General features: G+C 53.1%; 56 protein-coding genes (2 of these 56 running past the window's edge). 30 read left to right on the top strand and 26 right to left on the bottom strand.

Annotation, left to right across the window (positions count from 1 at the left end; translation table 11 throughout):
- A protein-coding gene (locus PsAD46_RS11960) for an MFS transporter (RefSeq protein ID WP_063306961.1) crosses the window boundary here: on the top strand, positions 1–911 show its 3' portion. Its footprint begins 292 nt before the window's first position; 911 of the gene's 1,203 nt are visible here — the last part of the coding sequence; the start codon falls outside the window, past its left edge; its stop codon occupies positions 909–911.
- Positions 912–1,070: 159 nt separating this feature from the next.
- A complete protein-coding gene (locus PsAD46_RS11955; RefSeq protein ID WP_063306960.1) occupies positions 1,071–2,135 on the top strand; it encodes a putative sulfate exporter family transporter in 1,065 nt (354 codons plus the stop codon).
- On the opposite strand, the gene PsAD46_RS11950 is transcribed toward PsAD46_RS11955, so the two are convergent.
- Complete coding sequence (locus tag PsAD46_RS11950) at positions 2,119–2,565, bottom strand: hypothetical protein (protein WP_063306959.1); 447 nt, start codon at positions 2,563–2,565, stop codon at positions 2,119–2,121. The two genes, PsAD46_RS11955 and PsAD46_RS11950, sit on opposite strands and share 17 nt — an antisense overlap.
- 260 nt (positions 2,566–2,825) lie before the next feature.
- Here PsAD46_RS11950 and PsAD46_RS11940 point away from each other — a divergent pair, with 260 nt between their 5' ends.
- The 6 genes from PsAD46_RS11940 (at position 2,826) to PsAD46_RS11920 (ending at position 7,485) form a co-directional block, all read left to right on the top strand.
- Positions 2,826–3,935, top strand: coding sequence for an S-(hydroxymethyl)glutathione dehydrogenase/class III alcohol dehydrogenase (locus PsAD46_RS11940; RefSeq protein WP_063306958.1), 1,110 nt, complete (start codon positions 2,826–2,828; stop codon positions 3,933–3,935).
- A gap of 129 nt (positions 3,936–4,064) precedes the next feature.
- Positions 4,065–4,901 carry an S-formylglutathione hydrolase gene (gene fghA, locus PsAD46_RS11935; protein WP_063306957.1) on the top strand — a complete coding sequence of 279 codons (837 nt, stop codon included), beginning with the start codon at positions 4,065–4,067 and terminating at the stop codon, positions 4,899–4,901.
- A gap of 116 nt (positions 4,902–5,017) precedes the next feature.
- Complete coding sequence (locus tag PsAD46_RS11930; RefSeq protein WP_057461386.1) at positions 5,018–5,308, top strand: SCP2 sterol-binding domain-containing protein; 291 nt, start codon at positions 5,018–5,020, stop codon at positions 5,306–5,308.
- Between the two features lie 269 nt (positions 5,309–5,577).
- Positions 5,578–6,432: a methyltransferase domain-containing protein gene (locus tag PsAD46_RS11925; RefSeq protein WP_063293401.1), complete on the top strand. Its 855-nt coding sequence runs from the start codon at positions 5,578–5,580 to the stop codon at positions 6,430–6,432.
- Positions 6,433–6,684: 252 nt separating this feature from the next.
- Positions 6,685–6,843, top strand: a complete 159-nt coding sequence (locus PsAD46_RS28130; RefSeq protein WP_193776939.1) for a hypothetical protein — start codon at positions 6,685–6,687, stop codon at positions 6,841–6,843.
- Positions 6,844–7,485 (top strand): LysE family translocator, encoded by a 642-nt coding sequence (locus PsAD46_RS11920; protein WP_063306956.1) that lies wholly within the window; start codon positions 6,844–6,846, stop codon positions 7,483–7,485.
- Positions 7,486–7,517: 32 nt separating this feature from the next.
- On the opposite strand, the gene PsAD46_RS11915 is transcribed toward PsAD46_RS11920, so the two are convergent.
- The 7 genes from PsAD46_RS11915 to PsAD46_RS11885 all read right to left on the bottom strand — a co-directional run bounded on the left by PsAD46_RS11915 (position 7,518) and on the right by PsAD46_RS11885 (position 14,071).
- A complete protein-coding gene (locus PsAD46_RS11915; protein WP_063306955.1) occupies positions 7,518–8,552 on the bottom strand; it encodes an agmatine deiminase family protein in 1,035 nt (344 codons plus the stop codon).
- 148 nt (positions 8,553–8,700) lie between these two features.
- On the bottom strand, positions 8,701–10,410 hold the full coding sequence (locus PsAD46_RS11910; protein WP_063306954.1) for a Cache 3/Cache 2 fusion domain-containing protein: 1,710 nt from the start codon (positions 10,408–10,410) through the stop codon (positions 8,701–8,703).
- A 282-nt stretch (positions 10,411–10,692) separates the two neighbouring features.
- Positions 10,693–11,199 carry an SRPBCC domain-containing protein gene (locus PsAD46_RS11905; protein WP_057461381.1) on the bottom strand — a complete coding sequence of 169 codons (507 nt, stop codon included), beginning with the start codon at positions 11,197–11,199 and terminating at the stop codon, positions 10,693–10,695.
- A 13-nt stretch (positions 11,200–11,212) separates the two neighbouring features.
- Entirely contained in the window at positions 11,213–11,566 is a 354-nt protein-coding gene (locus PsAD46_RS11900) for a metalloregulator ArsR/SmtB family transcription factor (protein WP_063306953.1), read from the bottom strand.
- 125 nt (positions 11,567–11,691) lie between these two features.
- Positions 11,692–12,522: a pyrroline-5-carboxylate reductase gene (gene proC, locus PsAD46_RS11895; RefSeq protein WP_063306952.1), complete on the bottom strand. Its 831-nt coding sequence runs from the start codon at positions 12,520–12,522 to the stop codon at positions 11,692–11,694.
- Positions 12,523–12,525: 3 nt separating this feature from the next.
- Complete coding sequence (locus PsAD46_RS11890) at positions 12,526–13,287, bottom strand: aspartate/glutamate racemase family protein (protein WP_063306951.1); 762 nt, start codon at positions 13,285–13,287, stop codon at positions 12,526–12,528.
- Positions 13,288–13,372: 85 nt separating this feature from the next.
- Positions 13,373–14,071 carry a GntR family transcriptional regulator gene (locus PsAD46_RS11885; RefSeq protein ID WP_008551148.1) on the bottom strand — a complete coding sequence of 233 codons (699 nt, stop codon included), beginning with the start codon at positions 14,069–14,071 and terminating at the stop codon, positions 13,373–13,375.
- A 206-nt stretch (positions 14,072–14,277) separates the two neighbouring features.
- Here PsAD46_RS11885 and PsAD46_RS11880 point away from each other — a divergent pair, with 206 nt between their 5' ends.
- The 10 genes from PsAD46_RS11880 (at position 14,278) to PsAD46_RS11835 (ending at position 27,347) form a co-directional block, all read left to right on the top strand.
- Complete coding sequence (locus PsAD46_RS11880) at positions 14,278–15,969, top strand: thiamine pyrophosphate-binding protein (protein ID WP_063306950.1); 1,692 nt, start codon at positions 14,278–14,280, stop codon at positions 15,967–15,969.
- 5 nt (positions 15,970–15,974) lie between these two features.
- Positions 15,975–17,129, top strand: a complete 1,155-nt coding sequence (locus tag PsAD46_RS11875) for an enolase C-terminal domain-like protein (protein ID WP_063306949.1) — start codon at positions 15,975–15,977, stop codon at positions 17,127–17,129.
- The gene (locus PsAD46_RS11870; protein WP_063306948.1) at positions 17,126–18,367 is read left to right on the top strand and encodes an FAD-binding oxidoreductase; all 1,242 of its coding nucleotides are present in this window, start codon (positions 17,126–17,128) and stop codon (positions 18,365–18,367) included. Before PsAD46_RS11875 ends, PsAD46_RS11870 begins: the two co-directional genes overlap by 4 nt.
- 33 nt (positions 18,368–18,400) lie before the next feature.
- Entirely contained in the window at positions 18,401–19,381 is a 981-nt protein-coding gene (locus tag PsAD46_RS11865) for a TRAP transporter substrate-binding protein (protein ID WP_063287563.1), read from the top strand.
- Positions 19,382–19,442: 61 nt separating this feature from the next.
- Positions 19,443–19,976, top strand: a complete 534-nt coding sequence (locus tag PsAD46_RS11860) for a TRAP transporter small permease (RefSeq protein ID WP_057461374.1) — start codon at positions 19,443–19,445, stop codon at positions 19,974–19,976.
- Positions 19,977–19,981: 5 nt separating this feature from the next.
- A complete protein-coding gene (locus PsAD46_RS11855) occupies positions 19,982–21,295 on the top strand; it encodes a TRAP transporter large permease subunit (RefSeq protein ID WP_057461373.1) in 1,314 nt (437 codons plus the stop codon).
- Positions 21,296–22,327: 1,032 nt separating this feature from the next.
- The gene (locus PsAD46_RS11850) at positions 22,328–22,681 is read left to right on the top strand and encodes a hypothetical protein (RefSeq protein WP_057461372.1); all 354 of its coding nucleotides are present in this window, start codon (positions 22,328–22,330) and stop codon (positions 22,679–22,681) included.
- A gap of 79 nt (positions 22,682–22,760) precedes the next feature.
- A complete protein-coding gene (locus PsAD46_RS11845) occupies positions 22,761–24,485 on the top strand; it encodes a type I secretion system permease/ATPase (protein WP_063287721.1) in 1,725 nt (574 codons plus the stop codon).
- Positions 24,478–25,794: an HlyD family type I secretion periplasmic adaptor subunit gene (locus tag PsAD46_RS11840; protein ID WP_063306947.1), complete on the top strand. Its 1,317-nt coding sequence runs from the start codon at positions 24,478–24,480 to the stop codon at positions 25,792–25,794. Before PsAD46_RS11845 ends, PsAD46_RS11840 begins: the two co-directional genes overlap by 8 nt.
- A 371-nt stretch (positions 25,795–26,165) precedes the next feature.
- Positions 26,166–27,347, top strand: coding sequence for a pyridoxal phosphate-dependent aminotransferase (locus PsAD46_RS11835; RefSeq protein WP_063306946.1), 1,182 nt, complete (start codon positions 26,166–26,168; stop codon positions 27,345–27,347).
- A 9-nt stretch (positions 27,348–27,356) separates the two neighbouring features.
- Here the strand turns inward: PsAD46_RS11835 and PsAD46_RS11830 are convergent, their stop codons facing one another.
- The 5 genes from PsAD46_RS11830 to PsAD46_RS28125 form a co-directional block, all read right to left on the bottom strand.
- Positions 27,357–28,313 (bottom strand): serine hydrolase domain-containing protein, encoded by a 957-nt coding sequence (locus PsAD46_RS11830; protein WP_063293410.1) that lies wholly within the window; start codon positions 28,311–28,313, stop codon positions 27,357–27,359.
- Between the two features lie 299 nt (positions 28,314–28,612).
- Positions 28,613–30,166: an MFS transporter gene (locus PsAD46_RS11825; RefSeq protein WP_063306945.1), complete on the bottom strand. Its 1,554-nt coding sequence runs from the start codon at positions 30,164–30,166 to the stop codon at positions 28,613–28,615.
- 23 nt (positions 30,167–30,189) lie between these two features.
- On the bottom strand, positions 30,190–31,089 hold the full coding sequence (locus tag PsAD46_RS11820; RefSeq protein WP_063306944.1) for an alpha/beta hydrolase: 900 nt from the start codon (positions 31,087–31,089) through the stop codon (positions 30,190–30,192).
- Positions 31,086–32,177 (bottom strand): patatin-like phospholipase family protein, encoded by a 1,092-nt coding sequence (locus PsAD46_RS11815; RefSeq protein WP_208980581.1) that lies wholly within the window; start codon positions 32,175–32,177, stop codon positions 31,086–31,088. The genes PsAD46_RS11820 and PsAD46_RS11815 overlap by 4 nt, the downstream gene beginning before the upstream one ends.
- Before the next feature lie 79 nt (positions 32,178–32,256).
- Entirely contained in the window at positions 32,257–32,418 is a 162-nt protein-coding gene (locus PsAD46_RS28125; protein ID WP_193776938.1) for a hypothetical protein, read from the bottom strand.
- Between the two features lie 37 nt (positions 32,419–32,455).
- Here PsAD46_RS28125 and PsAD46_RS11810 point away from each other — a divergent pair, with 37 nt between their 5' ends.
- The gene (locus PsAD46_RS11810) at positions 32,456–32,965 is read left to right on the top strand and encodes a hypothetical protein (protein WP_063306943.1); all 510 of its coding nucleotides are present in this window, start codon (positions 32,456–32,458) and stop codon (positions 32,963–32,965) included.
- Positions 32,966–33,108: 143 nt separating this feature from the next.
- Complete coding sequence (locus PsAD46_RS11805; RefSeq protein ID WP_063306942.1) at positions 33,109–33,885, top strand: alpha/beta hydrolase; 777 nt, start codon at positions 33,109–33,111, stop codon at positions 33,883–33,885.
- A gap of 58 nt (positions 33,886–33,943) precedes the next feature.
- Here the strand turns inward: PsAD46_RS11805 and PsAD46_RS11800 are convergent, their stop codons facing one another.
- A complete protein-coding gene (locus PsAD46_RS11800; protein WP_063306941.1) occupies positions 33,944–35,665 on the bottom strand; it encodes an amidohydrolase in 1,722 nt (573 codons plus the stop codon).
- Between the two features lie 93 nt (positions 35,666–35,758).
- Positions 35,759–37,147 carry a cytochrome P450 gene (locus PsAD46_RS11795; protein ID WP_063306940.1) on the bottom strand — a complete coding sequence of 463 codons (1,389 nt, stop codon included), beginning with the start codon at positions 37,145–37,147 and terminating at the stop codon, positions 35,759–35,761.
- Between the two features lie 355 nt (positions 37,148–37,502).
- Here PsAD46_RS11795 and PsAD46_RS11790 point away from each other — a divergent pair, with 355 nt between their 5' ends.
- The 5 genes from PsAD46_RS11790 (at position 37,503) to cyoD (ending at position 41,932) form a co-directional block, all read left to right on the top strand.
- Positions 37,503–37,931 (top strand): nuclear transport factor 2 family protein, encoded by a 429-nt coding sequence (locus PsAD46_RS11790; RefSeq protein WP_208981807.1) that lies wholly within the window; start codon positions 37,503–37,505, stop codon positions 37,929–37,931.
- Positions 37,932–38,100: 169 nt separating this feature from the next.
- Positions 38,101–39,027, top strand: a complete 927-nt coding sequence (gene cyoA / locus PsAD46_RS11785; RefSeq protein WP_208981806.1) for a ubiquinol oxidase subunit II — start codon at positions 38,101–38,103, stop codon at positions 39,025–39,027.
- Positions 39,021–41,018 (top strand): cytochrome o ubiquinol oxidase subunit I, encoded by a 1,998-nt coding sequence (gene cyoB, locus PsAD46_RS11780; protein ID WP_063306938.1) that lies wholly within the window; start codon positions 39,021–39,023, stop codon positions 41,016–41,018. Before cyoA ends, cyoB begins: the two co-directional genes overlap by 7 nt.
- The gene (gene cyoC, locus PsAD46_RS11775) at positions 41,015–41,623 is read left to right on the top strand and encodes a cytochrome o ubiquinol oxidase subunit III (RefSeq protein ID WP_063306937.1); all 609 of its coding nucleotides are present in this window, start codon (positions 41,015–41,017) and stop codon (positions 41,621–41,623) included. Before cyoB ends, cyoC begins: the two co-directional genes overlap by 4 nt.
- A 9-nt stretch (positions 41,624–41,632) precedes the next feature.
- On the top strand, positions 41,633–41,932 hold the full coding sequence (cyoD, locus tag PsAD46_RS11770; RefSeq protein WP_063306936.1) for a cytochrome o ubiquinol oxidase subunit IV: 300 nt from the start codon (positions 41,633–41,635) through the stop codon (positions 41,930–41,932).
- Here the strand turns inward: cyoD and PsAD46_RS11765 are convergent.
- Together PsAD46_RS11765 and PsAD46_RS11760 are read right to left on the bottom strand one after the other, a co-directional pair.
- Positions 41,901–42,962: a glycosyltransferase family 1 protein gene (locus PsAD46_RS11765; RefSeq protein WP_063306935.1), complete on the bottom strand. Its 1,062-nt coding sequence runs from the start codon at positions 42,960–42,962 to the stop codon at positions 41,901–41,903. The two genes, cyoD and PsAD46_RS11765, sit on opposite strands and share 32 nt — an antisense overlap.
- An 18-nt stretch (positions 42,963–42,980) precedes the next feature.
- Positions 42,981–44,126, bottom strand: a complete 1,146-nt coding sequence (locus tag PsAD46_RS11760; protein WP_063306934.1) for an NAD-dependent epimerase/dehydratase family protein — start codon at positions 44,124–44,126, stop codon at positions 42,981–42,983.
- Between the two features lie 567 nt (positions 44,127–44,693).
- On the opposite strand from PsAD46_RS11760, the gene dctP reads away from it, so the two are divergent.
- The 5 genes from dctP to PsAD46_RS11735 all read left to right on the top strand — a co-directional run bounded on the left by dctP (position 44,694) and on the right by PsAD46_RS11735 (position 49,510).
- Entirely contained in the window at positions 44,694–45,683 is a 990-nt protein-coding gene (gene dctP, locus PsAD46_RS11755) for a TRAP transporter substrate-binding protein DctP (RefSeq protein WP_063287577.1), read from the top strand.
- Positions 45,684–45,804: 121 nt separating this feature from the next.
- Positions 45,805–46,368 carry a TRAP transporter small permease gene (locus PsAD46_RS11750; RefSeq protein ID WP_208981805.1) on the top strand — a complete coding sequence of 188 codons (564 nt, stop codon included), beginning with the start codon at positions 45,805–45,807 and terminating at the stop codon, positions 46,366–46,368.
- Positions 46,369–46,377: 9 nt separating this feature from the next.
- Positions 46,378–47,649, top strand: a complete 1,272-nt coding sequence (locus PsAD46_RS11745; RefSeq protein WP_063306933.1) for a TRAP transporter large permease subunit — start codon at positions 46,378–46,380, stop codon at positions 47,647–47,649.
- Positions 47,650–47,666: 17 nt separating this feature from the next.
- On the top strand, positions 47,667–48,521 hold the full coding sequence (locus PsAD46_RS11740; protein WP_063293423.1) for an isocitrate lyase/PEP mutase family protein: 855 nt from the start codon (positions 47,667–47,669) through the stop codon (positions 48,519–48,521).
- A gap of 281 nt (positions 48,522–48,802) precedes the next feature.
- Complete coding sequence (locus PsAD46_RS11735) at positions 48,803–49,510, top strand: glycosyltransferase (RefSeq protein WP_063293424.1); 708 nt, start codon at positions 48,803–48,805, stop codon at positions 49,508–49,510.
- Between the two features lie 120 nt (positions 49,511–49,630).
- Here the strand turns inward: PsAD46_RS11735 and map are convergent, their stop codons facing one another.
- The 9 genes from map to PsAD46_RS11690 form a co-directional block, all read right to left on the bottom strand.
- Positions 49,631–50,410, bottom strand: a complete 780-nt coding sequence (gene map / locus PsAD46_RS11730; RefSeq protein WP_063306932.1) for a type I methionyl aminopeptidase — start codon at positions 50,408–50,410, stop codon at positions 49,631–49,633.
- Complete coding sequence (locus PsAD46_RS11725) at positions 50,407–50,613, bottom strand: ParD-like family protein (RefSeq protein ID WP_057461352.1); 207 nt, start codon at positions 50,611–50,613, stop codon at positions 50,407–50,409. The genes map and PsAD46_RS11725 overlap by 4 nt, the downstream gene beginning before the upstream one ends.
- A gap of 104 nt (positions 50,614–50,717) precedes the next feature.
- Positions 50,718–51,968, bottom strand: coding sequence for an NAD(P)-binding domain-containing protein (locus tag PsAD46_RS11720; protein ID WP_063306931.1), 1,251 nt, complete (start codon positions 51,966–51,968; stop codon positions 50,718–50,720).
- A gap of 158 nt (positions 51,969–52,126) precedes the next feature.
- A complete protein-coding gene (locus PsAD46_RS11715) occupies positions 52,127–53,443 on the bottom strand; it encodes a TRAP transporter large permease (protein WP_063297131.1) in 1,317 nt (438 codons plus the stop codon).
- A 4-nt stretch (positions 53,444–53,447) separates the two neighbouring features.
- A complete protein-coding gene (locus tag PsAD46_RS11710) occupies positions 53,448–53,960 on the bottom strand; it encodes a TRAP transporter small permease (RefSeq protein WP_208981804.1) in 513 nt (170 codons plus the stop codon).
- The gene (locus PsAD46_RS11705; protein WP_063306930.1) at positions 53,957–55,006 is read right to left on the bottom strand and encodes a TRAP transporter substrate-binding protein; all 1,050 of its coding nucleotides are present in this window, start codon (positions 55,004–55,006) and stop codon (positions 53,957–53,959) included. Before PsAD46_RS11705 ends, PsAD46_RS11710 begins: the two co-directional genes overlap by 4 nt.
- 88 nt (positions 55,007–55,094) lie before the next feature.
- Complete coding sequence (locus PsAD46_RS11700) at positions 55,095–55,637, bottom strand: VOC family protein (RefSeq protein WP_057461348.1); 543 nt, start codon at positions 55,635–55,637, stop codon at positions 55,095–55,097.
- A 19-nt stretch (positions 55,638–55,656) separates the two neighbouring features.
- Entirely contained in the window at positions 55,657–55,878 is a 222-nt protein-coding gene (locus PsAD46_RS11695; RefSeq protein WP_057461347.1) for a DUF2783 domain-containing protein, read from the bottom strand.
- Positions 55,875–56,553, bottom strand: the 3' end of a protein-coding gene (locus tag PsAD46_RS11690) for an FAD-dependent oxidoreductase (RefSeq protein WP_063306929.1). The gene runs 944 nt beyond the window's last position; the window shows 679 of its 1,623 coding nt (coding positions 945–1,623); its start codon lies off the right edge, out of view — the gene reads right to left on this strand; it ends in the stop codon at positions 55,875–55,877. The genes PsAD46_RS11695 and PsAD46_RS11690 overlap by 4 nt, the downstream gene beginning before the upstream one ends.

Below are 56,553 nucleotides of genomic sequence, written 5' to 3'. Positions count from 1 at the left end.
TTGTTGCCATTGCGGCCCTTTCAGGCGTGCTCACGACACAAGGGTTCATGGCTCGCGAAGTGATGCTGCCGCAAATCTTCAAAGACGTGACCTTCACTAAAGTGCAGTCCTACGCGCAGAGTGTTGACCAGATTTGCATCGTGTTGGGGCCGGTTATTGCCGCGGCTCTGTTCAACGTGTTCGGCTGGGAAATTGTCGTGGTCATGTCAGGTGCACTGTTTGTCAGTGCCGATGCGCTCATCTCCATCTGGCGCCGTCTCAGTGACGTGGAGTTGAAAGAGGCCAAGCCGCTGGATGGGCATTGGACCAAGCCATTCCGTATTGCGCTCAACCATCTGTTTTACCTGCCGGGGTTGAAGCGCATTGTGGCGCTCACTGCGCTGGTCAATCTGGTCTTCGGTGTCACACTGGCAACCTCTGCCAGTATGGTCACCGGTCTTTATGAGCAGTCTGAGGAATTCTACGCGCTGCTGCAATCCGTTGGGGCGATTGCCACCTTCGCGGTTTTGCTGGTTACAGGTGCGAGCCGCCTGAAGCTGACCCACATCGGCATCATCTCATACAGCGGGTTGGTTGTTGGCGGTGTGATAACCGGGTTCACGAGTAACTACTGGATTTACCTGTTGGGGTACTGTGTGATCCTTGGCTTTGACAGCATGTTTAACGTCTACATCCGCAGTGCACGGCAGAAGATCATTCCGCCAGATGACTACGGTAAGACGGTTGGTGTGATCATCCTGTTCAACAACTTCACTCTGCCGCTTTCCGGCTTGTTCGTTGGTTTCGTCACATCGGTTGAATACACCGGATGGCTGGTGCTTGCCCTCACTGCGTTCATTGCGTGTGCGGGACTGGCACTCAGCCTTGTTGGCGACTCTGTGCAGCAAGCAAAGGTTAGCGAAACACAATAGGCTCCCGCCAAACAGTCAGGCCACGCCCCCTGAATTGCCATGGGGTGTGGCGGTTTCTTTGGCTGGCGTAACCACTTCACCATGGAGCATCCTTATGGTGTCTGAAGTGCTTCTTAACAGAGGCACTGGGGACCAAAGGCACTTGCAAGGGTGAGTTTTATGCCAGCCGACTCCAGCCTGCCAGATCAACCGGAAAGCTCTGGCCCGTTCTTCTCCAAGTGGATGAAAGAGGGTCGTGAGATCATTCCCGGCCTTATCATTGCAACGGTGATCGCCATTGCTGCGCGTTATATCTCCGAGCATCAGGGCGGGCCGGTGATGCTGTACGCCCTGCTCATTGGTATGGCCGTGCATTCTATTTATGAGGATGGAAACTGTCAGGCAGGCCTGAGTTTTGCGGCTAAAAAGGTGCTGCGCCTTGGCGTGATCCTGCTTGGCCTGCGCGTCTCCTTTGCACAGATCCTTGCGCTCGGTTGGCAAACACTGGCTCTGGTGATCCTCTCGGTGCTGGCCATGCTGTTTGTTGGCCTTGTGGTGGCTCGCTTACTCGGTCGCTCGGCCAGTTTTGGATTGCTGACGGGAGGCGCTGTTGGCATTTGCGGAGCATCTGCAGCACTGGCGATTTCCTCCGTATTGCCAAACTCCAAGGAAAACGAACAAAACACGCTGTTCACGGTCATTGCCGTAACAGCCCTCTCAACCCTCGCGATGATCCTTTACCCCAGCATCGGACAGATGTTCGGCCTTACCGATGTGCAGCTCGGCATCTTCTTTGGCGCGACCATTCATGATGTGGCGCAGGTGGTAGGTGCTGGGTTTGCGGTGTCAGACAGCGCAGGTGAAATCGGCACCGTGGTCAAGCTGATGCGGGTGATGATGTTGCTTCCGGTGATTTTTATCATCTCGGTGTGGTCCGCCAAGTGGTTGCACACCAAAAGCAACGCCGGAACAACTGCTCTGCAGACCAAAGCCCCTGTCCCTTATTTCGCCTTCGGGTTCGCAGCACTGGTCGTGGTGAACTCACTGGGCTGGATACCTGAGACACCGCGCCTGATCCTCGTTGATGCCTCCACCTGGTGCCTCGTCATCGCGATCTCGGCACTCGGCGTCATGACCACCCTGAAAACCCTCGTCAGCCTCGGCCATCAGCACCTGTTTGTTATCGTCGCGGAAACACTACTGCTGCTTGGCGGGATCGTTCTGGCGATCAAGTATCTGCTTTAGAACGTTTTGGAATGCGCTGCCAATAGACGAATGCGTAACCTATTGTGCAGGCAATACCCATGAAGATGAGGAAACCTTCGAGGATTATAACTGACGGCGTTGCGATGATGGGCATGAGCAAAATGGCTGTGCTGGTGCCAGCCAGATAGCTAATGAGGGTGGCGCCAACGGGGAGCCAGAGCCGTGTTCTTCTGAGGAAGAGGTGAAAGACAATAGCAGCCGGTAGAGCGGGCCCTGCAATGAAAGGGATGATCGTTGTGAGCGGGATCCTGTCTTGCAGGATATACAAGATCACAAAGCCGACAGGAGGGAAGATGGCAAGCAGGTAGAAGGTGAGACAAGCCGTGATGCCTGCGAGCGTCAGCGCAAAAAGATAAACCGGATACCCGCGCGAAAACTCGAGAATCTTGCTCTTTGTCATGCCACTCATATTTTTCTCCTGAAGACAACAAAGCAATGATTGAATTGCGCAATGACGTCCACTCTGTGCACTCAAATATGTTGTTTGTTACTAACTTTAGTCTCTACGCAAAACTCCTGAATTCGCTGATGCAATTCGTGGTTCTGCGCGTTATAAGTTACTGGTGCAAGTTTAGGGGTGACACGCGGGAGGTGTGCGCCGCTTTAATCAATTTTGGGGAGGTCCCGCCACATCCGGCGGGTCTATAACAAGACGTATAGGTTCACAATATGGATACACGCGCCGCTGTTGCTTATAAAGCCGGAGCCCCTCTTTCTATCGAGACAGTTCAGCTGGACGGCCCGAAGCCTTTTGAGGTTCTGGTTGAAATCATGGCAACAGGTATCTGTCACACAGACGCCTTCACCCTGTCCGGTGATGATCCGGAAGGTCTGTTCCCGGCCATCTTAGGCCACGAAGGCGCAGGCATTGTGCGCGAAGTGGGCAAAGGCGTTACCTCGCTGAAGCCGGGCGATCATGTGATCCCGCTTTACACACCGGAATGCCGCGAGTGTGAGTACTGCCTTAACCCGAAGACCAACCTGTGTCAGTCCATCCGCTCCACACAGGGTGCAGGCGTAATGCCAGACGGGTCCAGCCGCTTCTCCATCAATGGTGAAAAGATTCACCACTACATGGGCACCAGCACCTTCTCCAACTTCACTGTTCTGCCTGAGATTTCTCTGGCGAAGATCCGCAAGGACGCACCGTTTGATAAGGTTTGCTACATCGGTTGTGGTGTGACCACTGGCGTTGGCGCCGTGATCAACACAGCAAAGGCTGAGCCAGGCTGTAAGGCTATTGTGTTTGGTCTTGGTGGTATTGGTCTTAACGTTGTGCAGGGCCTGCGTCTGATCGGTGCTGACCAGATTGTTGGTGTTGACCTCAACCCAGGCAAAAAAGCACTTGCAGAACAGTACGGCATGACTGACTTCGTCAACCCGAAGGAAGTTGAAGGCGATCTGGTTCCTTACCTGGTTGACGTGACAGGCGGCGGTGCGGATTACACCTTTGAGTGTATTGGCCACCCAACCACCATGCGTCAGGCGCTTGAGTGCAGCCACAAAGGCTGGGGCGAAAGCATCATCATCGGTGTTGCTGGCGCAGGTCAGGAAATCTCCACCCGTCCATTCCAGCTGGTGACTGGTCGTTCCTGGAGAGGCACTGCTTTCGGCGGTGCGCGTGGTCGTACGGATGTGCCAAAGATCGTGGACTGGTACATGGATGGCAAGATCGACATTGACCACATGATCACCCACACCATGCCGTTGGATGAGATCAACACTGCGTTTGATCTGATGCATGAAGGCAAGTCCATCCGTTCGGTTGTGACGTTCTAAGCCATACTCTGGGTTTTCGTATTGATAAGGTCTAAGCGGACATCTGCTCTGCTTAGGCCTTCATTTTAATGCATATTCTTATCCGAAAACCGGAACCGCTTTTCGGAAGTACGCTGTGAGAGAGCTATTATGATTGAGCTGATCCAAAGCTGGCGCTGTTTTGATGGCGAGCAGCGCGTTTATCGCCACGCTAGTAAAGCCACCGGTACGCCAATGGAATTTGCGGTGTTTCTACCGCGCCGTGCGCTGAATGGTGAAGAGTGTCCAACCCTGATGTTCCTCTCCGGTCTGACCTGTACCTGGGAAAACATGGTCTCCAAAGCTGGCAGCCAGCGTGCAGCAGCAGAGATGGGCATGATCATCGTTGCACCGGATACGTCTCCACTTGGTGACGATGTGGCGGATGATGATGGCTGGGACATGGGCAAAAGCGCGGGCTTTTACCTGAACGCCACGCAGGAGCCATGGGCCAAGCACTACCGCATGGAAGAGTATATCACGCAGGAGCTGCCGGAGATCTTGGAAGAACACTTCCCGGTCGATCTGAGCGCTCTGGGCCTGACGGGTCACTCCATGGGTGGTCATGGCGCGTTGACTCTTGCGTTGAAAAATCCGGGCCTGTTCAAAAGCGTGTCCGCGTTTGCACCGATTGTGAACCCAATTAACTGCCCATGGGGTGAGAAGGCTTTCTCTGGTTACCTCGGAGAAGATCGTTCCACATGGGCAAACTATGATGCTTGTGAGCTGGTCAAGTCTCGCGGCTGGAAAGGCCGCATCCTGATCGATCAGGGCTCAGCCGATGGGTTCTTGGAAGAACAGCTGAAGCCTTGGGTCTTTGAAAAGGCTTGCCGTGACGAAGGCGTTGACCTGACTCTGCGCATGCATGGTGGCTACGATCACAGCTACTATTGCATTGCATCCTTTATGCAAGACCATATTGCCTGGCACTATGACGAATTGGTTTAGCGGTTAACCTATACTAGACCATTGAGGCGCTTGTAGTTTGCAGGCAATAAGGTTAGGTAGCTGCAACAATTGGGAGGGTCCTGCCCTCCCTGAACAGAAAATAGCCAGAGGAACAGATGTCCGAATTCATCCAGAAGATCGTAACCGGGATCAACGGCAAACTTGATGGCGTCGATATGTCAAAATCGATTGCGCTCAACATCAAGGATGAGGGCTTCATCATCGTCGACGAGAACGGCGCGCGCGCAGAAGAAGCAGAGGCTGATTGCACAATCTCTTGCTCTGCGAAGACCTTCAAAGGCTTGGTGGATGGTTCCGTCAACCCGATGACAGCTGTGATGATGGGCAAGATCAAAATCGGCGGCGACAAGATGGTTGCCATGAGCCTTGGCAAAATCCTCGGCTAAGCAAATATAGCGTCAGTCCGCGGTACTGTGGACTGACGCCCCCGCCTCGACGCGAATACATTCCCGCCTTCTCAAGGCTCTTAGAGCCTCTTCAAATTCCATTTTAAAATTGCGATATGGCCAAGTTTCCTTGTGAGATCAAGAGCATGGAATAGTGGTAGCCAATCGCGCACTGATTACAGTTTTCGAAAGATCAACTGGACTGTGCGGATAGGTAATTAAGTGTTTTATGGCTCACTGCGCTCTAATAAAACCAGAGAGCTGTAGTCATGAAAAACGGTATTGACGACGAAAATCAGTTTGATCCGGTTGCAGATATTCTTTCCAGTTTTTTTGAGCTCAACAACGCTTTAGACTTGGAAGCTGCAGGCAAATTTGATGAAGCAGCAGAGGCCTTTGAGCACATTCTGCGCAATGATCCAGATGATAGTGTTGGTGCTTCACTTCATCTGGCAGCTATTGGCAAAGGCAATGTCCCCAGCTGTATGCCCGAGGCCCATGTGCTGATGCTGTTTGGCCAAATGTCTGAGACTTATGACAAAAGGCTGCTGGACGGCCTGAAGTACGCCCTCCCTGAAAAAGTTAAGGAGAGAATGGCTACGCTTGAGGTTGGACCCTTCAAGCGAATGCTGGACCTTGGTTGTGGAACAGGACTTTGCTGTGAGGTGCTCAAGGATCAGGTCACTCACAAAATTGGTTTAGACCTTTCTGCGGAGATGCTTGAGAAAGCAAGAGAGAAAGAGATTTATGATGTCTTGCATGAAGGCGAGATCACTCAATTTCTGAAGCAAAGCCGCCATGAGCCCTGGGACCTTGTGATCTCTACAGATGTCATTCCATACAATGGGACTTTGGACGAGATGTTTTTAAATATCGCCCGAAACATGGCTCCCGGTGGTATTTTCCTCTTTTCAACGGAGACCCAGCCGGAAGAGGCATTTGGCGGCCAACCTTATCTTATGGGAAAGTACTGTCGCTATGCCCATTCGCAGGATTACCTTGAGAACCTGCTGAAGCAGAACAATCTCGAACTCCTTGATCGCACTGAAATGGTCCTACGTTTGGAACAAGGACATCCAATCGCCGGTCAGCTGGTGATTGCAAAGAAAAAAGACCCGGAATAGCCGCTAAAACTCTTTAGCAGTGAACAGTAGTGCGGAAACCAAAGAGTATTATTCGGGCAAGTATAGATAAGGATACTCTGAACCTCCCTTCCGCTGTTCTATGAAGGCTTGAAAAAAGACCGTCTCCAAGCCATGCTCGACGCAGGAGACGTGGATGCTGCTCAGATTTCGACACTGCAAGATTTAGTAGATGACACCCTGATTATTGAGGGTGAACATGAATAGTGTCTTTCCATTTTGGGGGACGTGTTCATGGGCCATATTGTCAGACTCCTGAAAAAGGGAGAAGGCCAAAAAGTTATTGATGACTACATCCATGAAGGTTTTAAAATTGGAGAGGTGATTCAAACAGGTGTGATCAGTCACGACAACACTGCGAACAATCGCCAGAACGTTATTGAAAGAATTTAAATGAGTGCAGACCAACTCATCTTGTATTGCATAGCTATTTTCTCTGTGTCGATCATCCCCGGCCCCAGCATGGCGCTTGCGTTTGCTGAAGGCGCCCGGGGCGGCGTGAACGGGGTTGTTCCGCCCGCACTGGGGAATGTCACCGCCTCTTTAGGGCAAGCCCTGATTGCCTTTTTCGCCTTCCGCTCCGTGGTCTCGCTGGAACCTCGGGTTCTGCTCACAGTGCAGGCGGTTGGAGCGCTGTATATCGCCTATATCGGATACATCTTTATTCGACACGGCAGCAGCTTTCGGTTGGATACTGCGGGACTGGAAAAACAGCTTTCCAAAGCGACAGAGGGATTTCAGACTGGTTTTCTGATTGCCTTCTTCAACCCAAAAGCAATCCTGTTTTTTGTGGCGTTGTTTCCGCAGTTCGTTAACAGCGAAATTGTAGCAAGCGTTGGGGCGTTGAGCTCTGTTTTCCTACCCATCGGCCTGATCGCTCTGATCTGCTTTTTAGCCTACGGCTTTCTGGGGCAGATCTCGCTTCAGGTCTTTGATGAAAGCAAGGTGTTCAACTGGATTGTGCCAGGGTTAGGTGGCTTTTTGCTGCTAACAGCGACACTGGGCCTTCTGGATGCAATCAACCAGATTTTCTGAGTGCAGCAGAGCAGTGACCCGTGTTGGCTGACCTAATCTTTCAGAATTGCCTGCGCTGCTTTGCCTTTCAGCTGAAGGGTGAGGCAACGCACTGAGCCGCCCAGCTTACACACTTTGTTGGCTGGCACCGGAATAACCGTCTTGCTGGTGTTGGCTTGGATGGTCTCCAGCACATCATCGCTGTTCTGGTCGCCAAAATGCGGCATGTAGATGAATTTGCTGGTCATCGTCGCGTTGACGTTGACCCCGCAGGCGCTGGACAGATCAGCTTCATCCCACATGGCGTCCACTTCAACAATCTTGATGCCTGGAAAAGATGCCTCCAGTTCCTCGGTGATCTCGGTCCTCATGGGGGCGTCATAGCGATTGAGGATGATGGTGTTATCTTCCGCAAACATCACCATGCCATCGCTGTGAGCCATCACCTCTTCATCGGGAGGCAAGATCGCAACTTCTTTCGCGTTCAGCAGCTCCTTCAAAACTGCCTTGCCGTCTTCATAGGACAGGTCATTGTCTTCCAGAAAGCGCGTTGTGGTGATCACCCGGCCTGCGTGGTTATCAACGATATTACCGCCATCCAACAGGTAATCGGTTTGAGTAAATGTCAGCCCCTTCGCATTGGCAAAGGCGTTGAAGCCGCCCTGCATTTCATCTGCGACCGCCTGATCACCTTCAAAGGTGACAGGGGTATAGCGGAACTGAACCGGTTTACCTGGGTTGATGACGGTGTAATCCCGCACCCAAATATGCGGGAGATAGTCATTGATAAGGACCTCGTCCGGCACCTTGCCTTTGAAGTAAGACCGAGTCTGTGCATCCACAACGATCCGAACCTCGTCGTTGCCATAAACAGCATTTGCGTAGGCGATGTCGAAATCCACGATATCCTGAAACAGCGCTGCATACTCGGGATCATCGTAGGTATCAGCAATGGATGGCGCAGCAATGAGAATCAGGTCCTGATCAGACGCTAAGGCCGCTGTGAAATGACCGCTCGTCAGTGATAAGCTCACGCTCGCAAGCAACGTACAGGCCATTAGCTGGAGTTTCGATTTGAGGTTTTTCATGTGTTCTCCAGCTGGTCTATCAGTGCCTCACTTGTAAAAACAGGCGAGTGAACGGGCGATGATCATTTCGTTTGAATGTAAAAGGCCCTGCATCACCAATGGAATGCAGGGCCTCTTCAAGTCATTATGCTCCTAAGAGGCATAGTGCTTAGGCGGCGCGAATATCATCCATAAAGGAGTTGATGGTTTTGCGCAGGAGCGCTGCGTTGGATGCAACTGCCTGTGATGCGTCAAGCACCTGAGAGGCCGCTTCCTGCGTTTCCGTTACTTTCACTGACACCTCGCTCACGTTGTGTGCTGCGCTGCGAGTACCCTGTGCTGCCATCTGAACGTTCTCGCTGATTTCCATGGTCGCGGATCCCTGCTGTTCAACGGCATTGGCGATGGAGGTGGCGTGTTTGTTCACTTCGCTCATGGTGTCGCTGATGCCAACAATGGCTTCCACGGTTTCCTTGGAGGAGTTCTGGATGCCTGAGATCTGCGCAGAGATTTCTTCGGTTGCCTTGGAGGTCTGGGTTGCCAACTCCTTAACCTCGGAGGCCACAACTGCAAAGCCTTTGCCCATCTCACCAGCACGTGCTGCTTCAATGGTTGCGTTGAGCGCCAGCAGGTTGGTCTGCTCCGCAATATCGCGGATGAGGTTGACGACTTCGCCGATCTTTTGCGCAGCACTGTCAAGCGCCTGAACCTTCTGGCTGCTTTCTTCTGCGCCACTGGTTGCGGCACCCACCACACGGTTGGTCTCACCCAACTGGCGGCTGATCTCTTCAATGGAGGCGCTCAGTTCTTCAGCTGCGGTCGCAACCGTCTGCACATTGGCTGAGGCTTCTTCGGAGGCATCACGAGCGGAGTTGGAACGCAGAGCAGAATCCTCTGCAATGCCGGTCAGGCGGGTGGCGGTGTGTTCCATTTCCGCAGAACGCTGATCCACACTCTGCAGTGCTTGCGTGACTTCGGCACCAAACTGGCTCAACAGGTTCTCGATGCGGCTCTGACGTTCCTCGCGAGCACCGGATTCCTCATCGCTTTGCTCTTGCAGGCGAATACGCTCTACGTTGTTCTGGCGCAGAACTTCGATTGCCTGTGCCATATCGCCGATTTCATCGGTGCGTTTGGAGTAATCAATCTTGATGTCCAGCTTGTTCTCGGACAAATCACGCAGGGCCTTCGTCATCACAGGAATCGGCTTCAGCATGAACTTGAAGCCGAAGTAGGCCATCAGAACAAGAACAAGCCCCAGTCCAAGTGCGGCGTAAAGCAGGTTCCAGGTGACGTTATCAACCTGCGCTTCAATGTGAGACTTCTCAACGCCCACATAAAGAATACCAATCACGCGATTGTTGCTGTCAAAGATTGGCTGGTACAGCGTGTAATAGGCCATGCCGAGGATGTCGGCTTCACCGCGGAAGGTCTTGCCAGACTTGATAATTGGATAAACACTGCCAGTCTTGCCGAGTGGTGTATCGACGGCGCGTTCACCCTTCTTGTTTTTGATGTTGGTGGTCTTGCGCCAGTAATCCTGGGTTGCGTCATCCCACACAAAAACAGTTGCGGTCTCGCCAGTCAGATGCCCAATCTGGTCAACAAGATCGTTCCCCGAGAAGTTCAGAGGATCATTTGTGATGATTTTGGCAACATTAGAATTGTGGTCCAGCTTCACGGTTGCTGATGGGAGTTCCTGCTGGAACTGTGCAGCCGCGATGCGAAGATTGATATTGTGACGTTTGTCCACCTCATCGCTCAGCGTACCCCAGAGTAACAGGTCTGCGGCCAGCACAAGAACACCGATTGTTACGACAATGGCAAATGAAACGGTTGAAGCTATTTTGGTGGTCAGGTTAATTCCGGAAAAGTGCATAAGTGCCCCGTTGCTATTCTTATTTTCCGCTGCGGGTATTTTCTGAGAATACCACTGTTAGTTTTAGGGGTATGGTGCACTTACTAATAACAAATTAAATTTTGAACTATTCCGCTCGGTAATATGCAAAAATATAATGAGAGCAAATACTTATATTATTTCCGATAGGGCACATTTCTGCGCATAAGCTGTTGCCTGAGGGGCAGAATGCGACAATCCGCGCAAGAAAAAACCCCGCCTCCAAGGGAGAGGTCGGGGCTGAGGAGAGGTCTCCACCACAACTTACGCCGTCAAACTTGCCTGAAGCTCGGCGAGCAGTTCTTCCAGTAGGCCCATACCGGCATTCCAGCCTTGGTTCATGCCGCCGATGGCTGCCTCGAAGCAGGCTATCTCGGCCTCTGTGGCGTCATGGGGAACCCATGTGAGGCGCATTTTGGTCTGGTCGCCGTCTTGCTCGAAGGTGACGGTGGTCAGCAAAACACGAGGCCAGTCCTGCATCATCGGGCTGGCAATCACATTCCAGTCAGCGTCAGACGTTGCGTGCAGCCATACCAGTTTTGAAGGTTTTGAGACCTCTGTATATTCAACGCGTTGGAAGTTGGAATTGTCTCCCCACTTCATCTCATGCAGCCAAAGGCCGCCTTGTTTGACATCCAGCTGGTGGACGATGCTTTCCACGTTAGGGCCGTACCAGCGCGAAATAAGATCCGGTTCGGTCCATGTGCGCCAAACCAGCTCGCGCGGGGCGTTAAAGGTGCGTTCCAGTACATAGGTTGGTAGTTCACTCATTCCAATTCCCTCCTCAACTTTCGGATTTCATCAATTCCTCCAGAAGATCATCCAGCTGATCAAAGCTGGATGACCAGAACTTGCTAAACTCTTCCAGCCATTTAACCGCCTCACGCATGGGCTCAGCTTTGAGCCGTGCCGGGCGGCGTTGCTTGTCTATGGCGCGTTCAACCAGCCCTGCCCGTTCCAGAACCCTCAGATGCTTTGAGACGGCAGGCTGGCTCATGCAAAATGGCTCAGCCAGCTCGTTGACCGATGCGTCTCCATTGGCGAGCCGTGTCAGGATTGCACGGCGCGTTGGATCGGCCAGTGCTGCAAACACGGCATCAAGGTTTTCTGGTTGGGGTGTCTGGTTCACCTGTTGCATAACCGTATGGTTATATAATAATTGAAATTGGTCAAGCCCAAAGTCTTGAGAGTGTGTCAGAGCAAAAGAAAACCCCGCCGTCCTGATGGAAAGCGGGGTTTCATATCTTGTGATAACGCAGGAGACTAGGCCAGCTCTTCACTGCGTTTTTTGGCAGCTGCAACAGCGCGGGAAAGAAGTGGCGGCATGCCGTCCTCTTCGTTCATAAGCACATCGAGCGCCGCGGCTGTGGTGCCGTTTGGAGATGTCACATTGATGCGCAGCTGGGTAGGGTCGTCGCTGGCATCTTCTGCCAGCTGTCCTGCTCCGCCAACGGTGGCTTTAGCCAGTTGCATCGCCAGCTCTTCCGGCAGCCCTTGCTCTGCGCCTGCTTTGGCGAGGCACTCGATCAGGTGGAACACATAGGCAGGTCCAGAGCCGGAGACTGCTGTCACAGCATCCATTTGGCTTTCGTTCTCCAGCACGACGGTCTGCCCGACAGCGGCGAGCAGTTCCTGTGCCATAGCCAGATTATCTTCAGAGCAATGGCTGTTTGGAATGAGCGCGGTGATGCCGCGTCCAATAGCTGCCGGTGTGTTTGGCATGGCGCGGATGATCGGGCTGCCCTCACCCACCAGAGAAAGAAGTGTGGTCAGGTTTGTGCCCGCTGCAACAGAAATGAAAACGGTGCTGCCACCGCCTAACGCCACAACTTGAGGGGTTGCATCGCCCATCATCTGTGGCTTCACAGCCAGAATGCATACTGCGGGAGCTGCTGGCAGTTGCTTGTTCAGGCTTAGGCCGTGATCTTCCAATGACCGCAACCAGTCAGATGGATAAGGATCAATCACAGTTGTGCTGGAAGGCAAAACGCCTGCTTCCAGCCAGCCCTTCAGCATGGCTGAGCCCATCTTTCCGCAGCCAAGCAAAACGAGGCCGTTTGTGTTTATCTGTTCAATCTGACTAGGCTTCGACATCGATTAATTTCCGTAGGTCGCTAAATTCAAACGCGGGTCATCCAGTTCCAGCGGGAACTTACGCGGAACCAGACCGGATTGGAACCAGTTCACGAACGTGTAGATGGAATAGACGGGCAATCCGGTGAGTTTGCGGATGTCATTGGCGTAGGGCACCATATTGGTGCATTCCAGAACGATGGCGCCAATGCCCTCGTTTTTGGTCACCAATTCTGCGGCAGCGTCCAACAGATCCAGACGGGCATCTTCAAAGTTGATGGCGTCATAGTCATCCAGCACTTCGCGGGTGAAGTTGCGCAGACCATCTGTGCCTACAATCACCGTGTCTTCCGGTGCGCCTGCCGCTTTCAGGTGCTCTTTGGTCAGTGTTTCTTTGGAAATGGTGATGACGCCTACACGCTTATTCTTCGGCAGAAGCTGCTGCACGCTTGGGATCTGCATCAAGGAAGACGTTGCGACGGGCACGCCAAGCGCTTCCTTCACCTCGTCCTGAATGAGAGCCAGAAAACCGCAGTTGGTGGTGATGCCGTCACAGCCGGTCCGCACCAGATCGCGGCCAGCTTCAACAAACAGGTCCAACAGCTCACGCGGATCATTGCGCACCACCTTGTTTGGGGTCGCACCGCGGACCACGCGATAATGCACTGGAAACGGCCATGTCTGGGCATTGCCGATGTCGCCGTAAATGCGCGGGAACTTGGTTTCCAGCATGAGAATGCCGACTGAGGCACCAAATACGGTCTTGCCTCCATACTCAACGGACATAATTCAAAACCTCTTCTATAAAATTGGAGGGCAAAGCAGGTTAAGTGTTGGGGACCTGCGACCTGCTTTGCTTTTGGTACTCGCGTTAATCTGCTGGAACGTAGAGCTGCGAATAGGCGATGCGTACCGCCTCTGTTGCTTCATCGCGGCGTCGTTCAATATGGTGACGCATGGTGGAAACGGCTTTGTCCTCGTCCCGGTTGATCAGGGCGGTCAGCACCACACGGTGGGCCGAAAGCTGGGCTTCCTCCTGCGTGGAAACAGGTGTCTTGCCGCGTAGGTATTTCAAGTCGACAAGACGGATGTAACGCACGCGGTCATTCAGGTTTTCCAGAATGCGGACCAGCTCGTTGCTTTGAGACAAGGCAGCGATGCGCATGTGATACGCCTCATCCATGCTCAAAAGCTCCATCGGGTCTTCGCAGCTGTCGTAGTCCGGTTCAGTGGACTTCAAAAACTCCATCAGGTCCTGAAGTTCTTCATCACTGGCCCGGCGGCAAACAAGGCGGACAATCTCCGTCTCAATGGCGACACGCGCTTCATAAAGATCGAGAATAAGCTTCGGGCTCAGGGGGCGGCAAAAGAAACCGCGGCCACTCTGGAACGTGAGGAAGCCTTCTGCCACGAGTCGATTCAACGCCTCGCGCAGCGGTGTCCGGCTTGCGCCCAACTCTGTGGATAACGCACTCTCGTTGATACGGGCATCCGGCTTAAGTTCGAAATAGGCCGCCATTTTCCGTAGTTTTTCGTAGATGCGGTCCACGTTGCTATCAGCTTTTGTCATTCCAAAATCGCTCTCAATCCTGCCGTCGCAGGCCCCAAAAATTGGCTCAGCACTTACCACGTCATAGATGAACTGTACATTCCATTTGACCTGCGCTCAATATTGAATATGGTGCTGTATACAATTTTGAGTGCAATCGATTCTGCATTCTTCGGGTTTAGTAAATTGCCTGCTTAACAGGTGGGACGGGTCTGATAGGTGACACTGTGACGAATAAGATGAATGGTGCAGAAGCCATGGTAAAAATGCTGGAGGCGCAGGGCGTCCAGCACATTTTCGGTCTTTGCGGCGATACAACACTGCCGTTTTATGACGCGATGTATAAGCTTGATCACAAGATGACCCACGTTTTGACCCGTGATGAGCGCTGCGCCACTTACATGGCCGATGCGTATTCACGAGTGACCGGACGTCCGGGTGTGTGTGAGGGGCCGTCCGGTGGTGGCGCAACCTACATTTTGCCGGGTCTGATCGAAGCCTCTGAAAGCTCTTATGCTGTGCTTGGCATTACGACAGACATTTCTGTTGGATCCTACGGCAAGTACCCACTGACCGAAGTGGATCAGGAAGCGCTGATGCGTCCGCTGACCAAGTGGAACACCGTGATCAAGCGCGCTGACCACATTCCGCGGATGGTTCGTAAAGCCTTCCGTGCCATGACAACCGGTCGCTCCGGTGCGGCTCATCTCGGCCTGCCCTACGATATTCAGTATGATGCGGTCGATGCCACTGACATCTGGGCAGATCAGCAACTGACGTCATATCCGGCTTACCCTCAGGCCCCTGCTCCAGGTGCCGCTGAAGCTGCGGTTGATGCAATCCTTTCTGCGAAGAAACCGCTTATTGTGTGCGGCGGCGGTGTTGTGATTGCTGGTGCTATGGATGAACTGGAGCGTCTGGCATCCCGTCTCGACATTCCGGTTGCCACGTCTATCTCCGGTCAGGGTTCACTGGCTGAAACCCATCCAAACTGTGTCGGTGTAGTCGGGTCCAATGGCGGAACGGACGAGACATGGGAAGCCATGGCCAATGCGGACCTTGTGGTGTTCATGGGGGCTCGTGCCGGCTCCACCACCACTTCCCGCTGGGAAGCGCCATCTGCTAAGACCCGTGTTGTTCACTTCGACAACGACCCGATGGTGATCGGTGCGAACTACGAAGTGGAAGTTGGCGTTGTTGGTGACCTCAAGCTTTCCCTTGCGCAGGTCAACGCTGTTCTGGATAAACGCGATCAGGGCGCTGACACTTTCGGCGGTGCAGCTGCTGTTGCAGACATCAAGAAACGCAAGTTTGAGATCTTCAACAAGCTGGCTCAAAGCGGTGAAGCACCGATCCGTCCTGAACGGGTGATCGATGCGATGATGAAGGTGTTGCCGGTTGATGCCACAGTGATCTCCGATCCGGGCACCTCCTGCCCGTACTTCTCTGCTTATTACCAGCTGCCGCAGTCTGGTCGTTACTTCATCACCAACCGCGCACATGGCGCATTGGGTTACTCACTCTCTGCTGCGCTGGGTGCATGGTATGGCCGCCCAACCAGCAAAGTGGTTGCCATGATGGGTGATGGCTCCTTCGGCTTTACCTGTGGTGAGCTGGAGACCGTGTGCCGCTCCCGTGCGCCAATCACGTACATCGTGTTCTCCAACTCCAGCTACGGCTGGATTAAAGCGAGCCAGTATGCAGACACAGATGCGCGCTACTACAATGTAGACTTCAACCGCACTGATCAGGCCGCTGTTGCCGCTGCTTATGGTGTGAAGAGTTGGCGCGTTGAAAATCCTGATGATCTGGAGCGTGTGCTCAAAGAGGCAATCGAACATGACGGTCCAACGCTGATTGATGTTGTGACGCAGCCTCTTGAAGAAGCAAACGCCCCTGTACGTCGCTGGATGGGATAAGAGCCATGAAAGCTGAACAGAAAATCACTGGCCAAAAGATCGTTGGAATGGATGTCTGGCACGTACAGTTGCCAGTGAACGCCCGCCGCGACCATGGCATTGGTTCTGTTGAACACGCCGTTGATATTGTCATCCTCCGCTTAACGGCGGAGGGGGGCGAAACCGGTTGGGGGGAAGCCTCGCCGTGGTCTGTCTTCACCGGTTCTGCAGAAGCCACCTTTGCGGCGCTCGACCGCTACATCCGTCCGCTTGTTGTTGGCCGCACCATTGGTGAACGCGCCACGATCATGAAGGACGCCCAAAAGGCGGTTGCTCATTGTACCGAGGCGAAAGCAGCTCTGGAAACAGCATTGCTCGACCTGCAGGGCCGAATCTCTGATTTGCCGGTCTGGGCGCTTCTGGGTGGCAAATGTCGCGATACGATTCCTCTTTCCTGTTCTATTGCTGATCCTGATTTCGATCGTGATTTAGCATTGATGGAACGTTTGAAAGAGGATGGTGTGCGCATCATCAAGCTCAAAACAGGCTTCAAGGGTCATGAGTTTGATATGATGCGTATGGAGCGCCTACGCATGAGCTATCCTGAGTTTTCCATCCGCGTGGACTACAATCAGGGTTTACACCACGATAGTGCCCTAGCGTGCGTTCGCGACATCGCGAGTTTTCAACCAGATTTTATCGAACAGCCGGTTGCGCATAACCTTCGGGAACTTATGGCAACTATCCGAAATTCCATCGATGTGCCGCTTCTTGCGGACGAAAGCATCTTTGGGCCAGAAGATATGCTGACCGCGATTAACATGGGGATAGCTGACGGTGTTTCAGTCAAAATAATGAAGAGTGGAGGCTTGACTCGGGCTCAAACCGTGGCCCGCATGGCTGCAACTGCAGGTATGAGTGCTTATGGCGGCGACATGTTTGAATCCGGCCTCGCCCACCTTGCCGGAACGCATATGATTGCTGCAACGCCAGAAATCACTTTAGCTTGTGAGTTTTATCAGGCAAAATACTTCCTAGTAGAAGACCTTATGGAAACGCCATTTGAAACCAGAGGCGGCGATGTGATCGTTCCGCAAACGGCAGGCTTGGGAGGCCGACCGGATCTGGAGAAAGTTGAGCACTATGCGATTTCCAAGAGTGCGGTGCTGGGGGCTGCATGAATAAAAATAATGTCGTCGTCATCGGTGCAGGGATCGTTGGTGTATCAGCAGCTTTATGGTTGAAGCGTGAGGGTCATGATGTGACCCTCATCGATAAGGGTGAGCCCGGCATGGGTGCATCCTTTGGCAATGCATGTGTTCTGGCCAGCTGCTCCGTGGCGCCAGTCACAGCGCCGGGTTTGATCCTGAAAGGCCCAAAGCTTCTGCTGGATCCAAACTTTCCGCTGTTCCTGCGTTGGAGCTACCTGCCGAAGCTGGCGGGCTGGCTGGCACGTTATCTGTCGCACGCAACGGATAAGGAAACCCGCCGCATTGCGCAGGGGCTGACGCCGATTGTTGGTGACAGTGTGGACCAGCACCATGCATTGGTGGACGGAACCAGCGCGGCTAAATGGCTGCAGGAAAGCACCTACAGCTTTGCCTACAACGACAGAGCCGCCTTTGAAGCAGACGCATACACCTGGGAACTGCGTCGCAAAGCCGGGTTTGTGCCGGAATTGATTGAAGGTGACGCCGTTCACGAGATGGAACCAATCCTTGCCAGGAACATCAAACTGCTGGCGTTGATGCGTGATCACGGGTTTATTCAGGACCCGGGTGCGTATGTTCAGGATCTGGTGCAGATTTTCAAAGAGATGGGCGGCATGTTTGTGCAGGCCGAAGTGAAGGATTTCGATCTGTCAGGCGGTTCGATTTCAGCTGTCATGACTGACAGAGGACGTTTTGAGTGTGATCGTGCCGTTCTGGCAACGGGCGTCTGGTCCAAGCCTTTGATGAATAAGCTTGGCATCAGCGTACCGCTGGAAGCCGAGCGCGGTTACCATATTTTATTCAAGAACCCGAGCGAGCAGCCGAGCCAACCAATCATGGTCGCCTCCGGCAAGTTCGTGGCAACACCAATGGCACAGGGATTGCGCTGTGCGGGTGTTGTTGAGTTTGGCGGGCTGGAAGCTGGTGCTTCCAAGGCTCCTCTGGCTCTATTACGGAAAAAGGTTCGCGAGAGCTTCCCGCATCTGGAAGCATCAAGCGAAGAAGAATGGTTGGGCTTCCGCCCTGCGCCATCGGACAGTCTCCCCCTCATCGGTGAAGTGGGCAAAAGCGGTGTTTATGCAGCGTTTGGGCACCACCACATCGGCCTGACGGGCGGTCCAAAAACCGGGCGGCTGGTCTCTGATCTGATCAGCGGTAAACGCCCCAATAACGATATAAGCCCTTACGATCCGCAAAGATTTAATTGAGGGCATCACTAATTTTCTTGGAGGAGAGAACATATGAAGAAGTCTAGTCTACTGGTCACCTTGAGTGTTTCCGCTATGGCGTTGGGGGCAACTGCTGCTTCTGCGGAAAAATGGGACCTGCCAATGGCGTACTCAGGGTCCAATTTCCATTCAGTAACGGGCGCTGAATTTGCAGCTTGTATTACGTCTGGCACTGGTGGTGAAATCGAAGTAACCACTCACCCGGGCGGCTCACTGTTTAAGGGCGGCGACATCAAGCGCGCAGTTCAGACCGGTCAGGTGCCAATCGGTGAGCGTCTGCTTTCCGGTCACCAGAACGAAAATGCCCTGTTCGGTGTGGATTCCGTTCCATTCCTCGCAACATCTTTTGATGATGCGGCAAAGCTTTGGACTGCTGCAAAGCCGGCGCTTGAAAAGGTTCTTGGTGAACAGAACCTGACCCTGCTGTATTCCGTGCCATGGCCTCCTCAGGGTCTGTACTTCAAAAATGCAGTCAACTCTGTTGCTGACATGGAAGGCATCAAGTTCCGCTCTTACAACACCGCAACTGCGCGTCTTGCTGAGCTGACAGGCATGCTGCCAGTTTCCATTGAAGCTGCTGAAATCTCTCAGGCGTTTGCAACCGGTGTTGCTGACTCCATGGTCTCCTCCGGTGCAACTGGTTACGATCGTAAAGTTTGGGAAAGCCTCAACTACTTCTACGAAGTGGATGCATGGCTGCCACGCAACTACATGCTCGTAAACTCTGATGTGTGGTCTGGTGTTTCTGAAAAGAACAAAGGCATCATTCAGGGCTGTGCGGCAACGGCAGAAGCAGCTGGCCTCAAGCGTTCTATCGACTACACAAACTTCACCCTTGATGGCCTGCGTGAAGGCGGCATGAAGGTTGAAAAGGGTAGTGACCAGATGAAAGCTGACCTGCAGGAAATTGGTGCAACCATGACTGCAGAATGGCTTGAAGCTGCTGGTGACGATGGCAAGGCTGTTGTCAGCACCTTCAAAGCAATGAAATAAGCACGCAAAAGCCGGAGAACCTTTTGGAACTCCGGCTTTTCTTTTTTCGAGGGGGAGAACAATGAAGCTGACACGCGCACTGCGCTTAGGGCTGGATGGGATCTACAAGACAGCTGGAGTTCTTTCCGCGCTTTGTCTGATTGCCATCCTCGGACTGATTGTCGTGCAGATGCTGGCACGTTGGACGGGAGAGGTCTTTCCGGGCGCCGCAGAATATGCAGGCTATGCCATGGCCGCCGCCAGTTTCCTTGCATTTGCCAATGCCTTGAACAAGGGCATCCATATTCGCGTATCCATCCTGCACCAAATGCTGGGCAAGACAGCACAGCGCATTCTGGAAATCTGGTGTTTTGCCATTGGCTCCGCCACGATCTGGTACTTCGTGTACTACGCCTACCGTTTCGTTTACTGGTCTCACAAGTTCAATGACATCAGTCAGGGACAAGACCGCACACCGCTTTGGATCCCACAGGGCTTCATGTTCCTTGGTGCCTTGATCCTTGCGATTGCTCTCACAGACCACCTCCTTCAACTCATATTCACTGGCAAGCACCGTATTGCGCCTGAACTTGAAGAAGCAGTTGCCGGAGAATAAGAGCAATGGAAAATATAAGCATTATCATTCTGTTCCTGTTTGTCATGTTCACCTTGCTTGGCACCGGCGTCTGGGTCGGTCTGGCACTTATGGGTGTGGCATGGGTTGGCATGGAACTGTTCACCACCCGCCCTGTTGGCGACGTGATGTTGACGACCATCTGGTCGGCGTCCTCCTCCTGGACACTGACGGCGCTGCCGCTGTTCATCTGGATGGGTGAAATCCTGTATCGAACCCGATTATCGGAAGATATGTTCCGCGGTCTTGCCCCTTGGATGGCCCGCCTTCCCGGAGGTCTGGTTCACACCAATATCGTTGGCTGTACTGTCTTCGCAGCGGTCTCCGGCTCCTCAGCTGCCACACTGACCACCGTTGGAAAGATGTCCATCCCAGAGCTGCGTAAGCGTGATTATCCGGAAAAGATGATCATTGGCACGCTGGCCGGCGCTGCAACGCTGGGTCTGATGATCCCGCCGTCCCTGACGCTGATCGTCTATGGTGTGACCATCAATGAGAGTATCTCCAAGCTGTTCTTTGCAGGTATTATGCCGGGTATCGTGCTGGCTGGCATGTTCATGGCGTATGTGGCGATCACCTCTAAAGTCTCTTCCAAATGGGATCCGAAAGCAGAACCTGAGATGAGTTTTGCTGAGAAGGTGAAGAACACCCGCTTCCTGTTGCCAGTGATCCTGCTGATCCTTGTTGTGATCGGCTCCATGTATCTTGGCTATGCCACAGCGACAGAAGCCGCAGCCTTTGGCGTAATTGGAAGTCTGATCCTCGCCGCGTCGCAGGGCTCACTGTCCTGGAAGAGTTTCACAAGCAGCCTCATGGGGGCGACCTATACCTCCTCCATGATTGCACTGATCCTTGCCGGCGCTGCGTTCCTGTCTCTTTCCATGGGCTTTACAGGTCTGCCGCGCGGTCTGGCTGACATGATCGCAACGCTGGAGCTCAGCCGCTTTGAGCTGCTGATGGTGCTGCTGGTGTTCTACGTGATCCTCGGCATGTTCCTGGATGGCATTTCTTCTGTGGTGCTGACCATGGCTGTGGTGGAGCCTATGATCCGTCAGGCGGGCATTGACCTGATCTGGTTTGGTATCTTCATCGTGGTGGTGGTTGAGATGGCGCAGATCACGCCGCCGATCGGGTTTAATCTGTTCGTACTGCAAGGCATGACCAACTATCAGATGGGGTTCATTGCGCGGGCAGCGTTCCCGATGTTCCTGATCATGGTCGCGATGGTCTTTGTTCTGATCGCGTTCCCTGAGATCGCCACATGGCTGCCTGAGAACATTCGCAGTAGGCCCGGAGGTTAGCGCCTCTGAACCACCTGCCGTAAATGCCGATCTCTTAATGCCCCGATCTACAAAAGTAGGTCGGGGTATTTACTTAGAGTAAGCAATCTGAGGTTCATCAGCTTAGTTTGATTAAACCATTAAGTGCGCACAGACGCTGGATTCCTCATTTCTAAATTTCCGGATTTGTTCTCTTCAACTGACACTATTATCCACTTTGATTGCCCTGATTTGCCGTTGTGTGGTCACTTTTAAGGTAAATATATGACCTAAACGGCACCTTGGTGATATATTTTCACTATAAAATGAGTGTCACCCTCATATTTTTTGTGTTGACAGACGTATGAGTGTGACATGCATCACGTCATGCGAGGTAACTTACTCAAACGTAAGCTACTTTTTATCGATAAATTTTTATGTAAGATAAATTTAATATACCCTAAGTATAAAAATACTGATATTTCAATAATACCTAGAGTTGTATTTGCACTAAACATTTGGATAACATTTATTCTAGATCTAAAAGTATAAAATTGTTCGCCACATTTCCGCCCCAATTGCGGCCAAATATTGAACTCAGATCAGGTCACCTCCCAAAACGGGGATGTGTAACTGGCGGATTGCATCGTATCTGTAATGTGTACTCAAAATGGTATGATGAGATTAATGCAAGTTATGCATAGGGGATTTGATTAGGACTTCAGGTAACTGAAGTTGGTTGGGTGACACTAAACGTTACTCAAAACGTTTGTCGCTATGAGGCATGCTCATTGTGAGCATTTAGCGAAGCTGGGAGGCTAGGCTATGACATATATTCGTAGTGTAGACTTGCATTCTGAATGCGGCATTAGCAGTGTTCGGGTGCGTCCAGGGACTTCTTCGAAATAGAGAACCGACTTGGATTGGGACCCTTTGAAGCCAACACGTAACGTGTAGCCATCTGAAGGACCTCCTGCCAGCGGTATCACACCAACAATTTAACATCACTGTACCTCGGAGTGCGCTTCGGGAGCGGTGAAACTTATCTAACTTTTGTCTGAAAGGGATAAAGACATGGGCTGGTGGAATCCATTCAAAGCAATCGCAAACGTCGTAACCAAAGCTGTTAGCGCAGTGATTGAAACCGTCTCCGATGCATTTGGTCAGCATGAGCTTGGTCAGAAGATCGCAGGCGTATTTGAAGCTGTGGTCGACACTGTTGTTGACGTTGTCGTGGACATAGCCGTGGGGGTTGCAACATCAAACCCAGTTACGGCCGTTGTCAGCGTCATCACCAACATCGCTGAAGGGGTAAAGGACGTTTATGACGCTCTCAACCCTGCATCTGAAACTGTAGAAGTTGCTGCAGCAGATGCACCAGTGCTGGAAGGCAATGCAGACTACGGTTCTGATGACATGTTGATGTAATCAGAACGGTTCGGGCGTCACGAGCTTGGGTGTGACGCCCGAACCAACCCAGCATAAAAACAACAAGCTGGAGGGTATTTTGGGTAAGCCGTTACAAGAGCACACATCCTACATTTCCAACGCCTTTCGCAAACTCTATCGGGCGTTTTGGGGCATTGGTGGCATCAGCATGTTAATCAACCTGCTTATGCTGACTGGCCCTTTGTTCATGCTGCAGATCTATGATCGCGTCTTGTCCAGCAGCTCTGTGCCAACGCTTGTTGTTCTCAGCCTGTTTGTGGCTGTGCTTTATATCTTCTACGGAATTCTGGATGGTCTGCGGAACCGGCTGTTGCTGCGTGTTGGTCAACACGTGGATGAGCAGCTCACCGGTCTGGCCTTTGAAACATCGACCCGTGTCCCGTTGGTTATGGGCGCTGAGGGCGAACGCTCCAGACCTGTCAGTGATCTGGACTCCATCCGGCAGTTCCTGTCCGGCTCCGGTCCTTCCGCGATCTTCGATATGCCATGGATGCCACTCTACTTGGGCATCGTGTTTCTGTTTCATCCGCTTTTGGGCACCACAGCTCTCATTGGTGCGTTGTTCATCTGTGCCTTGATTGCGCTGAACGAGTTATCCTCTCGTCGTCCGGCTGCAAACACAGCTGTTGAAGCCAACAAGCGGACCACATTGATTGAAGCGTGCCGCCGCAATGCCGAGAGCATTGAGGCCATGGGCATGATCGACCATTTGCGGGACCGTTGGGAGGACAACAATGATGTCTTCCTTGGTCGTCAGCGGGCAGCCTCTGACCGGTCCAACATCTTCACCACCATGATCAAGACCCTGCGGTTCATGCTGCAGTCCGGTATTCTTGCCCTTGGGGCGTGGCTGGTCATTCAGCAGGAAGTCTCTGCAGGCGTTATGATCGCGTCCTCCATTATGACGGCCCGTGCACTGGCTCCGGTTGAAATGGCAATCGTCAACTGGCGTGGTTTTGTGGCCGCCAGAGTTGGCATTTCGCGGCTTCAGGAAATCTTCGCCTCACAGGCAAAGCCAAAGGAACGGGTGTCCATTCCGTTTCCGCAGGAGTCGGTTGTTGTTGAAGGCTTATCCTGCGGACCAATCGCAGCCAGAGAAGCCTTCGTCAAAAACGTTTCTCTGGAACTGAAAGCAGGCGATGGTCTGGGTATCATCGGGCACTCCGGGTCTGGCAAGTCAACGCTGACAAGAGCGATGGTCGGCATCACCAATCCTCTGAAGGGCTCGATCCGTTTTGACGGCGCGGAACTGGACCAGTGGAGCGCGATGGATCGTGGTGATTTTATTGGGTATCTGCCACAGGACATTCAGCTCTTTGATGGCACCATTGCCGAGAACATCCAGCGTTTTAAGCCGGATGAAGACAGCGACAAGCTGATTGAAGCCGCCCGTATGGCCAACGTACACGATCTGATTGTGAGCTTGCCGGAAGGCTACAACACAGTCATCGGCGCAACTGGCAACGGCCTTTCTGGTGGTCAGCGTCAGCGGATTGCACTGGCGCGTGCGCTTTATGGCAATCCCTTCCTAATCGTGCTGGATGAGCCGAACTCCAATCTGGATGCGCAAGGCGAAGCAGCGCTGACCAACGCCATCCACGATATGCGTGAGCGCGGTTCCATCGTCATCGTGGTGGCACATCGTCCGGCAGCGACGTCAGCAGTCGATCAGATCCTTGTGATGAATGAGGGTGAAGCGGAAGCCATTGGTGCAAAAGACAAGATCATGAAGCAGGTGATAGCTCCGCTTCGCAAGCCGCAGGAGGTGGTGTTGAATGGCTAGAAATACCGACAATTCCTACGATATCGGCGCAAGCATCACCCGCCATCTCAAATGGGGCGGCGCTCTGGCGGCACTCCTCATCTTTGGTGCAGGCACCTGGACAGTTGTGACGGAAATTTCCGGCGCGGTTGTTGCTCCGGCAACCATCGTTGTTGAAACCAGCACCAAGAGCGTGCAGCACCGTGATGGCGGCATCGTCAATCAAATCCTCGTCAAGAACGGTGATCCGGTGAAGGCCGGAGAACTTGTCCTGCGGTTGGATGATACTCTCACCCGCTCCAATCTGGCTGTGCTGACCAATCAGCTTGATGAACTTTATGCGCAGGAATCCCGGCTGACCTCTGAGATACAGGGCCGCACTGAGATTACGTTCAAGCAACGGGCGAAATCACCACTGCACCGTGCACACCTGATGATGATTGAAGAAACCCAGCGCAACATGATGGAAGCGCGACAGAAAAATCACCTGAGCAAAAAAGAGCAGCTGGAAACCCAGATCGGCCAGTTTGAAAAGCAGATCGACGGCCTGGAGCTGCAGCGCGATGCAAAACAGAACGAAGTGGATCTGATCAACACCGAACTGGGTGGCTTGGAATCTTTGCGCAAAAAGAAACTGGTGACCGAGTCTCGCGTCATGGCGTTTCAGCGTGAGCGTAGCTCTCTGGAAGGTGAGCTTGGCGGCATCATTGCCCAGATCGCCCGCTCCGGAGAAGCGATCAGCGAACGCCGGGTCATGATCATACAATCAGATGAGGAACTACGGTCCAACAATCTGGAACAATTGCAACAGACCCGTGCCCAGATCTCTGAGCTCGAAGAGCGGCGTATTGCAGCGCAGGACGAGCTGCGCCGGACGGAAATCCGAGCACCTCAAAACGGCAAGGTGTTTGATCTGGCCATTCACACCATCGGCGGCGTCATCATGGGCGGCGAAGTGGTGATGAAGATTGTGCCGGAAGAAGACCAGCTCATCGTGGAAGCCAAGGTACAGCCGGTGGATGTGGATCAGATCAACCCCAATCAGGAAGCAACCATTCGCCTGCCCGCGTTTGACAAGCGCACCACCCCGGAACTCAAGGCGCGGCTGAAAACCATTTCGCCTGATCTGGTGCAGGACCCGCGCACAGGCAGCACCTACTATCTGGCCGAGCTGGCCATTCCTGAAGAGGAGCTGGAGCGTTTGGACGGCAAATCCCTCATTCCGGGCATGCCAGTTGAGGCGTTTATCAAGACAGAAGACCGGTCTGTTCTGTCTTATCTGATCAAACCAATGATGGACCAGATCGCACATGCGATGAGAGAGACTTGATGCTCCTGGGGCTGATCCGGGCATATCTCTGAAAGATGGGTTTTCAGGCAAAGATATACCCAAAAGCCATAGCCCCAGTGTGTTGTGAGAAGTTGAAGCAATGGCCGCTCCTGTTGCTTCAGCAACCTCCTCCCGAGAGCCCGGAACCCTAATTCCGGGTATGTGAAGACCCGTGTAGTGCTATGCCGCCGCCCTGTGCGAGCACTGCACGGGCTCTTTCCCTCGCAAACGCTTGACGAAATCTCTATCCTGGAAATTTCTATTTGCTGATATATGAATAAACTTCAGGACGGTGGTGCTTTGGGTCTTATTTCGACCCCAAGGCTCACGAGGTTGATCATTGTTTGAAATCCGGGCGGACGGGCAACATATTGACGAGTGTAGCAAAACAAGGGCTGGAAAGCCGCGCAATTCAGGTTCCTCCATCCATCACGCGAGAGCTGGCAAATGCTGCCATGAGCGTGGAGGGCCTTATTCCTTTGTGGTTTGGGGAGCCAAACATCCCTACCCCAAAGTTCATTTGTGATGAGGCGGCACGGTCCTTGTCTGCGGGAGAAACGTTTTACGCAGAAGGCCTCGGACGGCCATATTTGCGAGAGGCGATCTCAGGCTATATGAGCGAACTTTACAACAAGCCTATCGGCGTGGACCGTGTTGCGGTCACGGTCTCCGGCGGCAACGCGCTCAACCTGGCCTTTCAGTGTGTGTTGGAAGAAGGTGATACGGTTGTCACGCTGACGCCCGCCTTCCCAAACCTTCTCTCCATTCCCAAGCTGCAAGGTGCGCGCACGGTCACTCATTCACTTAAAGTGAAGGACGGCAAGTGGTCGCTGGATGTGGAAGCATTTCTGGAAACTGCCAGGGGCGCAAAGGTGGTGTTGCTCAACTCACCGTCCAACCCGACGGGCTTTATGCTGACCAAACATGAGATTGCGCGAATTATGGAAGTTCTGCGCGAACGTGGTACATGGCTGATCTCTGATGAGGTTTATGCCCGTACAGTTTATTCCGGCAAGGCAGCTCCGTCGTTTCTTGAGGTGTCCGAGCCGGAAGATCGCCTGATCGTGGTGAACTCCTTTTCCAAATCGTGGGCCATGACTGGCTGGCGTTTGGGCTGGCTCACCTTGCCACCAAGCCTGACGCCTGTTGTCGAAAAGATCGCCGAGTTCTCCATCGCCAGTGCCCCGCCGTTCTCTCAACGCGCAGCTGTGGTTGCACTTCAGCAGGGCGAGGAGTTTGTTGCGCAAATGGCAAAGAACTACCAGCACGCACGCGATCTGGTGTGCTCGCGCCTGCTCGCCCATGAGGGTGTGACCTGTCCGGTGCCAGAAAGTGCATTTTATGCTTATTTCAAGGTGGAGGGCGTGACGGATTCCATCGCTTATGCCCGCATGCTGATTGAACGGGCCAAGGTGGGGCTCGCGCCGGGAGATGCGTTCCTTGTTGGAGAGCCGGGTTGGTTCCGCCTGTGCTTTGCGCAAACGGATGAGCAGCTCAACGAAGCCATGGCGCGGCTGTCACCATTCCTTGCCAATGCGCGGGAAACAGTGTGACCCTGTAAGTTAGAACCAGTGATAGGAGGGCAATGTCCCTCCTATTGTATGGAGAATAAGCGGCTCGATTTTCTCAAAGAGCTTCTCATTGTTGGAAAGTACCACAATCCCCATATCCTCCTGCGGATAGCCAACTGTGTAAGAGCGATAACCCGGATTGCTGCCCCAGTGCCAGATGGAGCTGTTTGGCTTGGTCGCCTGAAGCCCCCACCCCATTGACCAGCCGATCTTGCCTGTCACAGTTTTGTGGGTTTGCAACATCCGCTCTTTCAGCTCGGGCTCTGCGGCCTCATCCATCATAGCAACCAGAAAGCGGGCGTAATCTCCAGCGGTGGTGTGCAGGCTCCATGCCGCATTGCCGATGGCGGGTTTCCGCTTGTCTTTTATCCGGTCCCCCTCTGCATTATACCCAAAACGGATGCGGTAATCGTAAGCCCGCTGCCAGAGATAGCTGGTGGATGACATGCCAAGCGGCTCAAACACATGAATGCGCGCCAGCGTCTCAAGGTTCAGCCCCGTTCGTCGTTCCAGCACCTGCTGCAACAAGGCATAGCCGGAACCGGAATAGGTAAACTCCGTGCCCGGATCAAACCGCAGTTTCAGCGGATCTTTCTCATCAAAGTTGGCAAGGCCGGAGGTATGAGAGAGCAGCATACGAGCGGTGATGCGCTTCAATCGTGGGTCAGAGCCTTCAAACAGATCCGGGGCGTACTGGTAGAGCGGGCGTTCCAGCGAGAGGATATCTAAATCCACCAGTTTTAGCGTCAGATAGGCAAAGACGGGCTTGCCGAGGGAGGCAACCTCAAAAATCGGTTCTTGTGCTCCAACCACAGTTTTGCCTCTGCTGGATTTGTCGTAGAGACGGATAAACTCGACCTTCCCCTCACGAACCACCGCCACACTCAGGCTTGCATCCGGATTGCCGCGTTGGATGCCTTTGGCATGCTCGTCCAACTTTGCAATCATATCTGCTTGTGGGGCTGATTTTTGAAGGGGCGTGGACTCATTGCAACCACTGAGCGCCAGAAGTCCTGCCAAAACTGTTAGTGTCCGTAGATGCATCAAGAAGCCGTCTTAAAATCAGGTGGTGCCAAGGTGTTTATGCAAATCGCCGGGGCATCGCTCCGGTTTCCCTGAGAGCATACGCCTAAGAAGATGAAGGAGAGATTGGTCTGAGCAGTTAATTTTGGCCAAACCTGTAAGCAAACAAAATGGCGCCAATGCGTCAGGTTGTGGCTTACGGCCCTTACACGGGGACTTTCGCACTAATCATCTGCTGGCTTTTCCGGTGCCGGTGTTTTTGAGGCTGGTGGCCTTTGTCTTGGTGTGTGGCCTTTGAAGGCCCAAAGAGACATGACAGCAGCACCAGCCAGAACCAGTGCGCTGAAGAAAAAGCCATCTGCAAGTGCTCGGCTGCTGATTGCTTTGAGGATGTAAAGCGACTGCGGCCAGCGCTCGTGCAGTAAGGCGGCAGCGGCGGGTTGATCCCCCATGAACTTGTAAAGCAGCAACTGCAGCAGTTCGCGGTCTTTGTCATTAGGCTCCATCAGCTCAGCTGCAGCGGAAATCATCGTCTTTTCCCGCCAATTGATAAGCGCCCCCACACAGGCAATGCCAAACACACCGCCCACCTGCCGGCAGGTTTGCAGCAAGGCTGTGGCGCGGGCACGGGCGAGCAGAGAAACGTGAGAAAGCGCTTCCGTGGAAACGGAGCTGATGAGAAAGCCCAGTCCGGCCCCCATCAGCATCATTCCGGGAAACAGCATCCAGAGATTGTTGTAGTGGATCACCAGGGCCTGCATCAAGAAACCAGCCCCCATGGCCAGACTGCCGCAAACCGCAAGATTGCGGAAATTGATTTTGCCCACCAAACGCCCCCCAAACTGAGCGCAAATGATGATTGTCAGCACCACAGGCAACATGGAAAGGCCTGCTTGAAAGGGCGTCAGGCTCAAGACGTTTTGTAGGAAAACGGCGCCGAACACCACTTGTGCCAACAAGCCAAAGGGAATGCAGAAGAGCAGTAGACAGCACCCCAGATAGACCTTGTTTTCAAAGAGGGAGAACTGGATGAATGGCTGCGCGACACGGTGCCTGCGGGCAAACAGCAGATAACAAATCAGAGCTATGAACCCAAGCGAGACGACCCCTTCCCCCAATGTGAGGCGATAATCGCCCAAGCGTTGAACTGCAACGGTGAACACCAGCAATGCCATGACAAAAAGAGCTGCACCCAGAAAGTCAAAATTACCGGTTTCTCTGGAGGTTTTGCCCTTGCCGATGGCAAAGGCCATGATCAGGACGGCAGCTCCAATGGGTACGTTGAGCAAGAACACTAGCCGCCATGAGAACAGCTGCACCAACGTACCGCCCACCAGTGGCCCTGCTGCCATAAAGACCAGGCCTGCGCCGACATAATGTGCCAGAGCCTTGCCCCTTTCATCCGCCGGATAAGAGGAAAACACGAGAGCCGTTGCCGCAGGCTGCATCAATGCGGCGCCGAGCCCCTGAAACACACGGGATGTTATGAATATGTCACCCGTCGGAGCATAGGCACAGGCGAGCGAGGCGGCGGTGAACAGTGCCACACCGATGCGAAGGGAGGTGAAGTAGCCGAATTTATCACCCAACCAGCCACCACACATCAACATGGAGGCCAGCGCGATTAGGTAGGCGTTGACCGCCCATTGCAGGTGCACCGGACCAAAGGCATAGGTTCGCTGAAGGGATGGCAGAATAATGCCCAGGACAGTCTGATCGATCATGACCAGAGCGAGTGCCCCGATCATATTCAACAAAACCAGATGTTTGCGGGCCATGCTTGCCTCCACTCGTTTACGGTTCAGGCACGGTTTTCAATTTGAGCCATGAAGCCCATCAGCGCTTCTATGCATTGCGGTTCATCCAACAAGGGACAGTGCCCGCGATTGGGAATATCCACCGATTGCATGTGAGGAGCCATGTTCTTCATGGAGCGGATGGTAACGGCAGTGGTGACATCCGACAGCTCACCGCGAATAGACAAGACAGGCAGCTCAAGGTCGGCGGCGCGCTGGTGAGCCTGCCACAGATCACGGAAGTTTTCTTTGTTCTCGCAGAGTGCAACGCCGAGATTGTCGTCGTAGCGATGGTGCCATTTGCCGTTTTTGCGACCATACATGGACAGCGCCATGCGCTCCCACTGGTCCTCCGGTAAGTTTATAAATTGGTTGCCTACGTGCTCTTTGATGGTGCTGACCACGGCACTCAGTTCCTCTTCGTCCTCCAGCTGTCCGGCATACCCAAAAATGCGCGACATACCAGCAAACTCAATTGTGGCGCCAAGGTCATTGAGCACTGTGCCAGCCAGCATATCCGGGTGGTCCTCCACCATCAGCATGGCAAGCAAAGCGCCAAGGGAGGAGCCGAGCAGCACTACGGGCTGTTCTCCGATAGACTTCCAGAACTCGTAGATATCGCGGATGTAAACCGTGGTGTTGTAGTTGCGGTAATCCGGGTCATACTCCGACAAGTCCCGCCCGCGCAGGTTCAGCGCGTAAATCTTGTAGGTCTCGCTCAGCTGGACCGCCATTGGGTCCAGATCGCGCGCGCAGCGAGTCAGGCCCGGCAAAGCGATGATTGCGGGTTTTCGGGAAGTGCCATTGCCATACACACGGTAATTGAGCTTGATGCCGTCGGAAGCCTCGAACCATTTGCTCTCATAGGCGCCGCTGTCATATTTGCTTTCGTCAATCTCACTCATTGGCACCTCTTTTCGTCTGGGTGCGGTTTGTGCTCTGAGTGGGTGTTGTCGGTCATATGGCCTTCGTACGTCGCCGATATGATGGCCTCAATACGGTCAGCGTAATTGATCAACGCCTGATCCGCAGCCAGATACCCGGTCTTGATGCGCTCGTTGATGCTCTTGGGTTCAAAATCCACCACACCGGTCAGTGCATTGTGCTCAGCCTTTACGGTGATGATGTGGGAGATCGCGCGCATTTTCATGAGCGAACGGTAGTGATCACAGTCTCTGATGGGAGAATCCTGAGGCACCAATTTGTCCAGATCGTAGAGCATATGTGAGTAATGCTGAGCGCACTTGTCGCCGTCCAGCATGAGCCAGAACTTGTCCTCAAACATGAGCTCCGTCATGCGGTAGACGGCTTCTTCTACTGTGGTGGGAATGATGCCTTCCGGACAGAACAGCTCGATCAGGAAGATTGGCATATGGGAGACCTGGTAGTCATCCAGTATGCGCAGAAGTGACCGGATCGGCGTGTTGTCGTAAAGTCCGCCATCCCAGTAATAATGTCCGTCCAGCTCAATTGGTGGGAAGCCCGGAGGCAGAGATCCACTGGCCATGATGTGTTTGGAGGTGAGGTAGTGATCCCGGTTGGAGAACCGCTCAATCTGCCCCGTTGCCACGTTGGTTGCTGTGATAACCAGCCGTGGTGCCTCCTCACTGTTGAGGCGCTCAAAGTCGATGAATTTTTCCATGGTCTCAAGCGCTGGGGTGATGTCGTAGATGCTGGGGCGATTTTCACTCATGAAAGACGGCGGGTGCAGCTTGAAAAAGCGAGGGTGGCCCATGCTGGCACGCAGCAGCTTCTGGCTGGAATGCCATATGAAGCCGGGCGCGTGGCTCAGATGCTCCCACAGGGCGTGGAGGGTCTCGATAGGGTCGCCGAGTTTTGGGGCCGCAATGACAGCCGCATTCAGCGCACCAATGGAGGTGCCAGTGATGATTTCCGGCTCAAAGCCTGCCTGATAAATGCGGGTGAGCGCACCAACCTCATAGGCTCCAAGTGCTCCACCGCCTTGCATGACAAGGCCAACTCCTTGTGTCATCTACCGTCCTTCCGACAGGGTTTCCTGCATTCCCCCGGCGCACTCCAGCTGTCAGAGAAAGACCTCTTTCTCACCCAACCTAGAGAACAGACGTGATGATGAGCGGCCCGAAAAAGCCCACCTCACGGATGAAGCTTAGGCGCGAACCTCCAAAGAAAACATAAAGCCTGTCAGAAAATCGTGCTTTTGAAAGGCGAGAGAAATCACTCAGGCGCAAGCCTTCGCTGACACTATGGCTCATTACAATTTCTGCCTCGATGCAATGAAGTCATAACTCAATGAAAAACAAATACTTATATAGCCTCACAAAAAAGCTGAAGAACCTGCGGAACATAGCCGTACTCGCTCTGCTCGGGCTTACACTCGCAGCATGCCAAACGACCATTACGGCGAAAGACATTGAAGAAGCACAGGTAAAGGTCTCAAAGGTGACCGTGACGGGCGATTGGAAATATGAAGGGCTGAACAATGTTCTGGGCGTGGACTACGATAAAGACATAATCGTTAAGGTCACAAAGAAGGCCTTAAAGAACAAGTTGAAAGACCTGCATGGTCCGAGACGGGTCAACGTTGACGTCAAAATTCAGAGCTTCTTCATTTCAAATATGGGTTATGACATCCTCTTCGGGACAGGTGCATCCTCCATGTCGGGCATGGTGACGGTTATTGATGCGCGGACAAAAGAAGTCATTGTCAAAGACGCAAGGATTGGCACAGCAGTCGCAAACCACGAAGTGTTTGCTGAACAGGTTGTGGCGAAGGTTTTGCGGGCGACAAAAAAGCCCTGACGACATTATCTGGCTGCCGTTGCTCTCTGCAGCGGCATGCTGCTGTTAAATTGCGAGTTCCGGGCTTACACTTCGTTGAGCCTGAGCTGATAAAGCGATGAGAGTGGGGCTCTGTCTGGGGCCCCGTTCTTTAGGAGCTTCAGATGCCAAACAGCTCTTTACCTCCAGTCTTGCTTTTGACCGGTACCAACGCTGCGGCCTGGGTGATGGATAATGTCCGCATGTCCTTCGAGGCTTCCGGGTATGTCTGTCACAGCCTCACCTATCGGCATCATGACCTGCCACCCGGGCCGGAACGCGATGACAAGCTTGTCGGAGTGAGTATCGCGGATTATGTGGAGGATGCCCGGCAAGCCATAGCAGAGATTGGCGAGGCGCCAGTTGTTGTCGGGCACTCGATCGGCGGGGTTATCGCGCAGCTTTTGGCAGCCGAGGGCGCCATAAAAGCAGGGGTTCTTCTCAACAGCAGCATTGTGAACGGCATTTTGCCGACGACGGACGGGGAGCGCGAACTTGGCAAGCTGCTCATTTCGGCTGGCGCATTTTGGGAGCAGGCCCTGGAGCAGGATTTCGAGCTTCTGACGACGTATGGGTTCAACACGCTGCCGCCCAGTTTACAGCGGGACATCCATGCGCGTCTCTGCTCCGAATCCGGGCGGGTGCTTTTCGAGTTTGTCTTCTGGATGTATGACGTTCGCCAAACCACGTTTGTTGACCCGAACAAGGTCTCTTGCCCCTTGCTCTTCGTCTCTGGAACCGAGGACAAGGCTGTGACGCCAAGCACCGCGCGATTGATGGCGGAGCGCTACGAAAACTCGGATTTCCTTGCGGTCAACGGGGCCTGCCACTACATCCAGTTTGAGGACCAGTGGCCAGAGACAGCTGCCAAGGCGCTCGACTGGCTGAGGCAGAAACTGTGAGTGGACTGCTCGTTTCAGTTGAGCCAGATGCAAGAGGATAGCCAAACCGGCGAGCTTCCTATGTGCTGGTGGGTTCGCTGTCGTCACCCATCATCATTTTCCAGATGGCTTTGATGGCCAGTTCCGGGTCAAACCAGCTGACAAAGCGGGTATCTACGGGTTGGCCGTTGCGGATCGTCATGGCGGGGCGGATCAGGCGCAAGCCCTGCGGCATCATAACCTGAGGGTTGCCGTTGAGCAGAGTGAAGTCGGCCTTCATGCCAACAGCAATCATTCCAAGCGTGTCTTCCTGCCCCAGCTGACGAGCGGCGTTGACTGTCATGGCCTGCAGCGCTTCTTCAAGCGTAACAGCTTGATCCACGCCAACCACCGTGTTGCCACTGGTGGATGTGCGGGACATGGCGGTCTCAACAGTTCCCATCGGGTTCATGGGGGTTGCAGGGTGGTCCCCATGGAAGGTTATGACAGCACCAGCATCCTTTGCATCGCGCACAGGCATGTAGCGATCCAGCCGCTCTTTGCCAAACAGGCTTTCCAGCTGATCACCGTAGTGGCTGATATGATCGACAAAGAAACCTAGAGATACGCCCAGATCAGCTGCTCTCTGGATTTGCTCGTTGGTTATAAGCGCGTTGTGCTCCAGTCGGTGCTCTATGTCATCGCGCGGGTCTTCGGCCTGAATGGCGGCAATCGCCATCAACGCCTGATCAATGGCGCGCTCTCCCTGCGCATGCATCGCAACTTGCCCGCTGCGTTTGTGCACGTCGCGGAGTTTTTCCAACAGGTCTGTATCACTCATGCTGAGGTCACCCCGGTGACCCGTAGACAGACCTAGTCGTTCCAGCACCAATTCAGAATCTTCATAGGGCTCATGGGTTGCGGCCCCGCCCGTAAAGGGTGATCCGTCCAGCCAGAACTTTGCACCCAGAATGGTGAACCGATCATCCCCTCCAAAGCGCCAGTTGGGAAGTTGATCCTCTGTCAGATAAACGTAAGTTCGCACTGGTGGATTGTCTTCCAGCCCAACGCGTTGCAACAAACCAACAGGGTTGGGATGGCGACCGACAGCGCCCGTCACGCCAATGGTGGTGTAACCTGCCTTGGCATAGTCAGTATAGGTCTTGCGCACCAGCAACTCGACCGCTTCATCCGAAGGGGTAGGAATGGCAGAGACAACACGGTTGATCTCTTCCAGCTCTCTCAGCATTGGGCCGCGGCGCGGGTCAACACCAGCTTCTTTCAGCGCAGCAGTATTGGCGTATGCCTCGTGCATCATTTGGGTCAGCACAAGCATGGGTTTATCAGGGGAGATGGCGTCCAGCTCCGCCAGTGTTGGCGGAGAAAGGTCTCTGATCGCAATCGGATCCCAACCGTAGGCGAGTACCCAGGGGGTTACGCTGAATTCATCGGCGGAATCCTGCAGGGCCTGCATGATCTGCATGCGGTTGTCGTATTTAAAGGCGCTGATGTCCGTGGCTGAGCCCAGCAGGGCAGCTGCAATCGGGTGGGTATGGGGTTCAATCAAGCCCGGGATCAATGTGCCTTTGAGGCGTATGATCTCCACGTCGGCAAGGCCTTCCAACTCCCGCACATCACCAACGGCCATGATCTCGTTGTCATCAACCAGCACAGCCTGCACCTGTGGAAGGTCCGGGTCCATGGTCAAGACGCGGTCTGCGGTGACGATGTATTTGCCGGGATAGGTCGGTGGCAGAGAGTACCAATAATAGCCTGCAGTAGCTCCGACGATGATAATTACCAACCCAGCAATCCAGCGCATACCAACCTCCCAGTTCTTACCCTTACGGAATGATGCATATAATTGGCGGTGATGCCACCCGATAGTTTCGGGCTATTCGCAGGTTTTGACCTGCTATTGTGCCATATGATGGCGTTTGATGAGTTTGCATCTGATTTCTGAACCCGCCCGCAAGGCGACGCCAGACTCCGGAAAGACCTCGTCAGGCTTCATAACTTTGAAACTGTAAAAGCGTGTCAGACGGGCCAGCAAAACGATTGCCTGCACCGTTGCAAAACTGGCGCCTGCACACACGCGCGGGCCAACACCAAATGGTATGAAAGCGCTGGTCATGGGGTCATCAGCGCGCTCAAACCGGTCCGGGTCAAAGTGGTCCGGATTGTTCCAATAGGATCTGTGCCGATGCACGATCCATGGTGATATAATGATAAGAGCCCCGCGCGGAATCTTGTGACCGCCTATGGTGCTGTCCTCTTCCGCCATACGGGTCATGAAAGCAATTGGTGGATACAATCGCATGGTTTCGCGGAAGACATCCCGTGTGAATTTCAGTTTGGAGATATGCCGGTACTCGATGTTCTCGCCATTGGTGACATTGTCGGTCTCTCTCCTGATGCGCTCCGAATAATCAGGCCGCTGGGAAAGAATGAAAAAGGCCCAGTTGAGGATTGCCGAGGTTGTCTCATGTCCAGCAAGGAAGAAAGTTGCAATGTGATCGACCAGCTGTTCCTTGCTCAGGGGCTGGCCCGTTTGTGGGTGCCGGGCATCAAGCAGCCTCTGGCACATATCATCGTGCTGGCCAAACCGGTTGGCGGTATGTTCCTCTACCAGATCACGCAGCAAGAGGCGCAACTCATTGCGGAGAAGCTCCGCTTCCTTTGGCATCGGAGTTTTGGGGGCGTCTGGCGTTCCGCGCAAAATCATTTTGCGCGCCCATGTGGTCGTGATGGATTGGTAACGTGAAGACAGCGAAAACACCATGCGCGCCCGATCATTGTCAACCGGATGCGAAAAGATAGTGCGGAAGATGATATCAGCGGTCAATCGGTTCATTTCATCGCGCAAGCTGATGGTCTTACCGAGTTGTGACATTTGATCCAGAAAAGTCAGAAACTGCGTGCAGGCACTTTGAACATGCTTGTACGCACCACGAATGCTGACATGGGAAAACACGGGGGCAATCATTTCCCGCTGCTCTTCCCATTTGGGACCACTGACAAGAATGGTGCTCTCACCAATCACCGGCTTGAGCGTATCCACCATCACATCGGATTTGGGAAAGGACAGTCGTTTCTCGACCAGAACCTCGTTGACCAGATCAGGCGCGTTGACAAGGAAACAGGGGCGCTTGGTAAAATAGATCCTCTCCATCGGGCTGTTGAAGAATTCTCCGGGGATCAACGTTAAAACGTTGCGTGCCCAGAACACGCGAAACAGACGCAGACCACGAAGTGGCTTGCAAGGCGTGGGAGCCGGTGGCCGATAGAGGATGGAGTCAGGCATGTGTTGCTGCTTCTCCGCGGTACATATCGATCGCGTGACAACTGTGTTTGCTCTTTTTCTGCTCTGGACCATGAAAAACAAAAAAACGCCAGATAACGCAAAAAACGCATAAACCTTTCAAAATCCACGCAACTAAAACTTCCTGTTATATTTCTAGCACTTAGCTCGCTAATGCTGCCCTAAGGAAACAACGCAAAAATCTGAGTTTCTCTTCATAAATCCTCAAGCAAGCGTGCACTTGTTCCCGTCTCCTCTGATTAGGTTGACCATTACGTCAATATGAGTTTGACTGGAGGGGCTCTGACTCTCCTGCCTGTGTTTTAGGAGAACAAAAAGAGACACCGGGGAGGATAAGATGATGTCGACACCATATTCTGAGAAGTTGCAAAAGTGGCTGGATATGCTGGAGGGCGGCAAAGATCTGGCGAAGTTGTCCGCTTTGATTGCCAAGGACTGCGTGTTTTACAGCCCCGTGGTGCACACGCCGCAACGCGGTCAGCAGATCACAGTCATGTATCTTTACGGTGCAGCGCAAGTGCTGGGCGTCAACAACACCTTCAAATACGTGCGCATTCTGGATTGTGGCAACAACGCTGTGCTGGAGTTCGAAACAGAGGTCGATGGCATTTACATCAACGGCGTTGATATGATCCATTGGAACGAGGAGGGCCTGATTGATGATTTCAAGGTCATGTTGCGCCCGTTGAAGGCAGTGACAATGGTGCAGGCGAAAATGGCAGAAATGCTGGAAGGCCTTAAAGCTCCTGCAAAGGCCGGGGGATAAATTGAAAGAGACGGGGGAGTAATTGATAACCATCTCTGTGCTCCCCTCAAAGAATTGGTTCCTGAAATCTCATGGGTCTCAGGCCGTCGGGCGGTGACCTTAAATATTCTGTAATCCCCACCCCCTTGAAATATCCCCGTTAGGTCACCCACTCCTGCGCGGGATTACGATGAAACATTTCATTTCAAAACCTTTCATAACGGGAATAACGCTGCTGGGCCTCCTGCTTGTGTTAGCTGGATGCGGCCTTCAGACGTCCCCGGTTGCCGACCCCAAGGGCCCGATTGCCATACTCGAACGGGATCTGCTTTATACCGCCTTCTTCATTATGCTGATCGTGGTTATTCCCGTTTATTTTATGGTGTTCTGGTTCATCTGGCGCTACCGCGCAAAAGGTGGCAGCGGTGAATACAAGCCGGACTGGCACAAATCCACCATTATCGAGGTGTTCGTCTGGTCTATTCCTGCGGCCATCATCATTACGCTTGGATATCTGGTCTGGACGTATTCCTACAAGCTCGACCCCTACAAGAAGATCGCGACACCGGAAAATACCATCAATGTGCAAGTGGTGGCGCAGGACTGGAAGTGGCTCTTCATCTACCCGGAGCTTGGCATTGCCTCCGTCAATGAGCTTGCCTTCCCCGTGGATAAAGCAGTCAGCCTGCAATTAACCTCTGACACTGTGATGAACTCGTTCCTCATACCCGCACTGGGGGGACAAATCTATGCCATGGCGGGGATGACCAGCGAGTTGAACTTGCAGGCCAATGAGATAGGACGCTTCCGTGGCCGCAACACCCAGTACAGCGGTGACGGGTTTGCCATGCAGTTTTTTGATGCCGTTGCCATGACACCCGACGAGTTTGATGCGTGGGTCGCCAACGCCAAATCGCAGACCAAGCCGCTCTCCACCGGGACCTATGATCAACTGGCACAGCCGACCATCGGGCACGACGTGGAGTATTTCTCCTGGGTCAAGCCCGGCTTGTTTGCAGAGATTTTGAAGAAGTACGCCCGACGGCCCGAAACCACCTTGCGCCGACACGCACCGGTGACGACCCAACCTGCTTGTGAGGGGGATACACCATGCTAGGAAGATTAGGATTAGACTCCCTCCCCTTTTACAGTGCCATCGCTTTTGGTGGTGCCTCAATCACCGTATTGGGCGGACTGGCCGTCTTTTTGCTGGTCACCTACTTTGGTAAGTGGCGGTATTTCTGGGATGAATGGCTGACGAGCCTTGATCACAAACGCATCGGCATCATGTACATCGCCCTTGCCATGGTGATGCTGGTACGTGGCTTTGTGGACGCGCTCATGATGCGCTCCCAGCAGGCCATTTCCTTGAACAATGATGGATATCTTGCTCCTGAGCATTTTGATCAGGTGTTCAGTTCTCACGGCACAATCATGATCTTTTTCATGGCCATGCCGTTCCTGACAGGCCTGATCAACATCGTCGTGCCTCAGCAGTTAGGCGCACGTGATGTGGCCTTCCCGTTCATGAATTCCATCAGTTTGTGGCTGACAGCAGCAGGTGCAGCGCTGGTGATGGTCTCCCTTGTCATCGGCAAATTCTCAACCGCTGGTTGGACCGGTTACCCGCCGTATTCCGGCGCTGAGTATAGTCCCGGTGTGGGCGTTGATTACTGGATCTGGGCGCTGCTGGTCAGTGGGGTTGGCAGCACCATGACGGGGATTAATTTTGTCGTCACGATCATAAAGTGCCGCGCCCCCAAAATGCGCCTGATGCAGATGCCGCTGTTCACCTGGACCACTTTATGCACCAGTCTACTCATGGCCTTCGCTTTTCCGGCACTGACAGTTGTTGCTGCGATGCTCGGTTTGGACCGGATTCTCGGGTTTCACTTCTTCACCAATGATTCTGGCGGCAACATGATGAATTACGCCAATCTGATTTGGATTTGGGGACACCCGGAAGTTTATATCCTCATCTTACCCGCGTTTGGCGTGTTCTCCGAAGTTGTCGCAACCTTCTCTCAGAAAAGGCTTTTTGGCTACAAGTCACTTGTCTACGCAACAGCAGCTATTACCATCTTATCCTTCTCGGTCTGGCTGCACCATTTCTTCACCATGGGCTCCAGCCCCAATGTGAATGCGGTCTTCGGCATTGCGACTATGATCATCGCCGTTCCGACCGGTGTGAAGATTTTTGACTGGGTGTTCACCATGTACAAGGGGCGGATCATCTTCCACCCTGCCATGTTATTCACCATCGGTTTTTTGATCACCTTCGTGCTTGGCGGCGTTTCCGGCGTTTTGCTGGCGATCCCTCCTGCCGACTTTTTGATGCATAACTCCACGTTCCTTGTGGCGCACTTCCACAACGTGCTGATCCCTGGTGCGGTCTTTGGGTACTTTGCCGGCTTCCAGTACTGGTTCCCCAAAGCAACCGGCTTCAAGTTGGACAGAGCGTGGGGCGTTCGTTCCTTCTGGTTCTGGATCATCGGCTTCTACCTCGCCTTCATGCCGCTCTATGCCCTTGGTTTCATGGGGATGTCTCGCCGGATGGAGCGTTACGATGTTGCCGAGTGGCAACCCTATCTGATCGTAGCAGCAGTCGGTGCCTTGAGTGTTCTGATCGGCATTTTCTGTCAGGGTATGCAGCTTTATGTGAGCATTCGCGACCGGGAAAAGAACCGCGATCTGACGGGTGATCCGTACAATGGCCGGACACTGGAGTGGCAAACCTCTTCCCCTCCTGCCGAGTATAACTTTGCCAAGATCCCCGTTGTGCAGGACATTGATGCCTTCTGGGACATGAAGCAGCGCGGCGTGGCTTATGCTCCTGCGCAAAACTACGAGGACATTCACTTGCCGCGGAACACAGGCATTGGTGTCTTCCTCGGTGGTCTCGGGTTCCTCATCGGCTTTGCTGTCACATGGTACATCTGGTGGCTGGTCGCCCTCGGGTTCCTTGGCGTGCTCGCGTGTTTGATAACCCGCGGCTCGCAAGATCATACCTACGAGATTATCCCCGCTGCTGAGATCGAGGCCCATGAGAAGGCCCGCATCAAAGCCTTGGAAGCCCACAAACCAGCACCGGGGGATTTCTGGTCATGAGCACATACACCCCTAAAACCACCGGCTCTCCCGGGCCGACGGAAGAAACGTTAGATATCAGAGACTTGGGCTTCTGGCTCTACCTGATGACAGATGCGATCATCTTCTCGCTTCTGTTTGCAACTTACGTGGTCATGTTCCAGAACACTGCCACCGGACCACTGCCGATTGACGTGTTCGACATCAAACACGTCTTTGCCGAAACCATGTTCCTACTTTTTTCAAGCGTAACATTTGGCTTCGCGTCCCTCGCCTCTGTCAGAGAGCATAAAAGTCAGGCGGTGTTCTGGCTGATTGTTACCATCGTGCTTGGTATGGGCTTCATATCTCTGGAAGTGGTTGAATTTGTTGGCATGATTGAGTCTGGGGCCGGACCGCAGACCAGTGGCTTCCTCACCTCGTTCTTCACTCTGGTGGGAACACATGGCGCACATGTGAGCCTTGGCATGATTGGGATCACGGTGATGATCTTCCAGATTCTCATCAAGGGGCTGACTTCGCCGGTCAAATCCCGCCTCCATCGCCTCGGCATGTTCTGGCATTTCCTCGACATCGTCTGGATCGGCATTTTCTCAATCGTCTACATGCCCGGCTGGCTTATTTAGGAGAGTAAGATGCACCCGCAATCTCATAGTGCAAAGAGGCTGATCACAGGGTTTATCCTCGCGTTGGCGCTCACACTCATTCCGTTTGCCATTGTCTGGACCATGTCGTTTCCGGTTGAACTGACCTTCGGTATCATCGCTTTATGCGCGCTTGTTCAGGTTGGCGTACACCTGCATTACTTCCTTGGCATTGATAGCAGAACTCCGATTGAAAACGTGCTTGCCATGAGTTTTGCGGGCGTTCTGATCTTCCTGATGGTTGGCGGAACGCTCTGGATTATGTTTGATCTGTATGAGCGGATGATGTGAGGATATCCTTGGCTTTCTGAGACTGCTCAGTAGAGAAGCTGACGAGGTTATTCAGAAAGTCCCGCGTTGCCCGCTCCCAGGAGAATGTTTTGGCATGAGCGATGCAATCCTCTGGTTTCATTGGTAAAGCAAGTTGGATTGCAACTGCGAGATCCTCATCCATTGCCCCAACCGGGGCATCGCCAATGATGTCTTTGGGGCCTGTCACCGGATAGGCTGCAACGGGGATACCACAGGCCATCGCCTCCAAATTAACGAGGCCGAATGTATCGGTTTTAGATGGAAACACCATCACATCCGCCCCGCAATAGGCCTTGATCAGATCATCTCCGGTTTTTGCCCCAGTAAAGACGACATCTGGATAACGCTTTGTAAGGGATGCCAGATCCGGTCCATCCCCCACCAGAATTTTCGTTCCCTGCACGTTCAGGTCTAAAAACGCCTCCAGGTTCTTCTCGGGCGCAATCCTCCCCACATAGAGCATTATTGGTTTGGGAAGGTCTGCAAACATTTCAGAAGGAACAGGCCGGAACTTCTTCAGCTCAACCCCCCGCCGCCAGCGTACCGCACGCTTAATTCCGATACGATTGGCCGTTTCCAACATAGTCTGTGTAGTGACCATGGTGTGGGTGGCTTGATTGTGAAAGGTAATCAACCACTTGTAAAACCAAGCCTCAGGCAGACCGGTGCGCATGGAGGCATACTCCGGGAACTTGGAGAGCCATGAACTGGTGAAGTGATGCGCATTGCGGCGGCAGTATTTGCGAGCGGCCCAACCTAACGGCCCTTCGGTCACCACATGCAATGCATCGGGTTTCAGCTCGCGCAGCATGCAGGAAAGCTTGTAATAGGGAAACAGCGCCAACTTGATGTCCGGATAGGTTGGCAGCGGCATTTGGTGAAACTGGTCGGGCGTGATGAGGATAACTTCATGCCCCAGAGCGGATAACTCGCGACGCGTGATCTCTAAAACACGAACCACTCCGTTGATCTGTGGGTGCCAGGCATCGGAGACAATGACAATTTTCATCGGCCTATCCCCGCAAAGTTACCAGAGGGACAAGCAAGGGATTTTAGTCGTATCGCAGCGATCAGAGTATTTTCTCGCAATATCAGTCACTTCCTCAAGCAACCGATCACTCAGCGTGATTGGCTCCAGTCCCATCTCCAGAAATTTGTGATTGGCCACCATCAAATCGTTTTCTGCAGCTTCCTTGCGCGGATTTTCCAGATATGCGATTTCTACATTCGCCATCTTGGCGACCATCTCGGCCAGATCACGTACCTTGTGGACCTCTGTCATCTGGTTGAGGATCTTTACACGATCTCCACGCTCTGGTGGATTTTCGACGGCGAGCTGAACGCAGCGCACAGTGTCCTGAATATGGATGAAAGCCCGCTTCTGGCCGCCGGTGCCGTGCACGGTCAGCGGATATCCAATTGCGCCTTGCATGAGGAAGCGGTTGAGTACGGTGCCATAGTCGCCGTCATAATCAAAACGATTGATGAGCCGCTCGTCCAGTGAGGTCTGCTCGGTCTGTGTGCCCCAAACAATGCCCTGATGCAGGTCGGTTATCCGCAATCCATAATTCTTGGCATAGAACTGGAAGAACAGCTGATCCTGCGACTTGGTCATGTGGTAGATGGAACCGGGGTTTGTGGGATAAAGGATCTCCTGCTCGCGCATATCTCCGTTCACATCCAGGTGAACCCGCAAGTATCCCTCGGGGATTTCACAGCCCACCGTGCTGTATCCATAAACCCCCATGGTACCGAGATGCACAAGATGAGTATCCAGCTCCGCTTCAACAATTGCAGAGAGCACATCATTGGTCGCGTTGAGATTGTTTGAAACTGTATAGCGCCGGTGCCAGGAAGACTTCATGGAGTATGGCGCTGCCCGCTGCTCTGCAAAGTGGATGATTGCATCCGGCTTCTCGTGCTTCAACAACTGCAACAGGCGGTCATAATCTGTGCCAAGCGTTATATTGGCAAAACGAATGGTGTTGCCCGTCAGCTCTTCCCATGTTGCCAGCCGTTCGCTGATCGGCTCAATGGGAGTGAGAGAGGAAACCTCAAGCTCAACGTCGATCTTACGGTGAGAGAGATTATCGACAATGACGGTATCGTGGCCAAGGCTGGAGAACAACAGACTCGTGGGCCAGCCGCAAAAACCATCGCCGCCCAGTACCATAACTTTACCCACGAAATCGCCCTTCCCGCCGACACACCCATGTCTGGATGAGGTAGCATCCGATTGGTACAGACTGATGACCTCGCCTTCTGCGGATGGCGAAAATCCTGCATGATTAGCCCACGTTCTTTCAAGTGGTCACAATGCGCAGTCCAAACACACGCTAGATAAGCACGTGTGCGGGTTGGCTTCATCTCCCTAAAATCAAGGGCAAAGATCGCTCAATATGCAGGCAGCAACGCTGTAACCTGAATTGTACCGCGCACGTCATGTTTATAACTCAGAGAACTTTCGTTTGAATTTGCGGAAATGTTTTGGGGTCGTCGAAACGTAATTTTGAGAGGAGTTGGTGAGATGTAACCCCTGTGAAGTTTCACAGGAACGTAACGGTCACTGGGAGTTCGCCGAAAGGCATCGCAGACAAGAGGCGCCTTTCTGGCCTGCTGGAATTGAGAGATCTGGACAATATAATTACATTTTCTCAGTAATAACGGCCTGTACTTCCGCAAAAAACACTCTCTAATATACCACATATTTCAAGAGATTTGTTTTGGGAGAGGGACACCAATGAGAGTAAAACTAATTTCAATGCTGGGCGCGGCTGCGCTTTCCTTGTCATGCGCTACCGCAATGGCTGCAGACACAATTCGCGTTACTTTACAGCTGCCTGAAAGCCATAGTCTTGGCCAGAACTGGAATGCCTTCAAGGAAATCATTGAGGAGAAATCGGGTGGAGACCTGAGTCTTCAGCTGTTCCCGTCCGCTCAGCTGTTTAAGGACAAAGAAGTCCCGGAAGCTGTCGGTTCCGGTGCAATTGAAGCTGGTTCAGCGTTTCTTGGTCGTTTTGCTGGCTCCGTTCCTGCCGTTGAGATTGTCAACTTGCCGTTCTTCTTCCGTGATGAAGACCACCTGAGAGCAGCTGCTGCCAATGGCTCGCCGATGCGTGAGATTCTTGACAAAGCCGTACTGGAAGAAACCGGTGCCCGCGTTTTGTGGTGGCAGGCCTATGGCCGTAACATCTACCTCAACAACGGTGATCCGATCAGAACCCCTGAAGATATCAAAGGCGAAAAAGTTCGGACCTACGGCAAAGTCCTTGGCTGGACGGTTGAAGCCCTCGGCGGGGCACCAACTCTGATGTCTGGTTCCAAGCAGTTCCTCGCTTATCAGCAGGGTGCAGTTGATGTGGGCATGACTGGCACTTCTGGCGTAACCAGCCGCAAGCTTTATGAAGTTATGGAGAACATGACACTCTCCTATGATTTCGCCATTGAGTTTGTTGCCGTGATCAACAACGAGTTCTTTGAGAGCCTTTCAGCTGAAAACCAGCAGATCATTTTGGATGCAGCAGCAGTTGTCGAAAAACAGCTGCGTGATCAGGTGTATTCCGGTGAAGATGCCTTGGTTGAAAGTGTCAAGGACAAGATCAACGTGATCCGCTTGAGCGATGAAGAACGCGCCAAATGGGTGGAAGCAACAGCGTCTGTTCAGGACCGTTTTGTGGAAGCGGCTGGCCCTGTTGGTCAACAAGCCATTGATGCTGCAAAAGGTATGTAAGGTCTGCGGGCAGGTTCACCTGCTCAGATCTTAAACTTGATATGGAAAGGGAGCCACTGGGCTCCTTTTCTCCCATCCTGTTTTAGGATCCCCTTTATTTTGAGGGAGCCGACTGCACATAATGTTCACTCAAAACAGTGCGTGTCTGCTCTCCGGCAAATCCATTTGGTGCTCAGCCGTGATTAAGCTCATAGATCATATTTCCGAATTCACCGGCAAGTTGGCTGCCTGGGTGTTCTTCGCAATTGGTTTTTTCATCTGTTACGAAGTTGTCTCCCGGTACGTCTTCAACAGCCCGACCGTGTGGGTGGATGAAGTCTCTCGGATCGGTCAGATCTGGGGGGCTTATCTTGCCGCAGCCTTTGCGCTTAAGCACCGCGAAATGATCGTTATCGATGTTGCCTTCCGGCGCCCGGATACGGTGTTGCGTAAGGTGGTTGAGACCTTCTCCATTCTGGTGATCCTGATCTTCTGCATAACCGCAGTTTGGTACGGTTATGGTCTCTGGCTTAAGTCCACTTTGCGGGGCCACACCACTGATACTTATCTTGCTCTGCCCAAGTGGTTTACGCATGCCTCAGTCTGGGTTGGCTTCGCTTTGTTGGGCCTGCAATCTATTGCCGAGGCCGTAAAGATTTGGCGTGACGGAGTGCCTGCCGACGACACCTTGCAACATGAGATCTAGGGGCTACACATGACTGCGTTTCTCATTCTCGCAGCCCTGCTGCTGCTTCTTGTTCTCCGTGTCCCGGTCGCGTTTGCATTAGGCTCACTAGGCGTTTTCTTGCTCTGGTATTTCCCGTTGCCACTGAATGCCGTCCCCCAGCGCCTTTATGGCTCTATGGACAGTTTTGAGCTGCTAGCCGTGCCCATGTTCCTGCTCATGTCCAACGTGCTGCTGAAAGGTGGGGTTGGCAAAGACTTGTTTGCAGCTGTGCAAAGCTGGGTCGGTCACTGGCCGGGTGGACTTGGTGTCGCAACTATTTTGTCTTGCGGCCTGTTTTCTGCCGTCTCCGGCTCTTCCGTGGCGACCGCAGCAACCATCGCGACGGTGGCGATCCCCGAGATGACCTCGCGGGGATACGAGCGCCCGTTTGTGCTGGGTATGTTGGCGGCTGGTGGAACGCTGGGTATCCTCATTCCGCCGTCAATCCCACTGATCCTTTACGGGATTGTAACAGAGAGCTCGATTCCGAAGCTGTTCCTGGCGGGTATTGGGCCCGGCCTGTTTCTTGCCAGTGTGTTCATCGTCTATGGCATGCTCTACTCGCGCTTTAACAGCAATTACGAACGCATTGAGAAAGCGAGCTGGGCGGAACGCAGACGTGCGACCTTTATGGCTCTGCCGACCGTGCTGCTGGCTGGATCTATCATCGGGTCCATCTACATGGGCATCGCCACACCTTCTGAAAGTGCTGGCATTGGCTTTGTTATGGCGCTTCTCATCACATTCGTCATGGGGCGGATGAACTGGGAGAAGATGAAGGAAGCCACCTATAAATCCATGAAGACCACCACCATGGTGTTCCTCATCATTGCGGGGGCAAAGGTCTTCTCCTACGCCATCACTCTTTATCGTTTGCCGCAGGATATCTCCACACTGCTCACCACCAATATCTCCGAACCGGGTCTGTTTATTCTCGCCGTTGGTCTGGTGTTGCTGATCGTTGGTTTCTTTCTGGAATCCCTCAGCATGTTGCTGATCATGGTGCCAGTCCTGTTTCCTGCGCTAGTGGGAATGTCCATTGATCCGATCTGGTTTGGCATCTTTTTCGTGGTGCTCATTGAGACCGCGTTGATTACACCACCAGTGGGAATGAACCTCTTTATTATTCAAGCTGTTGGCAGGGCGAATTTGTCAGAGGTCGCCAAAGGTGCGTGGCCGTTTGCACTCATGATGCTGGCAACTGCCGCCCTGCTTTACTTTTGGCAAGGGCTTGCCTTGTATATCCCTTATAACACATAGAAGATGGGCACATAAAAATGTCAAAAGCTCAGGTGCTTAAAGACCTGTTCGAAAGCGGCAAACTGAATGTAACACCTTGTTGCTGGGATGCCCTCTCCGCTCGCCTGATCGAGCAAGCCGGTTTCCCCCTCGCCTTCATGAGTGGGTTTGGTGTTTCCGCAGCTCGTCTAGGGCAACCGGATGCGGGCCTCATCTCCTATGCAGAAATGGTTGATCAGGCCCGTAACATTGCCGGTGCGACCGACATTCCCGTGATTGGGGATGGTGATACAGGTTATGGAAACGCTCTCAACGTCAAACGCACAGTCAAGGGCTATGCCAATGCCGGTATGGCCTGTGTGATGATCGAAGATCAGCTGGCGCCCAAACGCTGCGGTCACACGAAAGGCAAACACGTAGTGGATCGTGAGGAAGCCTTTATGCGCATTCGTGCCGCTGTCGATGCGAAGAACGAAGGTGCAGATATTCTGGTGCTTGCCCGCACAGATGCCCGTGCCGAGCATGGCCTGGATGAAGCCATAGAGCGCGCCAAAACCTTCCGCGAAATCGGTGCTGACATGACCTTTGTGGAAGCGCCGCGGACCGTTGAAGAAATGAAACGCTACTGTGACGAAGTTGAAGGTCCTAAAATGGCAAACATGCTGGAGGGCGGACTAACACCATTCCTTCAACCAGCTGAGCTTCAGGAGCTTGGTTTCGCCATCTCAACCTACCCGTTCACCGGCCTGATGAGCATGATCAAAGCGCAGCAGGAGGCCTTGGATAAGATGAATCGAGGCATCTTCTATGACCCTGCCATGACCTTTGAAGACCTGCAAAAGGCTGTCGGCTTTGATGTGTATTATGAGGCTGAAGAGCGATATCGGCATTGAGTCCTTATTTGGACGATATGCGTCAGTGACAGCAACCTAACTTTGCAATGCACTGCGGACAATTAACTAAACTAAAGAATTTGGCAAAGCCAGAAAGATCAATGATTGCTTTACAGTTATGCCTGACCTTAGAATTATTAAAATATATCAATGATCTATGGGATATGACAAGGCATTAAAACACAGCATGAACTTGCGGATTTATTAGTCTGACATTTTCCATTCAAATTGCGCCATCTCGTTTGTGAAGTTTTTTTCTCAGCTGAACGGTGGTTCGCAAAATGTCAGAGAGTGTTCGAATATTCATCGGTTATGATTCCAATGAAACGATTGCCTATCATGTGCTTGTTCAAAGCATAATTGAGAACTCATCCCTCCCACTTTCCATCACGCCCATCGCTCTGAACAATGTACGCAGTATCTTCAAGCGTGAGAAGCATCCTCTTCAATCCACCGAGTTCTCATTCAGCCGATTTCTGGCGCCGTATTTGTCCAATTATGAAGACTGGTCGATCTTTATGGATTGCGACATGATCGTGCGAAAAGATATCGCAGAGCTTTGGAACATGCGCGATGACGACTACGCAGTGATGTGCTGCAAGCATGATTACACGCCAGTGAGTGATACGAAATTCCTCAATAACGTCCAGTCCAAATATGAGAAGAAGAACTGGTCGAGCGTTATGATGTTCAATAATGCCAAGTGCAAAGCACTCACACCAGAATACGTAAACACGCGTTCCGGGCTTGAACTGCACCAGTTTAAATGGCTTGGAGATGACAAGCAGATAGGCTCTCTGCCGCTGGTCTGGAACCATCTGGTCGAGGATTATCCATACAACCCAGAGGCTGCCCTTGTTCACTACACTTATGGTGGCCCTTATTTCGAAGAGTATCTGGACTGCGATTACGCCGAGGACTGGCAGCAATACAAACGCAGCACTCTTCATGCAACACAGCGAGCTAAAGCAGAGCCTGAGCTGGCATAGGCTGGCGGTTCATTGACACTCCAAAACGTCCCCGCAGGTGAGCAATGCTTGCAGGGACGTTTCGATATCTTTCGCGAACTGCCATAGGGGGAGAATGAGAGAGCTCTGCTCCTGCTTCTCCTACTCAGGTACCTTTTCCCCATCTCGCAATGTTAGCACTTCAAAGCCATCGTTTGTCACCAGCACTGTGTGTTCCCATTGGGCTGATGGTTTGCGGTCGAGAGTTTCTACTGTCCAGCCGTCTTCTTTGGTAACGGTGAGGTCGGTACCTGCATTGACCATGGGCTCGATGGTGAAGGTCATGCCCTCTTTCAGCACAACGCCAGTGCCGCGTTTGCCAAAGTGCATCACGGAAGGGCCTTCGTGCATGTCGCGGCCAATGCCATGGCCGCAGTAATCGCGCACGATTGAGTAGCCGGCCTTTTCTGCCAGTTGTTGGATAGCAGCACCCACATCGCCCAGTTTTGCGCCGGGACGGACTTCTTTGATGCCCGCCCACATGGCCTTGTAAGTGGTCTTGACCAGCTTTTGTGTTTTACGGGAGGCGCCGGGCATCACAAAGGTGGTGCTGGAATCTGCTATGAAGCCATCCTTCTCCAATGTAATATCTACATTGATGATATCTGAGGCTGTCAGCTTGCGGTTTTGATCAGGTATGCCGTGGCAAACAACTTCGTTGATGGAGGAGTTGAGCGCGAACTTATAGCCGTATTGGCCTTTGCTGGCTGGGCGGGCTTGCAGTTCGTTGACGATGTAATCTTCTACCTGGTCATTGATCTCAAGCGTAGAGATACCAGGCTTCACGACGTCTTCCAGCATTTTGAAGACTTGCGCGAGAAGTTTGCCGGACTGGCGCATCAGGGCGATTTCATCGGCGTTTTTTATGATAATCGCGCTCATGTCTCGATCACCTCTGGGGGAGCGACCTTGCAAGCTTTGAGCTGTTGTTGAACCAGTTCTGTGTAGCTCAGTGTTGGGTTCAACTCTGCTAGCATACCCATTTTGATCCAGAATTCTGCTTGCGCGTTGATGGAGCGAGACATGACCGTGCTCGCTTTTCTGATTTCCTCATGCAGGTCATCAGAGATTTTTACAATGCCCATGGAAATGGCCCTTTATATGATTGATATACATATCGTATACGAATCGCATAAAGGCAAGAGGTGAGTTGCAATGTTTGCAGCAGATCAGAAAGGCCGTTTCAGCTCTATTCCTTCAGGTCGTAGGTGAAGGGGTGAAGGCGGTAGTTTTGTTGATACTGGCGTTTGTGATCGTTGAGCGTGTTTAAAAAGGTCCTCCAATCCAGGTCAGGCTCTCCGGTCATGTCGCTCAGTCTGGTAAAGCTCTCGAATACGCTGTTGTGGTACTCTTCCAGATTGGCAGGGTCCTTTTGCAGGACGCAGCCACCATTGGCGATCTCCCTGTTGATCTCATTGGCAGGTGGTAGATCCAATTCTCCGCTTAAGATCTTTGCGCAATAAATGCTTTGCAGATGAATGTTGGCGAAGTGGACGGTGAACCGCGGCAGACCAAGGAAAATAAGGGTCGGGTCTGGTGGGTAAAACATGTTCAGATACAGCGGTCCCATGGAGCACCCGCTCAGTTCAATGTCATCCAGAGAACCTTTCAGGAAGGGGAAGTTGTAGATGTATCCCGTACACAGGATGATATCATCCACGTTGTGCAGGACTTCCCCGTTTTGCAGGTAGACTTTACGTCCTTCAATGCGCTCTGGCCGTGCATGCTGGCTGATATTGAGCCCCTCCCCGTAAAGCCCGTCGCGCACATAGCATTTGTGACCGTTTGGTGGGAACGTACCACAGATATACACCTGCTCGGCATGTGGGCTCAGGTCCAGCGAAATATCCTCTGAGGAAACGCAGGCTCCAATCAAAACAACACGCTTGCCTTCATAAAGGTTCGGCAGGCGGTAAGATTGCGAATGAGTGACTGGTCCTTCAAAACTTTCCAGTCCTGCGATCTTAGGAATGTTGGGGTAGCTGTCTTTTCCAGTTGCGACAATCACATGCGTGAAGATCTTTTCGGTGCCTTCAGTGCTCACACGCCAACCATCGCCTGCCTTGGCAACATGCTTGACCGGTGTGTTGAACTCGATGAGCGGCTGGATACCTGCTTCTCTGGCGGTGGCGTCGATGTAATCCAGCACATCCACGCGGCCCGGAAACAATTGTAAGTCTTCCGGCAGCTTGTAATCGCTGATTTGCATGGCGCGTTTGGGCAGGTTGGCCCAAAGCTTGGGGTACATTGCAGAATAGACGCTTTGGCTTTGCGGATCGCGCACATCAACGGGTTCGTCTGTGAGAACCTCATAGGCCCACTGTCCACCCAGACAGTTGCGTGCTTCAAATATAGTTGGAATTATGCCGCGACGCTTGAGCTCAATCGCAGCAGTGAGCCCGGTTGGGCCAGCCCCAATAATGGCGATGTTAGGAGCCATGAAACCCTCAGCCTTATTATGGTTGCGACCACTATGGGCCTTGCGGGTTAATTGCCGGTTCGTGCGTTTGTTAGGATGTGAGATGTGTACGCGGCCCTAAGATACAAAAGGGAGAGCTGTTGCCCTCCCTTTTTTCGTTGATCTGAGATCCGGCGTGGTTACATGGCACCAACGAGCCACAAAGAGAACCAGGGGAACGCAATTAGCAGTGCCAGGCGTACAAGGTCAGACACCCAGAACGGGAACACGCCCTTGAAGATCGTAGAGAGTTTCACATCCTGCAGCACGTTACGCAGCACGAAAACATTGAGCCCGACAGGTGGCGAGATCAGACTTATCTCGGTAACAACCACCACAATCACTGCAAACCAAATGAGCACGGCTTCAGGATCGTTCAGCACTTCGGTGCCAAAGTCCAGTTCCAGAATGAGCGGATAGAACACAGGCACGGTCAACAGGATCATGGAGAGGCTTTCCAGCACACAGCCCAGCACGATGTAAATGAGCACGATGCCGAGGATTACCATGTAGGCGTTGACTTCAAGATCCAGCACCCATTCCGCCAGTGTGTCTGGCAAACCTGCAAAGTTCACGAAGTTGGAGAACACTTCTGCGCCAATGATGATCATGAAGATCATAGCTGTGGTGCGGGCGCTTTCCAGCATGGCGTGGTAGAGGTTTTTAATGGTCATACCGCCCATGAGCAGTGCGATCAGAAAGGACGTGCCTGCGCCGATGCCAGCAGCTTCAGTCGGCGTGAAGAACCCGCCATAGATACCAACCATGATCACTGCAAACAGGCCGAGCACAGCAAAGACGCCGAGCTTTTCTTTGCGGGTGAATGGTTCAACACCTTCTGCCTTGGGAGCGAGAGAGGGGTTGATTAACGTGGCGACGTAGATGGCTCCAATGTAAAGCAGGAGCCCCAGAATGCCTGGAATAACACCAGCAACAAACAGTTTACCGATGTCGGATTCTGTCAACAGGCCGTAGATGATCATTACCACGGATGGCGGAATGAGGATGCCAAGCGTGCCGCCAGCGGCGATTGAACCAGAGGCCAAGCTGTCTGCATAACCGTATTTGCGCATGGACGGCATTGCCACTTTGGACATGGTGGCCGCTGTCGCCAGAGACGATCCGCAAACAGCTGAGAACCCGCCGCATGCCACAACTGATGCCATGGCAAGGCCTCCGCGCGCGCCGCCCAAAAGGCGGTTTGCAGCAGCATAAAGGCCGTGGCTGACACCAGAGATGGTGAGTAGGTTGCCCATGAGGATGAACAGCGGAACAACAGAGAGCGAATAAGACAGGCTGGTTTCAAAACCCACGCTGCTGACAACAGACCATGTGGCAGACCAGCCGCGCAGCCACGCAAAACCAGCCGCTCCGATAAAGATCATAGCGAAGGCGATTGGCACGCGCAGGAAAATGAGGACGAGCAGAGCTGCAAAGCCGATAAGGGATTCGAACATGACTTTAAAAACCTCTGCGGAATGCTTTTTTGAAGAATACGAATGTGTAACAGGCGCTCAGCAGCGCACAGACAGCAGCGATCCAGGCAAGGGGTGCCAATGGGATGTCTAAAGCATTGGTGACGGCTCCATCTTCCATGAGGCGTTCTGCGTGTGCAGCCAGCCGCCAGGAGAAGATCAGGAGCGTGACAGTGGAAACAGACCAGGCAATGCCCTTCATCAGAGATTGCATGACTGGAGGAACCATGCCGTAGATCATGTCCACTTCAACATGTTCTTTACGAGAGGTTGTTAGCGGCAAAGCTGTAAAAACCAGAGCGCCAAGCATCAGCTGGGTGATTTCGAAAGCACCGCGAACAGGTGCGTTGAACCAATAACGGCCAACCACATCAACGACTGTAAGGCCAGTCAGACCCGCGAGGAGTAACGCGCAACATATTCCAAGGCCAAGCTCAATGAGGTTGGCGAGGGAGCGCACCCGCGATGCGCCCCCTGAAGAGTTGTTCGACCCGATCACTTTTCTACGCCTGTAGATTTGCGGAACTTTGTCAGAGCAGCAGTGCCGTCAAAGCCATCTTCTGCAACAGCCTTTGCCCATTCGGTCTCGTAGGCAGCAGCTTTTTCCTTGATGGCCGCAACCATTTCAGGAGATGCATCATAAATTTCGATGCCAGCTTTGTTGATGCGCTCGATTGCCTTCTCGTCAGCACCGTTCCAGGCTTTACCAACACGCTCAGCAAAAGCATCACCGGAAATTGCCATGATAGCGGCCTGATCTTCAGCGGAGATGCCCTTCCACTTGTCTTCGTTCATCACGAGGAACCATGTGGTGTTGTAAATGCCGCCAGGAACGCGCATGGAGTATTTGACGTGGTCCAGCAGTTTGAATGCGGTCAGAGCTTCATAGGTGAAGGTCACGCCGTCGATGATGCCGCGAGACAGGGTCTCGTACACTTCACCGGATGGCATGAACAGCGGAGACGCGCCAAGATCGCTTGCCAGATCAGCAATGTAACCGCCCGGCACACGGACCTTCAGGCCTTCGATGTCCGCTGGTGTGTTCAGCTTGCGTACGTTGTTATGGAACACACCCGGGCCATGAACAAAGAGGCCAAGAACCTTGGTACCTTTGTGCTCTGCCTGTGCATCCAGATCGTTTGCGTAAACATCCCAAAATGCTTTGGAGCCGGAAACAGCGTCATCTCCAAGGAAGGAGAACTGGCCGATGCGGGAGCGCTGGAAACGGTTGTCCTTGGTGAAGGAATGCAAACCGTATGTGATGTCGACAACACCATCCGCCGCCATGTCAAAGTGCGCAGGTGGAGCGCCAGCAGATTTCGCCAGAACGCGCACAGAAACGCGGCCATCGGTAACCTTCTTAACTTCCTTTGCCCAGGGCTTGATTGCGTTGACCACAATCGGGTGGCGTGGTGGCAACCAGCTGGAAAGAACCAGCTTGGTTTCTGCGTAAGCAGCGGTTGCAAATGCAGTTGGCGCCAGCATGGCAGCTGTTGCCATGCCAAGCAGCGTGCGGCGGGCAACTTTCGTCTTCAAGAATTCCATGGCTCCCTCCCTAAAGATACCAATAAAATCATTTTGTTGGGTGAAGAACGGGAACCTCCCAGCCCCCATTCTTCAGGCAGTCCTAATCCTAGGCTTTGCCGAGTTCTTTTGCGTGCAGCCAGTCAGCGTGTTTTGGCGCTTTCTTGGTGCGGCTCCACTCTTCCAGCATGTCCCACTTCACAGCATCGAGACGCTTGAGCTTCTCTTCTTCTGCCGGATCCGGACACGCCAGCTCGACGCGGTGTCCGTTTGGATCGAAGAAGTAAATGGAGTGGAAGATAGAGTGATCTGTCACGCCCAGCACATCAATGCCGTTGCCTTCAAGGTGCTCTTTAAACTCGATCAGAGTTTCACGGTCCTTCACTTTGAAGGCGATGTGCTGCACCCAGATTGGTGTGTTTTCATCGCGGCCCATTTCCGGCTTTGTTGGCAGTTCAAAGAATGCCAGCACGTTGCCGTTGCCTGCATCAAGGAACAGATGCATGTACGGATCAGGCTCGTGTGTGGAAGGAACCTTGTCCTCTGCAATGGCCAGTACGAAGTCCATGTTGAGGTTTTTGGTGTACCACTCAACGGTCTCTTTTGCGTCTTTACAACGGTAGGCAACGTGGTGAATTTGCTCAATTTTCATAAGACTCTAACCGAGGCGACTAAGCCTCGCCTCCTCCCTGTATTCTGGCCTGTGTTTTGGCAGCCAGGTCCATTGCTTCACGAAGAACACTTGCATCCCCGATGTGGTTAGCAAGAATGAGAACCAGCTTGGCGTTGAGCGCTTCGCTTTCCTCTTCAGAACGTCCTTCATGCAGAACCAGAAGATCGTGATAAAACTCGTCCGGTTTGGCGATGTTTGCTTTTGTATTCAGATGGCTCATTGTGCGGCCTCCTGCTCAAAAATGCCGATAGCGCGGTTCAGGGCCTGTGCGACGTTGGCACCGTCATAGGTCTCCCAACGGGCAGCAACGTGCTGGTCCGGGCGCATCAGATAAACAGCGGAAGACTTGTCTCCCAGATAACGAACTTTGATCTCATCGGTCGCTTTCACGCGCAGGGCAGAGATGGTCACGCCGCCAACATCGACAGTGTCCGGCACATCTGTGTTGATTGCCAGCAACTGAAATTTGTTGCCTAACTGGTCCAGCAACCAACCATTCGCGGTTGGTGCATCTGCTGCTGGAGAGCCCGGACGGGAGCGCACTGGCATGCCAGCACAATCATCACTGTTCAGAGAAGACCCGTCATAAGTGGCCGGAACGGACAGACGACCGGAGTTGACCAGTGGGCGGGCAAACTCGGCTGCCTCGGAAAGGTCCAGCACAGCATTGCGGAACACACGGCTGATCGCAGATTTCGGCGTGATGAAGTCAGTGGAGCGGGAAGAGTTCAAAATGTTCTCTTCAGCCGCAAAAACACGCTCTTCATCGTATGTGTCCAGCAGACACATTGGTGCCGTACCGTCCATCACCAGCTTCAGCTTCCAGATCAGGTTATCTGTGTCCTGCAGGCCGGAGTTCGCACCGCGGGCACCAAACGGAGACACCTGATGGGCA

This window comes from Pseudovibrio sp. Ad46 (assembly GCF_001623065.1).
Lineage (GTDB): Bacteria > Pseudomonadota > Alphaproteobacteria > Rhizobiales > Stappiaceae > Pseudovibrio.
Note: the sequence above shows the minus strand (reverse complement) of the source record. Positions and strands in the feature narration are given on the sequence as shown.

What these genes read in the sequence shown, in the direction of transcription:
- PsAD46_RS11860 (WP_057461374.1), top strand. Translation starts at nt 19,443, where the DNA reads ATGAAGCTGACACGCGCACTGCGCTTAGGGCTGGATGGGATCTACAAG.
- PsAD46_RS11820 (WP_063306944.1), bottom strand. Translation starts at nt 31,089, where the DNA reads ATGAGTGAGATTGACGAAAGCAAATATGACAGCGGCGCCTATGAGAGC.
- PsAD46_RS11695 (WP_057461347.1), bottom strand. Translation starts at nt 55,878, where the DNA reads ATGAGCCATCTGAATACAAAAGCAAACATCGCCAAACCGGACGAGTTT.
- dctP (WP_063287577.1), top strand. Translation starts at nt 44,694, where the DNA reads ATGAGAGTAAAACTAATTTCAATGCTGGGCGCGGCTGCGCTTTCCTTG.
- map (WP_063306932.1), bottom strand. Translation starts at nt 50,410, where the DNA reads ATGAGCGCGATTATCATAAAAAACGCCGATGAAATCGCCCTGATGCGC.
- PsAD46_RS11790 (WP_208981807.1), top strand. Translation starts at nt 37,503, where the DNA reads ATGATGTCGACACCATATTCTGAGAAGTTGCAAAAGTGGCTGGATATG.
- PsAD46_RS11705 (WP_063306930.1), bottom strand. Translation starts at nt 55,006, where the DNA reads ATGGAATTCTTGAAGACGAAAGTTGCCCGCCGCACGCTGCTTGGCATG.
- PsAD46_RS11805 (WP_063306942.1), top strand. Translation starts at nt 33,109, where the DNA reads ATGCCAAACAGCTCTTTACCTCCAGTCTTGCTTTTGACCGGTACCAAC.
- PsAD46_RS11840 (WP_063306947.1), top strand. Translation starts at nt 24,478, where the DNA reads ATGGCTAGAAATACCGACAATTCCTACGATATCGGCGCAAGCATCACC.
- PsAD46_RS11890 (WP_063306951.1), bottom strand. Translation starts at nt 13,287, where the DNA reads ATGTCCGTTGAGTATGGAGGCAAGACCGTATTTGGTGCCTCAGTCGGC.
- PsAD46_RS11760 (WP_063306934.1), bottom strand. Translation starts at nt 44,126, where the DNA reads ATGGTACTGGGCGGCGATGGTTTTTGCGGCTGGCCCACGAGTCTGTTG.
- PsAD46_RS11715 (WP_063297131.1), bottom strand. Translation starts at nt 53,443, where the DNA reads ATGTTCGAATCCCTTATCGGCTTTGCAGCTCTGCTCGTCCTCATTTTC.
- PsAD46_RS11830 (WP_063293410.1), bottom strand. Translation starts at nt 28,313, where the DNA reads ATGATTGCAAAGTTGGACGAGCATGCCAAAGGCATCCAACGCGGCAAT.
- PsAD46_RS11850 (WP_057461372.1), top strand. Translation starts at nt 22,328, where the DNA reads ATGGGCTGGTGGAATCCATTCAAAGCAATCGCAAACGTCGTAACCAAA.
- cyoC (WP_063306937.1), top strand. Translation starts at nt 41,015, where the DNA reads ATGAGCACATACACCCCTAAAACCACCGGCTCTCCCGGGCCGACGGAA.
- PsAD46_RS11865 (WP_063287563.1), top strand. Translation starts at nt 18,401, where the DNA reads ATGAAGAAGTCTAGTCTACTGGTCACCTTGAGTGTTTCCGCTATGGCG.
- cyoB (WP_063306938.1), top strand. Translation starts at nt 39,021, where the DNA reads ATGCTAGGAAGATTAGGATTAGACTCCCTCCCCTTTTACAGTGCCATC.
- PsAD46_RS11745 (WP_063306933.1), top strand. Translation starts at nt 46,378, where the DNA reads ATGACTGCGTTTCTCATTCTCGCAGCCCTGCTGCTGCTTCTTGTTCTC.
- cyoD (WP_063306936.1), top strand. Translation starts at nt 41,633, where the DNA reads ATGCACCCGCAATCTCATAGTGCAAAGAGGCTGATCACAGGGTTTATC.
- PsAD46_RS11955 (WP_063306960.1), top strand. Translation starts at nt 1,071, where the DNA reads ATGCCAGCCGACTCCAGCCTGCCAGATCAACCGGAAAGCTCTGGCCCG.
- PsAD46_RS11855 (WP_057461373.1), top strand. Translation starts at nt 19,982, where the DNA reads ATGGAAAATATAAGCATTATCATTCTGTTCCTGTTTGTCATGTTCACC.
- PsAD46_RS11725 (WP_057461352.1), bottom strand. Translation starts at nt 50,613, where the DNA reads ATGGGCATTGTAAAAATCTCTGATGACCTGCATGAGGAAATCAGAAAA.
- PsAD46_RS11815 (WP_208980581.1), bottom strand. Translation starts at nt 32,177, where the DNA reads ATGACACAAGGAGTTGGCCTTGTCATGCAAGGCGGTGGAGCACTTGGA.
- PsAD46_RS28130 (WP_193776939.1), top strand. Translation starts at nt 6,685, where the DNA reads ATGGGCCATATTGTCAGACTCCTGAAAAAGGGAGAAGGCCAAAAAGTT.
- PsAD46_RS28125 (WP_193776938.1), bottom strand. Translation starts at nt 32,418, where the DNA reads ATGAGCCATAGTGTCAGCGAAGGCTTGCGCCTGAGTGATTTCTCTCGC.
- fghA (WP_063306957.1), top strand. Translation starts at nt 4,065, where the DNA reads ATGATTGAGCTGATCCAAAGCTGGCGCTGTTTTGATGGCGAGCAGCGC.
- PsAD46_RS11950 (WP_063306959.1), bottom strand. Translation starts at nt 2,565, where the DNA reads ATGAGTGGCATGACAAAGAGCAAGATTCTCGAGTTTTCGCGCGGGTAT.
- PsAD46_RS11735 (WP_063293424.1), top strand. Translation starts at nt 48,803, where the DNA reads ATGTCAGAGAGTGTTCGAATATTCATCGGTTATGATTCCAATGAAACG.
- PsAD46_RS11795 (WP_063306940.1), bottom strand. Translation starts at nt 37,147, where the DNA reads ATGCCTGACTCCATCCTCTATCGGCCACCGGCTCCCACGCCTTGCAAG.
- PsAD46_RS11700 (WP_057461348.1), bottom strand. Translation starts at nt 55,637, where the DNA reads ATGAAAATTGAGCAAATTCACCACGTTGCCTACCGTTGTAAAGACGCA.
- PsAD46_RS11740 (WP_063293423.1), top strand. Translation starts at nt 47,667, where the DNA reads ATGTCAAAAGCTCAGGTGCTTAAAGACCTGTTCGAAAGCGGCAAACTG.
- PsAD46_RS11885 (WP_008551148.1), bottom strand. Translation starts at nt 14,071, where the DNA reads ATGACAAAAGCTGATAGCAACGTGGACCGCATCTACGAAAAACTACGG.
- PsAD46_RS11920 (WP_063306956.1), top strand. Translation starts at nt 6,844, where the DNA reads ATGAGTGCAGACCAACTCATCTTGTATTGCATAGCTATTTTCTCTGTG.
- PsAD46_RS11915 (WP_063306955.1), bottom strand. Translation starts at nt 8,552, where the DNA reads ATGAAAAACCTCAAATCGAAACTCCAGCTAATGGCCTGTACGTTGCTT.
- PsAD46_RS11905 (WP_057461381.1), bottom strand. Translation starts at nt 11,199, where the DNA reads ATGAGTGAACTACCAACCTATGTACTGGAACGCACCTTTAACGCCCCG.
- PsAD46_RS11800 (WP_063306941.1), bottom strand. Translation starts at nt 35,665, where the DNA reads ATGCGCTGGATTGCTGGGTTGGTAATTATCATCGTCGGAGCTACTGCA.
- PsAD46_RS11810 (WP_063306943.1), top strand. Translation starts at nt 32,456, where the DNA reads ATGAAAAACAAATACTTATATAGCCTCACAAAAAAGCTGAAGAACCTG.
- PsAD46_RS11875 (WP_063306949.1), top strand. Translation starts at nt 15,975, where the DNA reads ATGAAAGCTGAACAGAAAATCACTGGCCAAAAGATCGTTGGAATGGAT.
- PsAD46_RS11925 (WP_063293401.1), top strand. Translation starts at nt 5,578, where the DNA reads ATGAAAAACGGTATTGACGACGAAAATCAGTTTGATCCGGTTGCAGAT.
- PsAD46_RS11900 (WP_063306953.1), bottom strand. Translation starts at nt 11,566, where the DNA reads ATGCAACAGGTGAACCAGACACCCCAACCAGAAAACCTTGATGCCGTG.
- PsAD46_RS11750 (WP_208981805.1), top strand. Translation starts at nt 45,805, where the DNA reads ATGTTCACTCAAAACAGTGCGTGTCTGCTCTCCGGCAAATCCATTTGG.
- PsAD46_RS11825 (WP_063306945.1), bottom strand. Translation starts at nt 30,166, where the DNA reads ATGGCCCGCAAACATCTGGTTTTGTTGAATATGATCGGGGCACTCGCT.
- PsAD46_RS11930 (WP_057461386.1), top strand. Translation starts at nt 5,018, where the DNA reads ATGTCCGAATTCATCCAGAAGATCGTAACCGGGATCAACGGCAAACTT.
- cyoA (WP_208981806.1), top strand. Translation starts at nt 38,101, where the DNA reads ATGAAACATTTCATTTCAAAACCTTTCATAACGGGAATAACGCTGCTG.
- PsAD46_RS11765 (WP_063306935.1), bottom strand. Translation starts at nt 42,962, where the DNA reads ATGAAAATTGTCATTGTCTCCGATGCCTGGCACCCACAGATCAACGGA.
- proC (WP_063306952.1), bottom strand. Translation starts at nt 12,522, where the DNA reads ATGTCGAAGCCTAGTCAGATTGAACAGATAAACACAAACGGCCTCGTT.
- PsAD46_RS11940 (WP_063306958.1), top strand. Translation starts at nt 2,826, where the DNA reads ATGGATACACGCGCCGCTGTTGCTTATAAAGCCGGAGCCCCTCTTTCT.
- PsAD46_RS11910 (WP_063306954.1), bottom strand. Translation starts at nt 10,410, where the DNA reads ATGCACTTTTCCGGAATTAACCTGACCACCAAAATAGCTTCAACCGTT.
- PsAD46_RS11720 (WP_063306931.1), bottom strand. Translation starts at nt 51,968, where the DNA reads ATGGCTCCTAACATCGCCATTATTGGGGCTGGCCCAACCGGGCTCACT.
- PsAD46_RS11870 (WP_063306948.1), top strand. Translation starts at nt 17,126, where the DNA reads ATGAATAAAAATAATGTCGTCGTCATCGGTGCAGGGATCGTTGGTGTA.